This is a genomic window from Pseudomonas sp. SWRI77 (assembly GCF_014269105.1).
Lineage (GTDB): Bacteria > Pseudomonadota > Gammaproteobacteria > Pseudomonadales > Pseudomonadaceae > Aquipseudomonas > Aquipseudomonas capeferrum.
Map to the genome: position 1 here is coordinate 56379 of NZ_JABWRV010000009.1, position 57671 is coordinate 114049.

Sequence of the window (57671 nt, forward strand, 5' to 3'; positions counted from 1 at the left end):
ACCTGCAGCCGCTTGGGGCATTCGCTTTCAGCGTCGAGTTGGACGGTTTGCCTGGGCTGCTGGGCGCAGGCAGTCAGCAGGGCGAGGCTCAGGGGAACGAGCAGACGTGGGGCGGCCATGTTGGCTCCGAAGGCTGGCGATGGCCTGAGGATAACCGAACCACATGCAGATTTGTGCTACCTACCGGTATAGGCCGCTTCGCGGTTCGCGCCGCGAAGAGGCCTGCACAGAATCAAAACAGCACTTTCGCCACGTCGGCAAAGCGCTTGGCGAAATGCACCGTCAAGCCTTCGCGCAGGTAGTCGGGCAGTTCTTCGAAGTCGCCGCGGTTGGCCTCAGGCAGGATCAACTCGAATATCTTCTGCCGCTTGGCGGCAATCACCTTCTCACGCACACCGCCAATCGGCAGCACCTGGCCGGTGAGGGTCAGTTCACCGGTCATCGCTACGCCTTTTTTCGGCGCTTGGTCGCGTGCCAACGACAGCAAGGCGCTGGCCATGGTTACCCCGGCGCTCGGGCCATCCTTGGGCGTGGCGCCCTCGGGCACGTGCAGGTGGATGAAGGCTTCGTTGAAATAGCTTGGGTCGCCACCAAACTGCTTGAGGTTGGAGCTGACGTAGCTGTAGGCGATTTCGGCGGACTCCTTCATCACATCACCCAGTTTGCCGGTCAATTTGAAACCGCGGTTGAGGGTGTGAATGCGGGTGGCTTCGATCGGCAGCGTGGCGCCGCCCATGCTGGTCCAGGCCAGGCCGGTGATCACGCCCTTGCCGGCCAGTACCTGTTCGCTGCGGAACACCGGCATGCCGAGCGCAGTCTCCAGGTCCTTGCTGCCAATCTTGAGTTTGGCATCGGGGTTTTCCAGCAACTTGACCACGGCCTTGCGCACCAGTTTGCCCAGTTGTTTTTCCAGCTGCCGCACGCCGGCCTCGCGGGCATAGCCCTCGATCACGGTGCGCAGGGCACTGTCGCTGATGCTCAGGCTGGTCTTGGCCACGCCGGCCTTGTCCAGCTGCTTGGGCCACAGGTGGCGCTTGGCGATGGCCAGTTTCTCTTCGGTGATGTAGCCGGAGAGGCGGATTACTTCCATGCGGTCGAGCAAGGGCCCGGGGATCGAGTCGAGGGTGTTGGCGGTGCAGACGAACAGCACCTTGGACAGGTCCAGGCGCAGGTCGAGGTAGTGGTCGAGGAAGTCGACGTTCTGCTCGGGGTCGAGGGTTTCGAGCAGCGCCGAAGCCGGGTCGCCCTGGTAGCTCTGGCCCATCTTGTCGATCTCGTCGAGCATGATGACCGGGTTCATCACTTCGACATCTTTCAGTGCCTGCACCAGCTTGCCCGGTTGGGCGCCGATGTAGGTGCGGCGGTGGCCCTTGATTTCCGCTTCGTCGCGCATGCCACCGACACTGAAGCGGTAGAACGGCCGGCCGAGCGATTCGGCGATGGACTTGCCGATGCTGGTCTTGCCCACACCGGGTGGGCCCACCAGCAGCACGATCGAGCCGCTGATCTCGCCTTTCCAGGCACCCACGGCGAGGAATTCGAGAATGCGTTCCTTGATGTCGTCAAGGCCTGCGTGGTGTTGGTCGAGCACCTTGCGGGCGTGCTTGAGGTCGAGCTTGTCCTTGCCGTAAACGCCCCACGGCAGGGCGGTGGCCCAGTCGAGGTAGTTGCGGGTCACGGCGTATTCCGGCGAGCCGGTCTCGAGGATCGACAGCTTGCCCATCTCTTCGTCAATGCGCTTCTGGGCTTGCGCGGGCAAGGTCTTGCCTTCCAGGCGTTGCTCGAACTGTTCGAGGTCGGCGCTGCGGTCGTCTTTGGTCAGGCCCAGCTCTTGCTGGATGACCTTGAGCTGCTCCTTGAGGAAGAACTCGCGCTGGTGTTCGCCGATCTGGCGATTGACCTCGGCCGAGATCTCGTTCTGCAGGCGCGCCACCTCGACCTCTTTGCGCAGCATCGGCAGTACCTTTTCCATGCGCTTGAGCATGGGCACGCAGTCGAGCACTTCCTGCAGCTGGGTGCCGGTGGCGGAGGTGAGGGCCGCGGCAAAGTCGGTCAGCGGCGAAGGGTCGTTGGGGCTGAAGCGGTTGAGGTAGTTCTTCAGCTCTTCGCTATAAAGCGGGTTCAGCGGCAGCAGCTCTTTGATCGCATTGATCAGCGCCATGCCGTAGGCCTTGACCTCATCGGTAGGCTCGGCGGGTTGGCGCGGGTATTCCACCTCGACCAGGTAGGGCGGGCGATGGTGCTTGAGCCAGGTGCGGATGCGTACACGGGTCAGGCCCTGGGCGACGAACTGCAGCTTGCCGTTTTCACGGCTGGCATGATGCACCTTGACCAGGGTGCCGTACTCCGGCAGCGCCGAGGTGTCGAAATGGCGGTGGTCTTCGGGCGGCGTGTCCATGAAGAACAGCGCCAGGCAGTGGTCCGGCGTCTTGGCCACCAGGTCGAGGGTCTCGGCCCAGGGCTCTTCGTTGACGATCACCGGCAACACTTGGGCGGGGAAGAACGGGCGGTTGTGGATCGGGATCACGTAGACCTTGTCCGGCAGCTGTTGGCCAGGCAGTGCGAGGGCGTGGCCGGGTACGGCCTGGGTGTCGGTATGCTCGACTTCGCTGTGTTCGTCGGGGTGTTCCGGGAAATCCTGCTGGTCGTTCATGGTGCACCTGCGTGAATGACTATGGTGCTTAGATGGGGCGCGGGGGGATGGGTTTCAAGCTTCGCGTTAGAAGCTGCAAGCTCCAAAAAAAACGGGGCCATGCAGGCCCCGCTTTCTCTTGTGGCTTGTAGCTTGCCGCTAGAAGCTTAGTCGGCGAGTTTGTAAGCGATGATGTAATCACCCATCTTGGTGCCCAGCGAGCCGTGGCCACCAGCGGTCACCAGCACATACTGCTTGCCGTCTTTGCCGCTGTAAGTCATCGGCGTGGCCTGGCCACCGGCCGGCAGGCGGGCTTTCCACAGTTCCTTGCCGTTGTTGGTGTCGTAGGCACGCAGGTACTGGTCCAGGGTGCCGCTGAGGAAGCCGACGCCGCCAGCGGTGACGATCGAACCACCCATGCTCGGTACACCCACCGGCAGGCCGATTGGCACCGGGGTGCTGTCACGGGTGGTGCCGTTCTTGTGCTTCCACACGACCTTGTTGGTGAACAGGTCGATGGCCGCCACATAGCCCCAGGCCGGTGCCTGGCACGGTACGCCCAGCGGCGACATGAACGGGTGCATGGTCACGGCATACGGTGCACCGGTGTTCGGCTGCACGCCGCTGGTTTCGCTCTCGCGCTTGCTGCCGGCGGCCACTTGCTCGCGTGGCACCATCTTCGACACGAACGCCATGTAGTTGGGCGAGGTGAACAGCAACTGGCGTACCGGGTCGACCGACACGCTGCCCCAGTTGAACACGCCGACGTTGCCCGGATAGATCAGCGACCCCTGCTCGGACGGCGGGGTGTACTGGCCTTCGTAACGCAGTTCGCGGAACTGGATGCGGCACAGCATCTGGTCGAACGGCGTGGCACCCCACATGGCCTGTTCGGTCAGCTCAGGGCCGAGCAGGTTGAGGTCGGAGCGGGCCTGGGTTGGCGAGGTGTGGTCGCCTTTCACCGCGCCTTGTGGCGTCGGGATTTCGCGGATCGGCACGATCGGTGTGCCGTCGCGGCGGTCCAGCACATACAGGCTGCCCTGTTTGGTCGGCACGATGATCGCCGGTTTCACGCCATCGGCGGTCTTGAGGTGGACCAGGGTCGGCTGGCTGCCGACGTCCATGTCCCACAAGTCGTGGTGGGTGAACTGGTAGTTCCAGCGGGCCTTGCCGGTGGCCAGATCGAGGGCGACCACGCCGGCGCTGTACTTTTCGGCGCCTGGGGTGCGGTCGGCGCCCCACTGGTCTGGGGTCTGGTTGCCCAGCGGCAGGTAGATCATGCCCAGGTTTTCATCGACGCTGGCGATCGACCACATGTTGGCCGAGTTGCGGCTGTAGGTTTTGCCGGGTGCCAGTGGCTTGGTGTCGTCCGGGTTGTTGCTGTCCCAGTTCCACACCAGGTGGCCGTCGTGCACATCATAGGCGCGGATGACGCCGGACGGCTCGTTGGTCGACTCGTTGTCGGTGACATGGCCGCCGATGATCACCAGATCACGAGTAATCGCCGCAGGCGAAGTGGAGTAGTAGCCGCCAGCGGTGAACGGGCCGATACCGGTGGTCAGGTCGATCACGCCTTGGTTGGCGAAGCCTTCGCAGACCTTGCCGTTGTCGGCGTTGATGGCGATCAGGCGGGCGTCGGCGGTGGGCAGGTACAAGCGGCGCGGGCAGGCCTGGGCGACGGCCTGGCCGGCGTCAGTGATTTTCGGTGCCGGGCTGCCGTCACGGCTGACGTAGTTGTTCTCGTCATAGTACGAAACGCCACGGCAGGTCATGTGGGCGAAGCCCTTGAAGGTGCCGACCGGGCTCTTGACCTGAGGGTCGTAGCGCCAGATCTCCGCGCCGGTGTCCGGGTCCAGGGCCAGCAGCTTGCTGTGCGCGGTGCAGGCGTAGAGCATGCCGTTGACCTTCAACGGGGTGTTCTGGTTGGTCAGCTCCACCGGGTCGTTGTCGGTCGGCAGGTCGCCGGTACGGATGCGCCAGGCTTCTTCCAGGCGGTAGGCGTTCTGCGGGGTGATCTGGCGCAGTGGCGAGTAGCGGTCGCCATGCTCGGTGCGGCCGTAGGCCTGCCATTCGCCGTCGGGCATGGCGGGCGCGGCACTGGCCATCTCGCTGCTCTCGCGGCCGATTTCGCCGAACACTTCACCGGGGTGGGTGAACTGGCTGCCCAGGGCACAGGCGCCAGAGGCGAGCACTGCAACGCCGAGCAGCGCGGTGTTGGCCTTGGCTGCCGGGCCAATCAGCGGGCGACGCGCCCATGGCAGCAGCAGAACCACGCCGATGGCGAACCAGATGGCCAGGCGCGGCACCAGTTGCCACCAGTCAAGGCCCACTTCCAGCAATGCCCAGGCCGTGCTGCCGAGCAGCACCAGGCCATACAGCCCAAGGGCGATGCGGCGCTGGGCCAGCAGCAGGATGCCGGACAAGGCAAAGCCGATGCCTGCGATCAGGTAGTACAGCGATCCGCCCAGCTGGCTCAGCTTGATACCACCAGCCAGCAGGGCCAGGCCCATCAGCAGCAGCAGCACGCCCAGAAGGCGCGGTAGCCAGCGGGTTCCATTCTTGGCACCGTCAGTGCTCATCGTAGGTTCTCCGTTAGGTCAAAAAGTGGGTTCAGAAACTGCTCTGGATTTTCAGGCCGCCGATCAGGGCGCCGTCCACCTGCGACACCCCGCCCGGATGGCGGATGTACTGCAGGTTGGGGCGCACCGTGAGCCAGTCGGCCAGGTGAATGCCGTAGTACAGCTCGGCGCTGTACTCGGTGTCCTGCACAGGCAGGAAACCAGGGTTGTCGTAGTCGTCGAGGCCGGCGGCCTGGTTGGCCAGGCGGGCGTTCTTGCGATAGGCCGGGTTGACGTGCACGCGGGCGAGGGCGAAGCCGATGTCGTCCTTGGCGCGGGCATCGAAAGGCCCTTTGTATACCAGTCCTGCCTGAACATAGTTGTCGATGGCATTGGTCTTCTTGTCGTGCAAAGTGGCGTTGGCGAACAGGCTCAGGCCGCGCGACTGGTCGGACGCCAGCGAGGTGACCTGCTGCTGGGCGCCGAGCCACATGCCGTGCTTGCTCGAACGGCTGCGGTAGGCGGCGCCACTGAGGGCGGCCGGCTGGCCGTTGCTGTCGTCGAGCACATCCTGTGCCTTGGCATTACTGTAGTAGTAGCCGGCGCGATATTCCCCTTTCAGGCCATTGACCCGTGGGCTCCACACCAGTTCGATCGGCATGATCGCGCCCTGGGTGCCGCTGCCGCTGAGCTTGAAGCCGTTGCCCGATTCCAGGTTGGAGGGGTTCTGCTCGTACACGCCGACCTGGGCATACAGGGTGTCGGCCAGGTTGTAGCGCACGCGCAGGGCCCACTGGCTGACCGGCCAGTTGTACCAGATGCCGCCGACCCAGTTGCCCACCTGCGAGCCGCAGAAGGCCAGGTTCTGGAAGTCGCAGGGGAAGCTGTTGAAGTCTTCACCTTCACCGAAGCGGCCGAATTTGACGTCCAGCGCGCCGTCGAAATACTTCTGTTTGACCCACAGCTGCGTGAGCCGCCAGGTTTCACCACGGCCCCAGACTTCCTGGGCGGAAGTGAAGCCGCCGACGCGTGGGTCGTTGATACGGTCGTTGCTGATGTTGTCGCCGTGGCGCTCGGTGAGGGTCAGTTGGAACTCGGTGTCGTTCCAGCCGAAAATCTTCTGCAGGTCCAGGTGGCTGCCGAAGGTGAACTGGTCGCTGTAGCGCGCGGTGCGATCGTGGTCGTAACCACCGTGCAGGTTGCTGCCCATCTCGCCGGTGTAGCCGAGGGTGAAGTCGTAACCTTTTGCCTGCAGTTCACTGCGGGTACCGCCCCAGTCGCCCAGCATCCAGGGGGAATCGCTGGCGAACATCTCGCTGGCGCTGGTGGGGGCGGCAAGTGTGGTCAAGGCGAGGCCGATGAAACAGTTTTTGGGCAACAGAAACATGAGATAGCGCTATCTTTTGATTATTGAACAAACGGCAAGGGCATCGAAGGGCGAGCCCGTCAATGGAAATGGCAACAAGGTAGATTCGATGAAGCGATTCAGCTTGCGGCGGGGAGGATATAGGGGAAGTTGTAAGAAAAAAAGACAAATTGTCGCAGTTGATTGTTGTTGAACCTGTAACAGTGCTCCAGGCGGTACTGACTTTTGCCCACCCTGTGGGACCGGTTGACCCGCGAAGGGGCGCAAAGCGCCCCCTCCGGGGACTTCAAAACGACGTACGCAACCCGACTTGCACACTGCGCCCAGGCGCTGGCGCGATGTCCCGCAGAATCGAACTGGCATAACGTACCGTCTGGTCCGTCAGGTTTTCACCCCGCACAAACGCCAACCACTGGCTTTGCCCGATGTCGAAGCGGTAGCCCACGCTGGCGCCCAGCGTGGTGTAGCCATCGGTGCTGGTCTCATTGCCCGGCTTGCGATGTTGCGACGAGGCGTGCTGCACATCGACCCGCGCCTGCCAACGATCCAGCTCCCAGACCAGGCCGCTGTTCAACCGCAGCGGTGCGATACGCGGCAGTGGCTCGCCACTGTCGAGGTTCTTGGCCCGGGTGTAGTCGCCGGACAGTTCCAGCGCGAAGCTGCCGTAACGGTTCTGCACCAGTTGCCAGCGGTCTTGCGCTTCGATGCCATAGAAGCGCGCCCGCACGCCCTGATACTGGTATTCCGGGAAGCCGCCGTGGTCGTGGTCATGATCGTGGTCATGGTCATCTTCGCCATGGTCGTGGTCATGGCCTTCACGCAGGTTGCCCGTGCCGATCAGGCCAATGTAGTTGCGAAAGTGGCTGTAGAACACGCCGACACTGCCCTTGTGGGTGCCATTGTCGAAGCGCAGGGCCAGGTCGGCGGAAATGGCCTTTTCCTTGTTCAGGCTGGCATCGCCCACCTCAAAGGCCCCCGTGGCCACATGCGCACCGTTGGCATACAACTCATAGAAGGTGGGGGCGCGCTCGGTGTAGGCCAGGTTGGCGGCCAACGACCATATGGGGTCGAGTTGATACACCGCCCCCGATGACAGGCTGAAAGCATTGAAACTGCTGGTGCTGTCAGCGGCGGAAAAGGTTTCGTTGCCCTTGGCATCTGGGTCGACCCGGGTGTGTTCCAGACGCGCGCCCAGGCTCAGGTTCAGGCGCTCGGTGGCCTGCCATTGTTCGAGCATGAACAGCGCCAGGCTGTCGGTATCGGTCTGCGGCACAAAAGCCTCCTCGCCGAGTGCCGAGAACTCGTTGCGGCTGACCTGGGCGCCGATCACCCCTTCAACGGGCCCGAGTGGCTGATGGCGTGCCTCGATGCGCGCCTCGTAACCCTTGTTCTTGAAGGTGGTGTGCACCTCGCCTTGTTCGATCTCGCGGTGTTCGTAGTCGGTATAACCGGCATCGACCTTGACCGAGCTGAACGGGCCGTCCAGGTCACGCAGTTCGGAGGCGAACCCGTAGTGATCCTGTTGCATGTCCAGGCGTACGCCAGGCTCGGCCACCGAGCCGTAGTTGCTGTCATAGCGGCTGTAGGACAAGCCGGCATAACCGTGATCCCAGTGGTAGGCGCCGCCGATCGCTCCGCCATCCTGGCGCCCGTCGCTGTTCTCCAGGCGGTGCTTGCTGCCCGGCTCGTCGGCATCACGTACTTTAGAGCTGCGGGCGTAGCCGGGGATGCGCAGGTCGTTGAACTGGCGACTGTTGGCGTCCAGGTGCAGGGCGAAGGCGCCGTTGCCGGCCTCCAGTTTGCCGGCGCTGCTGCGGGTGGTGTCGGCACCGCCATACCGCAGCTCGCCAGCGCCGTGGATGCCTTCGATGGGGGCCTCGGGGATGCGGTTGTCGAACGTATTGACCACCCCGCCTATCGCATTGCCGCCATACAGCAGGGCGGCGGGGCCGCGGACGATTTCGACGCGCTCCACGGTCACCGGGTCGAGCGGCACGGCGTGGTCGTAGGACAGCGACGACGCATCCAGGGCGCCGACGCCGTTGCGCAGAATGCGAATGCGGTCGCCGTCCAGGCCGCGGATCACCGGGCGGCTGGCGCCTGGGCCGAACCAGGTAGAGGCGACACCGGACTGTTTGTTCAGGGTTTCACCGAGGCTGCCTTGTTGCTGCTGCAGCAGGTCGTCGCCTTCGAGCACTGTATTTGGGGCGGCCAGCTGACGGTTGCCCAGCGGGTTGGCGGTGATCACCTGGGGTTCGAGTTCAACGGCCTGGCTGGGGGATGAGGCCAGCCAGAGCGCGACGGCGAGGGGGGAGAGGCGGAGCGGGATGTACAGCATGGGGATGGGGCGTTCCTTGGCAGAGGCGGTTGTAATGTAACTGTATAACATTGCTATTTCATCACAAGGGTTTTGCCTCTGGCCAGCGGTTTTTCAAGCGGCTTGAGGTTCCCCGGCCACTACACTCGTGTAAGGTGCGCACCTTTCCCACGCTGGAGCACTGGCATGAGCACGGCCCAACACAACGCGCTGCACGGCAAGACCCTGGAGCAGATCCTCACCGAGCTGGTGGCTCACTACCAATGGCAGGGCCTTGCCGAGCGCGTCGACGTGCGCTGCTTCAAGAGCAACCCGACCATCAAGTCGAGCCTGACTTTTCTGCGCAAGACCCCTTGGGCGCGGGAGAAGGTCGAGCAGCTGTACGTGAAGCTGCAGCGCAACGCCTGAGATGCGGCGCCACCCGTGGCTGTGCCTGGCCGCCGTGCTCGGCTGGTTCGGCCTGGCCGTGCAGGTCTACCTGGTATTGCTGGCGCGCTGGCAGGAGCAGGCCAGCCTGATTGGCGGCCTGGTCAACGTGTTCGGCTACTTCACCGTGTTGACCAACACCCTGGTGGCGACGGTGCTGAGTTATGCGGCATTCGGCCGGGAGGGTCGCGCCAGGCGCTTCTTTCTACTGCCGTCGGTGAGTTCTGCTGTAGCGGCCAGTATCGTGCTGGTCGCGCTGGCCTACAGCGTGCTGTTGCGCCACCTGTGGCAGCCCGAGGGCTGGCAGTGGCTGGCGGACGAGTTGCTGCACGATGTGATGCCCGCGCTGTTCGTGGTGTACTGGTGGTTTGCCGTGCCCAAGGGCAGGTTGCGGCTGTGGCACCTGGCGGCCTGGGCGCTGTACCCGGCGCTGTATTTTGCCTATGCACTGTGGCGGGGGAGTGAGATTGGCGTCTATGCCTACCCGTTCATCGACGTGGCGAGCCTCGGGTATGGGCAGGTGATGCTCAATGCGCTGGGGGTGTTGGCAGGGTTCTGGGCGATTGGCCTGGTGCTGCTTGGCCTGGACCGGTGGCGCGGCCGCTCTGTCATGGAACAACCGCTAAATCATTGATTTAGCGGGGTTCTGGTGACTGTCAGGTTGTTTGTACCCGGGCCCATCACGCGTCGTCCGCAGTACCGTCGGCGCGCCAGTAGGCAGCCGCTTTCAGCGCATCTTCCTGCACGCCTTTCTCCAGCAACAAGGCCTTGGCCTGGCGGGTCAGGGCTTTTTCCAGGGCTACCCAACCGTACAGCCTGCCTTGCGGCAAGGTCAGGTTCTTCAGCAGCGCCAGCAGGTCTTCTTCCTGGCGCCGTACCCAGATCACGTCCACTTGTGCCTTGCTTGGCAGCGGCTGGCGCTCCTGTTCGTCTTCGATCTGGATCACCGCCAGCACCTGGCGCCCCGCAGGCAGTTCTTCCAGGCGCCGCCCGATTGCAGGAATCGCGGTTTCGTCACCGATCAGCAAGTAGCTGTCGAAGATGTCCGGTACCACCATCGAGGCCCGTGGGCCGGCGATGTTCAGGTACTGGCCCGGTTTAGCCTGGGCGGCCCAGGTGGAGGCAGGGCCATCACCGTGCAGGACGAAGTCGAGGTCCAGCTCATGGCCGACCAGGTCGATGCGCCGTGGGGTGTATTCGCGCATGGTGGGGCGTGCGCCACCGTCGCGGCCCAGATTGCGTGCTTCGATCGCTTGCTGTTGCTCCGGCGTTTCGGCAAACAACAGCTTCACGTGGTCATCAGTGCCGACGCTGGTAAAGCCCGCCAGTTCCGCGCCCCCCAGGGTGATACGGCGCATGCGCGGGGTCAGGTCGGTGACGCGCAGCACCTCGAGGCGGCGTTGGCGTATCTCATGGTTGACGCGGTGAATGGTGTCACTCATGGGGTGTTCTCCGAAACAGGGTTGGCCGGCCCGGAGGCGATGGCCTTGGCAGTGGTGTTGAGCAGGTCGCGGACGCGCTCGATTTCTTCGGGTGTCCAGCGCCCGCTGTGCATGTGCAGGGCATGGCGCAGGTTGCCGACCGCTTCGTGGATCTCGGGTGGGCGGTCGTGGCCGCGCAGGGCGCGCTTGCTGACTTCGATGCGCATGCGCACGCCGTCAAGGGCCACAGCCTGTTCGGCCAGGGCGTTGCGGCCGGCATCGGTGATGACATAGAGGCGTTTGCTGCCCTGGGGCTGGCCGCTGATCAGCTCGGCTTCCTCAAGGAAGTTGAGGGTCGGGTAGATGACGCCGGGGCTTGGGCTGTAGCTGCCGTCGAACTGGTTCTCGATCTGGCGGATCAGGTCGTAACCGTGGCCAGGTTGCTCAGCCAGCAAGGCCAGCATCAGCAGCTTGAGGTCGCCGGGGGCGAATACGCGTGGGCCGCGTTCACCGCGGCCGGGGCGTCGCTCGAAAGGGTCGTGGGGTGAATGTTCGCGCATGATCATGGGCTCCGTCTTGTGCGATATATCTTAAGATATTACTCAAGATATATCTAAAGACAAGCCCTAGATGCAGATGATTATCAACTAAATAGTTGATGGGTTATTCCCATGCATGGCTACCTGGGGCGCTTTGCACTCATTCGGGTTGCCCGGTTGCAGGTATGGCATGAGGATCGGTGCCATGCCCTTGAGCACCTGCACCGGCAATGCCGAGGTGAATTTGAAGGCTTCCGCCGTGCGCCCCGGTACGAATGCGGTCAATGTGCCGAAGTGGTTATCGCCCAGGAAGAACACGAACGTGGCGGTACGGTTCAGCGAACGCGAGCCGATCAAGCGGCCGCCAGCGCCGAAGCTTTCGATGCGGTTGTCGCCGGTCCCGGTCTTGCCGCCCATCACCAGTGGCGTGCCGTCTTGCAGCTTGAAACTGCCGGAAATACGCCGCGCGGTACCCGCGTCTACCACTTGCGACATGGCCCCTTTGAGCGCACGAGCAACCTCCACCGGCAAGATTCGTTGGCCGCGGTCCGGGTCACTCACCAGCTTGGTCTCGTAGGGCGTGTTATCGGCGAAGTGCAGGGTATCGATGCGCAACGTGGGCAGGCGCACGCCGTCGTTCTGGATGATGCCGACCAGCTCGGAGAGGGCGGCCGGGCGGTCGCCCGAGCTGCCGATGGCGGTGGCCAGTGACGGCACCAGATGGTCGAACGGATAGCCCACGCGCTTCCAGCGTTGGTGGATGTCGAGGAACGCTTCGATCTCGACCATGGTGCGGATGCGGCTGTCGCGGGCGCCCTGGTGACGGCTCTTGAACAACCAGCCGTACACCTCCTGGCGTTCGAAGCGGCTGGCATTGACCATTTCGGTCAGCGTCGAGCTTGGGTGTTTGAGCAGGTAGCCGAGCAGCCACAGGTCGAGGGGGTGGACCTTGGCGATGTAACCCTGGTCGGGCAAGTCGTACTTGCCTGGGCCGTAGGCGTCGTACATCTCCGACAGGCGACCGTCGGTGAGCTTGCCCAGGGCGATCTTGTCGTCCTTGCTGTGGGCGCGCACAAACCCATTGAAGGTTTCCTGGCCGGCTTCGGGGAACAGGTAACGGTGCACTGCCGCCAGGCGCTGTGGGGTCACGCGCATGCTGTCGAGGAAGGTGTCCAGGCGCTGCTGCGAGGTCTTGCGCTGGTACTTCTTCCAGAACCGCATCAGGTAGTTGGTGCCTTCCTTGTCGGCAAAGCGGGCCAGGTATTCCTGGCGGCGTGGGTCGGCGTCGTCCTTGAGCAGCGGTACCCGGTTGAACGGCTGCTGGTAGGTCACATAACGCACCACGTCGCGCATCAGCCGGATGAACGGCAGGTTGATCGACTCACGCAGGGCAATCTTCAGGGTCGGGTTGCGGCCGTTGTCTTCCTTGCGGAAGTTGTTGAACACGTGCATGCCCCCCCCGGTGAAGAAGGCTTCGCCGGTATTGGCCGAATACTTGCGTTCCAGGGCGGCGTCGAGCATCGCATCGAGGTTCTGGTTTTTGCTGTTTTGCATCAGCCATTCCAGCGACCACTGGGTGAGGCGGTCCAGTTCGGCCACCTCGACCTTTTTCAGCTCGGCAGCAGGTTTGCCGGCGTACTTGTCGTGCAACTCCGCAATGATCTCAAGGTAGGTGGTGAGCACCCGCAGCTTGGCGGTAGAACCCAACTCCAGCTTGCTGCCTTCGTTGATGTCGAAGGGCTGGTCGGTGCTGTCCGTCTGCACCCGCACCCGCGAGCCGTCTTCGGTGCGCTCGAACAGCGTGAAGCTGTAGCGCACCTGGTCGGTGGTCTTGGCGGTCAGCAGGCGCTCGCCGATCAGCCCGATCTGTGCCGCAAACTCGGGGTCGGAGAGGTTTTTCAGGTACTGGCTTACTTGCATCTGCAGGTCGGCCTGCAAGGTGCTGGTGGCCGACAGGTCGAGGCGGTCGAGGTCGTACAGCGGGCGGTTGAGCATGGCCGCCAGGCGATTACGGGCCAGGCTGATGCCTTTGTTGGTGATGATCGGAACGATGGTCGGTTGCGCCACCCAGTCGCGATACACCGCCTTGCTGGCCAGCGCCGCGTCGGCCAGCGGCTGGTCGATGACTTGGTTGGCGGCGAGTACGCGAACATGCGAGTCGGTGAGTTCGGCCAGTTCGACCCGGCCTTTGGACAGGTAATGCGAGGGGCGGCGCTGGGCGATCATCAACGACAGCACCTGGCGCAGGGCCAGGCCTCGCGCGGCCAGGCTTTCAGGGTCTTGGGCGGTCGAGGTCAGGGCCTGGTTGACCTGGTCGAAATCGGCGCCGTACCACACCCGCAGGCCCTCAGCCATGCCATGCACTTCGCCGTGGCCCGGCACAGCCGAAAGCGGCACGCTGTTGAGGTAGTCGCGCACGATGCGCTGGCGCGCCTCGGTGGTGTCCGGGCCGCCTTGATAGGCGCGCACGCTGGCAGAAATCATCTGGCGAATCTTCTCGGCGCCAGAAACGGTCAGGCCATCCGGTGAGTGGCGGTACTTCTCAAGCTGCGTTGCCAAAGTACTGCCGCCAGCCGACTGGCCGGGCAGGGCAAAGTACTTGGCCACTTGGCTGTAGGCCGCCTTGGCGAAGCGCGGCCAGTCGACCGCGGGGTTGTTGCGCGGGTCCTTGCTGTCGAGCAGGTCGCGGTTTTCGATGAACAATAGGCTGTTGACGATCACCGGCGGGATCGCCGCAAAGTTCGGGTACAGGTGTTGCGGGTAGTTGTATTGGTAGAGCGTGTCGCCACGGCAGTCGGTGATCGACAGGCCGGCCTGGATCTTCTCGATATAGGGGGCGAACAGGCCGTGATCGACGTAGTTCATCAACGCGGGGGAGAACTTCACCTGTTCGCTGATCAGGTAGTCGCGCTTGAGCAACCGCGGCAGGAATTCGCCTAGCGCGCTGTAGCCCAGGCGTTTGTCGAAGGGGCCTTCACCGGGGTAGACGATGGCATCGCTGGGCCCTGGCTGCAGCGAATAGGTCAGGGTGGTGGCCAGTTTGCTGAATTCCCGCGATTGCAGGTTGGAGGTGCGGAATTCGTCATAGGCGGCAAAGCCGAGGGCGATGATGGCCACCAGCAGGATGAGGATGATCAGCCGCCACCAGAGCCGACGCTGACGTGGGGACTTTACAGGTGGCGTCTCGGCCGGAGGGGTTGCGGGTGCTTCCGTTCTGGTTGGTTCCGATTGCCACAGTGCGCCCATAGTCTTCAATCCGGCCAGGTATTTTCGTCTTGCTTGTCTGAAGCTTAGACGTTGACCGGGTTAGGTGAAAAATTTGTAAGAGGGCGAGAAAAGTGGCGTAGGGATATGCGGCTTTGGTGTGGGTTTCGGGGGGAGGCGATGTTGTTAAGGTGGCTACAGGATTTTTACGGCGGCTTCGCAGCCCTTGTCGCGACTCAAGGCCGCGCCCGCAGGGGCGAGATTTCTCGCCGAATTTCCCCGTTTATACAGTGAAAATCCCTACAGGGAGCTTCCTATACTGCTCGCCCCCTTCGCCCTGCCGGACGCTCTACGCCGGCACACGGGCCGGCCCACGAGGCCAGCCCGGCAAGTCTACGTCCCGCCTATCGGCGCGGCCGGTGCTGCACGAAGGTCAAATCCAATAACAAAATGAGGTTGTATTGCTATGCCCGTCGGCAACCACCCTGCCCACGCCGAGACCGCCCAGGGCGGCCCTCTGAAGCGTGAACTTGGCGAACGGCACATCCGTCTGATGGCGCTGGGCGCCTGTATCGGTGTCGGTCTTTTCCTCGGTTCGGCCAAAGCCATCGAAATGGCCGGCCCAGCCATCATGCTGTCCTACATCATTGGTGGCCTGGCCATCCTGGTGATCATGCGTGCCCTCGGCGAGATGGCCGTGCACAACCCCGTTGCCGGCTCGTTCAGCCGCTATGCCCAGGATTACCTCGGCCCGTTGGCGGGCTTTCTCACCGGCTGGAACTATTGGTTCCTGTGGCTGGTGACCTGCGTGGCGGAAATCACCGCCGTGGCCATCTACATGGGCATCTGGTTCCCCGACGTCCCCCGCTGGATCTGGGCCTTGGCGGCGCTGGGCAGCATGGGCGCGGTCAACCTGGTGGCGGTCAAGGCGTTCGGTGAGTTCGAGTTCTGGTTCGCGCTGATCAAGATCGTCACCATCATTGCCATGGTCCTGGGCGGTATCGGCATCATTGCCTTCGGCCTGGGCAACGACGGCGTGGCCATGGGTATTTCCAACCTGTGGAGCAATGGCGGTTTCATGCCCAACGGCGTGACCGGCGTGCTGATGTCGCTGCAGATGGTGATGTTCGCCTACCTGGGCGTGGAAATGATCGGCCTGACCGCCGGCGAAGCACGCAACCCGCAAAAAACCATTCCGCAGGCCATCGGTTCGGTGTTCTGGCGCATCCTGCTGTTCTACGTAGGGGCGTTGTTCGTGATCCTGTCGATCTACCCGTGGAACGAGATCGGCAGCCAGGGCAGCCCGTTCGTCATGACCTTCGAACGCCTTGGTATCAAGACCGCTGCCGGCATCATCAACTTCGTGGTCATCACTGCAGCACTGTCGTCGTGCAACGGCGGTATCTTCAGCACCGGTCGCATGCTCTACAGCCTGGCGCAGAATGGCCAGGCCCCGGCCACCTTTGCCCGCACCTCGAAAAACGGCGTGCCGCGCAATGCGCTGCTGCTGTCGATCGGCGCGCTGCTGCTGGGCGTGCTGGCCAACTACCTGGTGCCGGAAAAGGTCTTTGTCTGGGTGACGTCGATCGCCACCTTCGGCGCGATCTGGACTTGGGTGATGATCCTGCTGGCGCAGCTGAAGTTCCGCGCCGGGCTCACCACTGCCGAGCGCAAGGCGCTGAAATACCGCATGTGGCTGTGGCCACTGAGCTCCTACCTGGCACTGGCCTTCCTGGTGCTGGTGGTAGGGCTGATGGCGTACTTCGAAGACACCCGCGTGGCGCTGTACATCGGCCCGGCGTTCCTGGTGTTGCTGACCGCCTTGTACTACACCTTCCGCCTGGCGCCGAAACAGTCGCAGGGCATCGTCAGCCCAGCGTCCTGACGAGGCCGGGGGCCGCCTTCGGGCGGCCCTTTCAGCTACAGCCCTTCTGGGTCATTGCTCGTCAACTGGCATTTTTGTCAGTAGAACGCCCTAGATTTATTGCCTAACGTGGCGTTCAGGCCAGGCAAGGAAGGGCATCTGTGACCATGCGATGCAGAGCACCCGCGTTTTTCAAGTACGTGATCGTCGGTATCTTCAATACCGCCATCCACGTGGCAGTGTTCACTGCCATGCAACTGTTTGCCGGTACTGACCAGGCGATCAGTAACCTCACTGCCTTCTTCACAGCGTTGTCGTTCTCTTTTCTGGCCAACTCCCGATATACCTTCAAGGTGCGTATTTCGCTCTTGCGGTATCTGGTGTTCGTGGCCGGTATGGGCAGCCTCAGCCTGGCGCTGGGGGCTATCGCTGACAATCAGCAGTGGCGGCCGGTTGTCACTGTCACGTTGTACTCAGCCATGAGTCTGCTGCTGGGTTTCCTGTTGTCGCGGTGGATCTTCACGGAGCAGCGCAAATGGTTATTTCGCTGATCGTCCCGATATTCGATGAAGAACTGGCAATCCGCCCATTCTATGACGCGGTGCGCCGTGCGCTGCACGGGGAACCGGCGAGGGTCGAGGTGATCTTCGTCAATGATGGCAGCCAGGACGGCAGTGAACAGCAGGTTCGTCAGCTGATTGCGGGTGACCCGGATGTCATGCTGGTCGACCTCTCACGTAACTTTGGCAAGGAAGCGGCACTCCTCGCCGGGCTGGAAATGGCCCGTGGCGATGCAGTTATCCCTATCGATGTCGACCTGCAGGATCCGGTAGAGGTCATACCCCTGTTGATCGAGCAGTGGCGAGCCGGTTTTGAAGTGGTGCTTGCCAAGCGCCGGGACCGTTCCAGTGACAGCTACTTGAAGCGATTAACGGCCGGAGGCTTCTACTTTTTGCTCAAGCGGATATCGCAGATACACATTGAAGAGAACGTCGGTGACTTCCGGCTGCTCGACCGCAAAGTCGTGGACGTGATCAAGTCGATGCCTGAACAACAGCTGTTCATGAAAGGCATGCTGTCCTGGGCGGGGTTCAGCACCACGGTGGTTGAATATGAGCGCGCTGCACGGGCTCAGGGCGGTAGCCGTTTCAACGCCTGGAAGTTATGGAATCTGGCATTGGACGGCATCACCTCGTTCAGCACTGTACCGTTGCGGCTGTGGACCTATGTGGGCGGGACTATCGCCTTCACAGCGTTGGTTTACGCAGCGGTGCTGGTCGCTGACAAGCTGATCTTTGGCAACCCTGTCCCAGGCTATCCCTCGCTGATGACGGCCATCTTGTTTCTCGGTGGCGTGCAGTTGATCGGGATCGGAGTCTTGGGTGAATACATTGGCCGTATCTACATGGAATCCAAGCATCGCCCTCGTTATGTCGTCAGGGGCAAGGTCGGGTGTGACCCGGCGCAATCAGGGCGGGTGTTGATCAAGGAGAGATAATGGCCGTTTCGCTACGCTGGCAAGAGACCCGTGCAAAAGCTTGCGTGGTCGTGGCAATTTTGCTGATGAGTGCTGCCTTGCGCTTTCATCAGGTAACGACGCGCACTATCTGGCTGGATGAGGCATTCAGTGTCTTACTCAGCCACCTGCCGCCTGAGCAGATACTGTTTCATACCGCCCGGGACGTCCATCCGCCCCTGTATTACTTGATTCTGCATTACTGGATGCAGTGGTTTGGCAGCGATGCGCTGGCGGTTCGTAGTTTGAGCGTTTGCGCGGGCGTCGCTTCGGTAGGCATGGGTATGTTGCTGACAAGGCACCTGGCGTCTTGGCGTGCCGCAATGATTGCTGGCCTCTTGTTGGCATTCTTTCCCATGGCCATACGTTTTAGCCAGGAAGCCCGAATGTACGCGTTGCTGAGTCTGCTGCTGCTGTCGGCGATCTACATGCTTTGGCAGTGGGTATCCAGGCAAAAAAACCTCTACCTGGTTGCCTACAGCCTACTCATGGTCGCCGCGTTGTACACCCACTACTTTGCAGCCTTGTGCGCATTGGCCAATTGGGCCTACCTGTCAGTGACTAGGGATTCACATGGCAAGCGACTTGTGTTGGCTCGTGCCTGGTGGGTGGGGCATGTGGGAATCGTCTTGGCCTATCTGCCTTGGCTGCCCATCTTGTATCGTCAACTGCATCACCGTGAGTTGGTGGCCTGGATTGTTCACTATCCGGCTTCCCTCTTGAGCATGCCGCGATCGTTCTGGAATGCGTTTACCCAATGTGAGGAGGCTGCCTATGCAGACGTCTTGTCTGTGTTGCTGTCCATTTTTCTCGTGTTTGCTTCGCTACGGGTATTGCGCCATGTCTCGACGCGTGGGCAGCCGAATGTATTGCTATTGAGTTATTGCTTTGTTCCCATCCTTGTCGTCTGGCTGGTCTCCTATGCCATGCCGTTATTCATCAACCGTTATCTGCTTTTCTCCCTCATGGGGCTGCCGTTGCTGGTAGCGGTCGCCGCTGATACGTGGCCGAGGCGAACGTTACTGGCATCGGTTGCTGGCTGTCTGTTCATCGAACTTGCAGGGCTGGCCTATGCCTACAATTACCAGGCCAAGCCGGGGGGGGATCTGGGTACGGTGATGGCACATGTTAATAAGTACTGGCGCTCAGGGGATGCTTTGTTAGGCGATCGCAAAAGGCACTACCTCTCGATCGAGTACTACAATGCCACGGGACGCCCGGCATTTCTCTATACCCAGATTGAACCTGATGCGACCGGTAAGGCGGCGACCACCTACGGTACCTTGACGTTGTTTTATCAACGCTCGGATGAGCTTTACGTAACAACGCCACAGAGACTGGCGAACCACTTCAAACGCCTCTGGCTGGTGACTGAACCTTCGTCTGCTTACACGCCGCGTATGCCCGTCGACGGGTGGGTGAAAGTTGATGAAATCGTCGAGGGCTCGTTCAAGGCATTGTTGTTTGCAGTGCCAGAACAAGCCAATCGCTGAACCGTGAGCCGCCTCAGGCCGCTTGTGGCTCGAAACTGTCGGCCCGCGCCATCTGCCACATCCGCGAATAGAACTGCCCATCCACCTCACCGGTCAGCAACTCCCCCGGTTTGAGGAACACATGCATCTGCGAGAACAGCTTGATCTCAGTGGCCGATACCCGTCGCACCAAGTGCTTGGCTTCCAGCTGTGCCGGGTGTTCCAGGCCGGCCGCAGCGAGCATTTCGGCCAGGGCGCGCAGGGTGTTGTGGTGGAAGTTCAGTACCCGCTGGGCCTTGTCCGGCACCACCAGTGCGCGCTGGCGCAACGGGTCCTGAGTGGCCACACCGGTCGGGCACTTGTTGGTATGGCAGCTCTGCGACTGGATGCAACCAATCGCGAACATGAAGCCACGCGCTGCGTTGGCCCAGTCGGCGCCGATGGCCAATACGCTGGCGATGTCGAAAGCACTGACGATCTTGCCACTGGCACCGAGCTTGATCTTGTCGCGCAGGTTCAGGCCGACCAAGGTGTTATGCACGAACAGCAAGCCTTCGCGCAGCGGCACGCCGATATGGTCGGTGAACTCCACTGGCGCCGCGCCAGTGCCCCCTTCCTTGCCGTCGACGACGATGAAATCGGGGAGGATGCCAGTTTCCAGCATGGCCTTGGCGATGCCCATGAACTCCCATGGGTGGCCCAGGCAGAACTTGAAGCCCACCGGCTTGCCGCCGGACAGCTCGCGCAACTGGGCAATGAACTGCATCATTTCAATCGGCGTCGAGAAGGCGCTGTGGCGCGACGGCGAAATGCAGTCCTCGCCCATGAGGATGCCGCGGGTTTCGGCAATTTCCTGGGTCACCTTGTGCTTGGGCAGGATGCCGCCGTGGCCGGGCTTGGCGCCTTGGCTCATCTTGATTTCGATCATCCGTACCTGGGGGGTACGTGCCTGGGCGGCGAAGCGTTCCGGGTCGAACCGCCCGTCTGCGGTACGGCAGCCAAAGTAGCCGCTGCCCAGCTCCCACACCAAGTCGCCACCGTGTTCGCGGTGGTAGGGGCTGATGCTGCCTTCGCCGGTGTCGTGGGCGAAGTTGCCCAGCTTGGCGCCTTCGTTCAGGGCGCGGATGGCGTTGGCGCTGAGTGAACCGAAACTCATCGCCGAAATGTTGAAGATCGATGCCGAATACGGCTGGCTGCACTGCGGCCCGCCGACGACGATGCGAAAACCCGCAGGGTCGGTCAGCGGTGCCGGGCGCATGGAGTGGCCGATGAATTCGAAGCCGGACTGGTAGACGTCGATCAGGGTGCCGAAGGGTTTGTCCGAGGCTTCGTTCTTGGCCCGGGCATACACCAGCGAGCGCTGAGCGCGGGAGAAGGGCAGGGCGTCGCTGTCGGCTTCGAGCAGGTACTGGCGGATTTCCGGGCGAATGCCCTCGACCAGGTAGCGGATGTTGCCGAGGATCGGGTAGTTGCGGCGTACTGCGTGGCGCTTTTGCAGCAGGTCGAACACGCCGATCAGGCTGAGTACGGCAGTGGTCAGGGTGAAGGGCCACAACCACTCGTGGTGGGTGAACGGCAGGCTCGCCAGGGTGAACAGTACACAGGCGGCGAAGAAGGCGTAGCGGCTGAGAAGTGACAGGCTCATACGGGGTCCTTGCGATGGCGCGGTCAGGCTCAGGGGCCTGGGGCAAACCCCGACCATAGCCCGGTTGGGCGGTAGTGAAAATGAAAATCGGGGTATCGAAAATCATTCGCACAACGGGCTGGTTGCTCGGTCGTGCTGCTTGAGTAACAGGCGGTGGCGCCAGGCTTGCTGTTCTTCCAACGACGCGTCGATGAGAAATTGGTATCGCCCGGCAACCCGCATCGCTACGGGTACCCCATCGCGGTACAGCAAGCGGTTGCCGCTCACTGCCGGTACCTTGGCCCCCGGCAGTAGCGAGCCCACCAGGTTCAGCGGGTCGCTGGCACTGACCATCACCAGGGCGCCCTCCGGCTCACGCCGTCGCACTTGCCGCAACAGGCCTACCGCCTCCGGCAAGGCGAACTGCTCGCCGGCCAACCCGGCGATAAACCGCCCGCCACGAATTTCGCCGCGGGCTTCCAGCCGGTGATAACAGCGCAGCAACGCTCGCCACGGGGGCAGCACATCGCTCTCGCGTTCCAGCAGGCGCCAGCAGATCACCCCGTAGCGACGCAGCAGGGTGCGGGCAATGTGTTCCAGGCGCTGGTCTTCGTTCAGGTTGGCGGTACCGCGCCGCAACAACGCCCAGCGCCCGGCGTGGGCCATGCTGTTCGAAAACGGCGCATGGCCGCGGCGGCTGTGACGTGGCGCGCGTTTGGCCGCTGGTGTGATCAGGCTGCGCAGGCCGGTGAAGCTGTCGGCGCCGGCCAGGCCTGAGCCCACCAGTTCCTGCAGTGCCGTTTCCAGCTCACTGGGCAACAGGTGCGCCTCTTTGGCCAGTTCATCGAAGAACAGCGCACCTTCCGTTTTCAGCGCTTCATGCACACGTTGCGCGCGCGGGCCTAGCGCCTCGGGGGAAGGGGCTGGCGCGAGGCTGCGCCAGGTATTGAGCTGGTCCCGGGGCAACAACACCAGCGGGGTGCTGGCCAACGTGCTGCTCGACTGCGTCGCTGCCAGGCGGCTCCAGGCGAACTGCCCGCTGCGGCACGCGTCGTCGAGCCAGTGCGGGCTGTAGTCCTTGATCCGCGCAGGCAACAGTTCGGCTTCCCAGGCACCCGCAGCACTCGGAAACCCCTGCAGTTGGCCCAGTACCTCGGCCACCGCCTGCGGCCCGCGCAGGCGTTCGTCTGCGGCCAGGTGCTGCCAATCGAACAGAAAGCGCATGAAGTCCTGCAGGCTGACCGGTTCTATCTCCCGGCGCAGGCGTTTGACCGTGTAGCGGTGGATGCGCGCCAGCAAGTGGCGCTCGCACCACTGCAGGTCGTGTGCACCTGGGCTGAAATGGCCGCGCAGCACATAGCCTTCGCTTTCCAGGCGAGCCAGAGCCTGCTCGATGTCCGGCAGGGGTTTGCCCAGGGGGCTGGCGATCTGCGCCAAGGTCTGCGGGCCGTAACCTCCCAGGCGGGCGCGCAGCAGCTCGCTCAGCGCAGTGTCGGCGTCGATGGCCTGATCAAAGCCGGGCAGCAGGTTCAAGGCCGGCTCTGTGGATGCACCCGGATACAGCGCCTGCAGCAGGTTCAGGCGCTCACGGGCCAGCCAGAGCTGTTGATCGGGCAGGTGCAAGGCTCGGCCTGCCTTGGCCAGTTGCCGAAGCAACAGGGCCCAACTGGGGTTGGCCTGGGCTTCATGCTGGGTAATGGCGCCCAGGCTCATCAACGCCTCGTGCATCTCATCGGCGTTGACCGGTTGCAGCCAGGCCTCGTCTTCCACGGCGCGGATGGCGTCGGCGTCCAGCGCGCCCAGATCATCGCCACTGCGCACGTCGCTCCAGCGTCGGTTGAGTACCGCCTGGGTTCGGCGTTCTTCCAGCGGTGCATCGTCCAGAAACGCGTAGGGCCTGGCGTTGAGGATGGCCGAGGCCAGCGGTGACGGTGCCGGCAGGTCGCGGCTGATCATTCGCACCTCGCCGCTCTCCATACGCCGCAGCAGGGCCAGCCAGCCTTCGCTGTCCATGGCCTCGTGCAGGCAGTCGTCGAGGGTCTGCTCGACCAGCGGATGATCGGGGATCTGCCGTTCGCCGACGATGTTTTCCAGGCAGGCGATCTGGTCGGGGAACACCGACGCAATCAGGTCTTCGCTTTTCATCCGCTGGATCTGCGGGGCCACCTTGCGCCCACCAACGAAGCGCGGCAAGGCCATGGCCACGGCAGCGTTCCAGCGCCAGCGCACACCGAACAGCGGCGCGTCGAGCAGGGCCTGGATGAGGACCTGTTCGGCATTGCGGCTGGTCAGGTAGCGCCACACCTCGTCCAGGGCGAAACTGTGGCTGGTGGACAACGACAGCACGATGGCATCTTCGCTGGCCGCCGCTTGCAGCTCGAAATTGAACGTGCGGCAGAAGCGCTTGCGCAGGGCCAGGCCCCAGGCGCGGTTGATACGGCTGCCATAGGGCGAGTGGATGATCAGTTGGGTGCCGCCGGACTCGTCGAAGAAGCGCTCCATGATCAGCGTCTGTTGCGAGGGCAGGGCGCCCAGTACTTCCCGCGTGCGCCCCAGGTAATCGAGCAACTGGCTGGCGCTGTCTTCGCCCAGTTCGAAGCTGCGCCGCAGCCATTGCACCACCGCCGCGCTATCTGCACCCGGCAACCCCAGCCGCTCGTCGATGCGTGCCTGCAAGCGGGCGACCGCCGCTGACAGCTCATCGCTGCGCCCTGGTGCTTCACCCAGCCAGAACGGAATGGTCGGCGGCAGGCCATGGGCGTCCTCGACCCGCACGCGGCCAGGTTCGACCCGCAGGATCCGGTACGAGGCATTGCCCAACTGGAAAACATCGCCGGCAATGCTTTCTACCGCGAAGTCTTCGTTGACGCTGCCGATGCTCTGCGCCTGGGGTTCGAGCAGCACGGCGTAGTCGGCGGTCTCGGGGATGGTGCCGCCACTGGTCAAGGCCGTCAGCTGGCTGCCGCGACGGCCGCGCAAGGTGCCGCTCACCGCGTCGCGGTGCAGGTAGGCGCTACGGATGCCTTGACGGCCGTTGTAGCCCTCGGCAAGCATGCTCAGCAGCGCCTGGTAATGCTGCACGTCGAGTTCGGCGTAGGGCGTTGCCTGGCGCAGGCAGTCGAACAGCGCCTGCTCCTGCCACGGCTGGTTGCTGGCTTCGGCGACGATTTGCTGGGCCAGTACATCCAGGGGGGCCTTGGCGATGTGCAGCTGGTCGAGCTCGCCTCGGCGCACACAGTCGAGCAGGGCCGTGCATTCGATCAGATCGTCCCGCGAGGTCGGGAACAGCCGGCCTTTGGGAATGCCCTCGACCTGGTGGCCCGAGCGGCCGACACGTTGCAAAAAGGCCGCGATCGAACCTGGCGAGGCGATCTGGCAGACCAGGTCGACATCGCCGATATCGATGCCCAGCTCCAGCGAAGCCGTGGCCACCAGCACCTGCAACTGGCCCTGCTTCAGGCGCTGTTCGGCGTCCAGGCGCAGCTCCTTGGCCAGGCTACCGTGGTGCGCGGCCACGGCTTCTTTGCCCAGGCGGTCGCTGAGGTGGCGGGTCAGGCGTTCGGCCAGGCGCCGGGTGTTGACGAATACCAACGTCGTGCGGTGTTCGCGGGCCAGGGTTGCCAGGCGGTCGTAGACCAGGTTCCACACGTCGGTGGCCATCACCGCACCCAGGGGCACGGGTGGTACTTCCAGGGCCAGGTCGCGCGTGCGTGCGTGGCCGATGTCGACGATCGCACAGGGGCGCTGATGACCCACCAGAAACTGCGCCACGCGCTCCACCGGCCGCTGGGTGGCGGACAGGCCGATGCGCCGCAAGGGCCGTTCGGCGAGGGCTTGCAGGCGCTCAAGGGTCAGCGCCAGATGGGCGCCGCGTTTGTTGCCGGCCAGGGCGTGAATCTCATCGACGATCACCGTGTGCACATTGGCAAGGCCGGCACGGCCCGAGGCTGAGCCCATCAGCACATAGAGTGACTCCGGCGTGGTCACCAGGATGTGCGGGGCGAGCTTGCGCATGGCTGCACGTTCTTTCTGCGGTGTGTCGCCAGTGCGCACGGCGGTGGTGATACGGGGCGCTTCAAGGCCCTGGTCTTCGAGCGCCTGGCTGATACCTTCGAGCGGGGCCTGCAGGTTCAGGCGAATATCGTTGGACAGGGCCTTGAGCGGCGAGACGTAGACCACCTGCGTCTGTGCGGGCAGTTCGCCGCCGTGTTCAAGGCCTTGGCGGAACAGCTCATCGAGCACCGCGAGGAAGGCGCTCAAGGTCTTGCCCGAACCGGTCGGCGCGGCCAGCAGCATCGACTGACCGGCGTGAATCAATGGCCAGGCACGGGCCTGGGCGTCGGTGACCGTGGCGAAATGGCGACGGAACCAGGTGCCGACGGCGGGGTGGAACAGTGCGAGCACCGGGTGCTGTTGGGCGGGCAGGTTCATGTGTTGGTTATGGAGGGTCGGCGGCGGGTTGGCAAGGGGCCGTTCGTCTGTGCATGGGGGAGGCTACCTGTGCTTGTCTGGCCATGAGCCCCATGGGATGCTCTCTGGCTTTGCCTGTGAGCCCATCCCATGACCAAGACCATCCGCATTGCCGCCGCCCTGCTGATCGACCCCCAGGGCCGCACCCTGCTGGTCCGCAAACGCGGCACCCGGGCCTTCATGCAGCCTGGGGGCAAGATCGATGCAGGGGAGACAGCGGTGGCCGCACTGGTGCGCGAACTGCACGAGGAATTGGGCCTGCGCATCGACCCTGCACAGGCCATCCCCCTGGGCCGCTTCAGCGCCCCGGCGGCCAACGAGCCAGGTCATGAGGTACAGGCCGAGCTGTTTCGGGTCGACAGCGCCGAGGCCGTGGTGCCAGCGGCGGAAATCGAAGAAGTGGTCTGGCTGGCCGCCGACCAGGCGCCCACTCTTGAGCTGGCGCCATTGACCCGCGACTTGATCCTGCCGCTCTACCGCAAAGCGGTCAGCGTACCGCGCTGACCCCGTCGAGGGTGGCGAACGAGGTGTCCTTGGCGGTCAACAGGAAGTCGCGCATGTACGGTGCGTCGAGCATGTCGGTGCGCACGGCCGCATAAAGCGTGGCGAACAGGCCCTTTTCGCCCAGGCGCTTGCCCTTCACATAGCCGCGCGAGCTGTACTCGTGCAGCGCCCAGTGCGGCATGCCGCACACCCCGCGGCCGCTGGCGACCAGTTGCATCATCATCACGGTCAGCTCGGAGGTGCGCACGGCGGCCGGTTCGATGTCGGCCGGCTCCAGGAAGCGGGTGAAGATGTCCAGGCGGTCGCGTTCCACCGGGTAGGTGATCAAGGTCTGGTCGAGCAGGTCCTGCGGCACGATGTAAGGCTTGCTGGCCAGCGGATGCTGGTTGGCGACGGCAATCATGGCTTCGTAGGTGAACAGTGGTACGTAGGTGATACCGGCCAGGTCCAGCGGGTCGGAGGTGACCACCAGGTCCAGGTCACCCCGGGCCAGGGCTGGCAGCGGGGCGAAGGCGAACCCTGAGGCCAGGTCCAGCTCCACTTCCGGCCAGGCATCGCGGAACTGGTCGATGGTCGGCATCAGCCATTGGAAGCAGCTATGGCATTCGATGGCCATGTGCAGGCGCCCGGCGGTGCCGCCGGCCAGGCGGGCGATGTCACGTTCGGCGCCGCGCAGCAGCGGCAAGGTGGCATCGGCCAGTTGCAGCAGGCGCAGCCCGGCGCTGGTAAAGCGGATCGGCTTGGTCTTGCGCACGAACAGCGGCAGGCCAAGGCGCTCTTCGAGCTCCTTGAACTGGTGCGACAGGGCTGACTGCGTCAGGTGCAGGCGCTCGGCGGCCTCCACCAGGCTGTCGGACTCGCGCAGGGCATGAAGGGTTTTCAGGTGGCGAATTTCAAGCACAACGACTTTCCATTGGGAATACGGGAGGAAACGGGGTAGTCGTTGAGTCTGGCTCAAGTTGGCCTGGCTGTCATCAGGGTTTACGTGTGTTGCCACACTGACCGCCTGGCGAGGTTCACGAAATTGTCATTGAACTGTGGCAGCGCGCTTGAATGATTTTCATCAGACTCGCGTTCTACTGGGGATCTGCATTCTGGTGTTTCTTTCATGCGGGCTTTTCTGCTGTTTTTGTTCTTTCTTGTCAGCGTGCCGGCTAGCTTCGCCGAGCAGCGCTGCGACGTTCACGTGGCGGCTCAGCGGGCGGAGCTGGGCAACCTGAGCCTGGTCTACCAGAGCGTGGGTGCGCCTCGAGACCCGGCACTGCTGCTGGTCATGGGCCTGGGCGGGCAACTGATCCACTGGCCGGACGACGTGGTCGAAGCTTTGTGCCGCCAGGGTTTTCGGGTCATTCGCTATGACAACCGCGATGTTGGCCTGTCACGCTGGAACCAACTGCCCCCTTCGGCCAATCTGACTGTCGAGCTGCTGCGCTACAAGCTGGGTTTGCCAGTCGCCGCGCCGTATACGCTGACCGACATGGCCGGGGATGGCCTGCGCCTGATGGACTCACTGGGCATAGACCAATTCCATGTGCTGGGTGTCAGCATGGGGGGGATGATCGCGCAGCACCTGGCGGCGATGGCGCCGGAGCGGGTGCGCAGCTTGACGCTGGTGATGTCCAGCTCGGGGGCCGCAGGGTTGCCCGCGCCAGATCCGGCCCTGGTGCAGTTGCTGGCCCGGCGCAGTGCGCCGAACCGCGAGGTGGCCATCGAACAGCAGGCTGATTTGCTGGCAGCACTGGGCAGCCCCGAGGTGCACGATGACCGTGCGGCGCTGATGCAGCAGGCGGCCGTGGCCTATGACCGGGCGTTCAACCCTGAGGGCGCCAAGCGCCAGATCATGGCGATCCTTGCCGAACCGAGCCGGGTAGCGCTGCTCAACCAGTTGCGCGTGCCGACCCTTGTGGTGCACGGCACGGCCGACCCCTTGTTGCCGGTGATGCATGGGGTGCACCTGGCAGCGCATATCCAGGGCAGCCAGTTGCGCTTGATACCGGGGTTGGCGCACCGCTTCCAGGAGCCGTTCAAGGCGCCGTTGCTGGGGGCGGTGCTGCCTTACCTGCAGTCACACCGGCAGGACGCGACGCATATCGCAGGCCTTTGAGAGCGGTTTTGTCCGCGAAGAGGGCGATGCCGATCTTTCAGCCCAGCCCGTACTTTTTCACTTTGTCGAACAGCGTGGTCTTGGCCATGCCCAGTTCCTGGCTGGCCTGGCTGAGGTTGCCGCCGGTGCGCTGCAGGGCATCGCTGAGCAGGTTGCGCTCGAAGGCCTCCACGGCCTCGGAAAAGCCCAGGCCCTGGCTGGCGCCACCACTCGGGCCTTTCTTGAACGCCGGCAGGCCCAAGGCATAACGCTCGGCCACGTTGCGCAGTTCGCGCACGTTGCCGGGCCAGTCATGGGCCATCAGCCGCGACAGGGTCTGGCTGTCCAAGGTCGGCGTTTCGCGGTCGAAGCGCAGGGCCGATTGCTGCAGGAAGTGTTCGAACAGTTGCAGGATGTCTTCGCGGCGTTCGCGCAGTGGCGGTAGTTCCAGCGTCACCACGTTCAGCCGGTAGTACAGGTCGCTGCGAAACTGCCCGTTCTGGCCCATGGCATCGAGGTCGGCCTTGGTCGCGGCAATCACCCGGCAATCCACTGCAATGCTCTGGTTCGAGCCCAGCCGTTCCAGGGTGCGCTCCTGCAACACCCGCAGCAGTTTGATCTGCAGGTTGATCGGCATGCTTTCGACTTCGTCGAGGAACAGCGTGCCGCCGTTGGCGTGTTCGATCTTGCCGATTCGGCGTTTGCCCGCACCGGTGAAGGCGTTGGCTTCGTGGCCGAAGATCTCGCTTTCGAACAGGTTCTCGGGCAGGCCCCCGCAGTTCAGGGCCACGAAGGGCTGGCCCTGGCGGCGGCTGAAGTCGTGCAGGCAGCGGGCGACCAGTTCCTTGCCGGTGCCGGTCTCGCCTTCGATCAGCACGTTGGCCGAGGTGTCGGCCACATTGGCGATCAACTCGCGCAGCTGCTCCATGGCGGCCGAGCGGCCAATGATGCGACCCTCCAGGCTGCTCTGTTCGGCCAATTGGCGGCGCAGGGCCACCACTTCGCGGGAAAGGCCGCGATGTTCGAGGGCGCGGCGCACCACATCGACCAGGCGCTCAGGCGAGAAGGGTTTCTCCATGAAGTCATAGGCGCCATTGCGCATGGCGCCGACCGCCATGTCGATGTCGCCATGGCCGGTGATCAGCACCACGGGCAGGCTGCGGTCGCGGGCTTTGAGGCGGTTGAGCAGTTCGAGGCCGTCGATGCCCGGCAAGCGGATATCGCTGACGACGATGCCGGCGAAGTCGTCGCTGATGCGTTCCAGGGCCTGTTCGGCGCTGCCGACCCCTTCACAGGCGATGTCTTCCAGCGCCAGCGCCTGCTGGCAGCCGAGCAGCACATGCGGGTCGTCTTCGACGATCAGGACGGTAAGAGGCGCTTGGTTCATGGGTGCTCCGCCGGTTCGCTAGGGGGGGATACCAGAGGCAGGGCCAGGACAAAGGCCGTGCCGCCACTGGCGGGGTGCTCGACGTTCAGGCTGCCCTTGGCGGCGGCGGCAAGGCTCGCCGACAAGGTCAGGCCCAGGCCCAGGCCATGTTCGCCGGGTTTGGTGGTGAAGAAGGGTTCGAACAGGTGCTTGCGCGCCTCGGCGTCGATGCCATGGCCATTGTCGCGCACGCGCAGGCGATATTTGTCGCCCTGCAGCTCGCCTTCCAGCCACAGCTCTGGCAAGGGCTGGGTGGCCATGGCGTCGAGGGCATTGCCGATCAGGTTGACCAGGATCTGCTCCAGGCGGGTCTGGTCAATGGCCAGTTGCTGGTCTTCGAACTGATGGTGCAACTGCAAGTGGCAGCCACTGATACGGTTGGCCAGCACCTGCAATGAGGCGTCCACTGCCTTGGCCAGCGACGCCTGGCCACTGTCGTCGCCACGACGGGCGAACGAGCGCAGGCTGGCGGTGATACGGCCCATGCGATCGATCAGGTCGTTCATGGTGCGCAGGTTGGTGCTGGCCGTTTCCAGTGCGCCGCGTTCGAGGAAGCGCACGGTGTTGCCCGACAAGGTGCGCAACGCGGCCAAGGGCTGGTTGAGTTCGTGGGCGATGCTGGTGGACATCTGCCCGATGGCGGCCAGCTTGCCTGCCTGGACCAGCTCGTCCTGGGCGTGGCGCAGGGTTTGCTCGGCATGCCGGCGCTCGCGGATCTGCCCCTTGAGCCGTTCATTGCTGGCGCGCAGGTCGGCGGTGCGCTCGGTGATACGCCGTTCGAGCTGGCTGTTGGCTTCCTGCAGTGCCTCGCGGGCGGCCAGGCGGGTGGCGATGACCTTGCGCCGCTCATTCCAGGCGATACCCAGAATCGCCAACAGGGCGAATGCCACCCCAACCAGGATGCCCTGCACCATGGATTCACGGCGCAAGTCCTGCAGCGGGGTCAGCAGGGTGAAGTGCCACGGGGTATCCACCAGGCGCCGGGTTTGTGCCAGGTAGGCCACTTCATGGGCCTTGCCCTGAACCGTTTCGCTGTTGGCCGGGAAGGTCAGCTTCTCGACGCCATCGGCCAGGGTTTCCCGCGCCAATGGTTGCAGCTCGTTCAACGGCCACCAGTAATACTGCAGGCTGCGCGCCAGGCGCTCCTTGATTTGCGGGGTCAGCGGGCGCACCGATTTCAGGCGCCGGGCCGGGTCGCTGGAGAGGATGATGATGCCGTTTTCGTCACTGACGAACGCCTCCAGGCGGGCCCGTTGCCAGCGCTCCTCAAGGGTGTCCAGGCGCACCTTGATCACCGCCACGCCAATGATCTTTCCGTGTTCTTCCAGCCCGTGGGCCAGGTAGTAGCCAGCCTCGCCGGTGGTGCTGCCGATGCCGTAGAAGCGCCCGGGTTCGCCGCGCACGGCCGTCTGGAAATAGGCTCGGAACGACAGGTCTTCACCGAGGAACGAATCGGCATCGCGCCAGTTGCTGGTGGCCTGCACCCGGCCATTGGTGTCGAGGACGAAGATCGCCCGGCTGCGGCTGCGCCGATTCAAACCTTCGAGGTATTCGTTGACGGCCTGGCGGGAGCCGCCGTCAGGGTCGGTGAGCAGGTGCGAGACGCTGTCTTCAAGCTCCAGCAAGCTGGGCAGGTAGGTGTACTTGCTGATCTCGCTTTCGACCGTACGCGCGTGCAGCTCCAGCTGACGTTCACCGTTTTCGCTCAAGGTGCGGATGCCGTTGCTCTCGCTGACCAGATAACCGGCCAGCCCCAAGCCGACCATCAGCAGGATGATCAAAGGCGGCAACAGCAATTGGCGGATCAGGCGGGAATTCACGGCAGGCTTGGCAGGGAGCAGTAGCGAAGGGTCGCATTTCATCACAGTGGCCTTGTCACGACCAGCATCCGCTGCCCGGAGGGGGCGAGCAGCGGAACTGGAGGCCGACTTAGTGTTGCAGGATCTTGCTCAGGAAGTGCTGGGTGCGTTGGTCGCGGGCGCTCTGGTCACCGAAGAACTCCTCTTTGGTGCAGTCTTCGATGATGCTGCCCTTGTCCATGAAGATGACCCGATTGGCGACCTTGCGGGCAAAGCCCATCTCGTGGGTCACGCACATCATGGTCATGCCTTCGTGGGCCAGTTGCACCATCACATCCAGCACCTCGCTGACCATTTCCGGGTCCAGTGCCGAGGTCGGTTCGTCGAACAGCATGACGATCGGGTCCATCGCCAGGGCGCGGGCGATCGCCACACGCTGCTGCTGGCCGCCGGAGAGCTGGCCGGGGTGCTTCTTGGCATGGGCGCTGAGGCCGACGCGTTCGAGCAGGGCCAGGCCCTTCTTGGTGGCTTCCGCCTCGCTGCGGCCAAGTACCTTGCGCTGGGCGATGGTCAGGTTCTCGGTGATGGTCAGGTGCGGGAACAGCTCGAAGTGCTGGAACACCATGCCGACCCGCGAACGCAGCTTGGGCAGGTTGGTCTTCGGGTCGGCAATCGAGGTGCCATCGACCACCACGTCGCCTTTCTGGAACGGTTCCAGGGCGTTGACGCACTTGATCAGGGTGGACTTGCCCGAGCCCGACGGGCCGCACACTACCACCACTTCACCTTTCTTGACGTCGGTGCTGCAGTCGGTCAGTACCTGGAAGTCGCCGTACCACTTGTTGACGTTCTTGATGGAAATCATACGGTGATCCTTTTTTGCAGGCGCTTGACCAGCCACGAAGCGGAGAAGCTGATGATGAAGTAGACAACCCCGGCGAAGATCAGGAACTCATGGGAGCGCCCGATGATGTCGCCGTTGGAGCGTGCCGAGTTGAGGAAGTCGACCAGGCCCACGGTATACACCAGCGAGGTGTCCTGGAACAGGATGATGCTCTGCTGCAGCAGCAGCGGGGTCATCTTGCGGAAGGCCTGGGGCAGGATGATCAGGCGCATGGTCTGGGCGTAATTCATGCCCAGTGCTTGAGCGGCACCCATCTGCCCTTTGGAAATCGACTGCACGCCGGCGCGGACGATTTCGCAGAAGTACGCCGCCTCGAACATCATGAACGCGACGACGCAGGAGGTGAACGCACCGACGGGGGTATCTTCGCCGGTGATCCAGCGCAGCACGAACGGCACCGCCAGGTAGAACCAGGTGATCACCAGCAGCAGCGGGATCGAGCGGAAGTAGTTGACGTAGGCACCCGCCACACGCGACAGCAGCTTGCTCGACGACAGGCGCATCAATGCCAACAGGGTGCCGAGCGCGATGCCGCCGACCACGCCCATGACCATCAATTGCAGGGTCATGACCATGCCGCCCCACAGGGCAGGCAGGGCCGGGATGATTTCGCTGAAATCCATGTCCATTTACTTGCCCCCCACGGAAATCAGGCCAGGCACGGCAACTTTCTTCTCGACCAGGCGCATGAGCAGCATCAGGCCCATGTTCAGGGTGAAGTAGATCAGCGTGGCCAGGGTGAATGCCTCGAACAGGTTGGCGGAAAATTCCGCCGTCTGTTTGGTCTGTGCCAGCAGCTCCATCAGGCCGATCAGCGAGGCCACCGAGGAGTTCTTGAACACGTTGAGAAACTCGGAGGTGAGCGGCGGAATGATGATCCGGTACGCTTGCGGCAGCAGCACGTTGGTGTAGATCTGCGGCAGGCTGAAGCCCATGGCACGGGCGGCGGCCTCTTGGCCGCGGGGCAGCGCCTGGATACCGGTCCGCACCTGTTCGCAGACTCGTGCGGCGGTGAACAGGCCCAGGCAGACAACCACGCTGATCAGCGCCGAGGTGGTCGGGTTGAGGTCCTGCTTGAACCATTCCTGCAGGCCCTCGGGCAGCAGGTCCGGTACCAGGAAGTACCAGATGAACAATTGCACCAGCAGCGGTACGTTACGGAACAGCTCCACGTAGGCGGTGGCGATGCCCGATATAAGGCGGTTAGGCACGGTACGCATGACGCCGAGTACCGACCCCAGCAGCAGTGCGATGATCCAGGCGGTGATGGCGATGGCGATGGTCCAGCCCAGGCCGGTGATGTACCAGTCCAGATAGGTTTCGCTGCCCACGCCGGTGGACTTGAAGAACACGCCCCAGTCCCAGTTGTAATTCATCGGGATTTCCCCTCAGACGGTTGTTTCACGGGCACCTTCGAGCATCCGGGGGCGCTCGGCGCCCTCGGATGAAAGGTTAGACACTAATGAGTGGCCTGCAGAATAGATTCGTGCGCTTGCGCACCAGGCCACTATCTGAGGATCAGGACTTCTTCTCGTCCGCGGCCTTGTCGGTCGGCTCGGCGATCAGTTTCTTCAGTTCGTCGCTCATCTGGAACTGCAGGTTCAGGCCTTTTGGCGGGATCGGTTGCATGAACCACTTGTCGTAGCTCTTGTTGACTTCACCCGACTTGAAGTAGCCCACGATGGCGTCGTCGACCGCTTTCTTGAACGCAGCGTCTTCCTTGCGCACCATGCAGCCGTAGATTTCGTACGACTGTGGAGTACCGGTGATGACCCAATCCGCAGGTTTACGCGCCTTGGCCATTTCACCGGCCAGCAGGGCGTCGTCCATCATGAAGGCCACGGCGCGGCCGCTTTCGAGCATGTTGAAGGCTTCACCGTGGTCCTTGGCGGAAATCACGTTCATCTTCATCTGCTTGTCGGCGTTCATCGCCTTGAGGATGCGCTCGGAGGTGGTACCGGCGGTGGTCACCACGTTCTTGCCGGCCAGGTCCGGGAAGTCTTTATAGGATGGCTGACCGTCCTTGACCTTGGTCAGCAGACGGGTACCGACTTCAAAGATGCCGACCGAGAAACCGACCTGCTGCTGGCGCTCGACGTTGTTGGTGGTGGAGCCGCATTCCAGGTCGACGGTGCCGTTCTGCACCAGAGGAATACGGGTCTGGGAGGTGACGAGGTTGTACTTGACCTTGATGTCGGTGCCCAGCTGCTTCTTCAGCGCTTCGACCACAGCGAGCTGGATGTCGTGGGAGTAGCCGACGGGCGTGGTGCTGCCTGCCAGGTAGGAAAATGGAATGGATGAGTCACGGTGCCCCAGTGTGATGGTGCCCGAGTCCTTGATCTTCTTCAGGGTGCCGGTCAGCTCCTCGGCCATGACAGGCGAAGCGATGACTGCAGCCGCGATGGCGGCGCCCAGCAATTGACGAACGATACGCATCAAATTTTCCTCGACGTGTTTGTTTTTTTTATGGAGCCGTTGGCGGACTCTTTCGTTCAACGAATACAGCATGAAGCGGTGCATTCGGCTTCCAAGTGTAGAGCATGACTCGTGCCAAACTCTGTGAATGATCATAACCCCCCGAAAAGCCTGGGCATCAGCCCTATCTCAAGGTTTTTCTGGATTAACCCATAGTCGGAACGCCGAATGCGTGGGTTTTTTTCGTTCGGCAATCCGAACGGGGGCGTCAGCGTTAAGTAACACACCGGCATGAAACGCAAATGTTGAGCTGGCTGCCTCATCATCAGGAGCGCATGCCGTGTCCGTCATCCCGATCCCCTCCGATTCCGTCGATGCCTTCATTGCCCGCCAGCTTGCCGATTGGCTGAGAACTGCCAATGTCGATCTTCTTCTGACCTTGCACAGGGCGCTGCGCCAACAGCAGGCCGCTGCGGAAAGTGTCAAAAACAGGTTGGCAGGCATTCCCAGCCTGGAGGCTTTTGCCACGCCCCTGCTCGAAAAGGCATTGCGCGCCAAGGGCCTGGACGATGTCGATGTGCGAAGCATGCAGGTCTACATCGAGGACGATGTGCCCCTGCCCAGCGCAGCACCACGCCTGCATACACCGTGGAGGACACTCCACAGCGTGCAACCGTTGCTGACGGCTGCGCTGCATAATTTTCACGAGGACGAGACCTTGCCGTCACTCCATCGACGTGCCTACCTGCAGGACGGCCGTGGGGAGAAGCTTTCGCTGAAGTTCGAAGCGTTTGCCCGCTGTTGCAGGGAACTGGACATTGGCGGCCAGTATCAGAAGATGCTCCGCTCGCAACTTTTTCCCAAAAGCAGGCCCCCGGCACCCGAGGGTTTTGCCCGTGTCGCTGTAGAGCGTATGTTCGAAGAAAACCTGCGTGCCCAGCTGGACGTTGCAGTGCGTATCGCAAGGATCAAGTCCGAGCTGGACGAAGTCGACTACTTACGCTTGTTGCCGGTGTTCGCAAGCAACCCCATCGTGCCGGCGACCCCGGGTGTGGTCACGCCCCGCCAGTTATATCTGCTGGGCAAGCGTATCCATGGGCTTGTCACCCTGGAGCTACGCGAGCGTGCTGAAGGGCCGCTGGTGGGGATCATCAGTTGGATACCGCGGGATCCGTATCGGCCGGTGACCAGGCACGCCTCCTGGGAGACCTTGTATCAGTCATTGGCCAAACGGTTGCGTGCGCCTCATTACCGATCCTTTTTCAGACGCTTCATCAGTGAACGTGACCGGCCCAGCTTCACGGCCACCCTGGAGCGCCTGATCGAAGCCAGTAGCATGCAAGCGCCAGCTGTTCTGGATGGGCGCAATTTCGCCATCGATACGCCCTTGTTCGCCTATCTGCGTGGCTTGCAGGTCGACAAGATGCTTGATGATGCAAGAATCCTGGCAGTGCCCACCGCCGATGAAACCGCCATCGAGCGCCATCAGCGGCTGGAAGCGCTCAAGAGTGCGGGGCTCGATGTGCTCAACCTGGCTGCGCTGTTCATTCCGGTATTGGGGGAGGTGATGTTTGCCGTGGCTGCGGTGGACGTGGTCAGCGAAGTCTACAAAAGCTATGCCGATTGGCGGATAGGGGACCGCCAAGGGGCACTGGATCACCTGTTTGGCGTGGCAGAGAACCTTGCTGTCGGTGCCGTGGTGGGCGTCGGGGTAGTGGGTGTGGGCCGGGTGCTGGAACGGGTGCCGTTTGTCGATTCGCTCACGCCCCTGCACGAAGGTGAGGGCCGCTGCAGGTTGGCGGACCGGCCGCTCTCGGCCCATCACCTCGATGGCGGCGGCCCGCTGATGCGCAGATTTGGCGGGGACTTCGCGCAAGCCTCTGACCAGACTGCCGAAACGCTGCTTCGGGTAACCGGGCTCGAACACAACCAGTTGCGCCATCTGCACCTGCAAGAGGCGCCAGCCCCAGCGCGGCTGCTTGATGCCCATGCACGCCACGAGTGCCATGTCCTTGAGCCGCACCTGCGGGGCGCCGCTTTCGAGCGCGAGCTGGCTATTCGCCAGGCTGTACCCTCTGCTGCCGGCGCAATACTGATGAGGGTATTTCCGGGGTTGTCCGTGCGTTGCGCCGAAGAAATTCTCGAGCTGGCAAACGGTGAGCAAATCAAGGCGCTGCTGGCCAGTGGTCGTGTGCCATTGGCAATGGCCGAGCGTGCACGCTGGTTCTTGCGGGAAAGTCGGCTGGACCGCGCACTGATGGGGTTCGAGCATGAAGGTGAGGTCAATTTCGATACCCAGCGCTTGGCCTTGGAGCTGATCAATGAACTGGCGCCTTGGCCGCCGTCGGTGCGCATTGAACTGCGCCTTGGGGAAGCGGGCGGTCGCTTGCTGGCGTCGAAGGGCGCTAACGACGCGTCGCAAGTCAGACGCATCATCCAGACCGAGCAGGGTTATTACTTGAGTGATGCCACCCCAGCAGGGTCAGCTACGGGCTTGTTGCCGTGTTTGCTGCACACCCTGGAGGACGATCAGAAAGTGGCGCTTGGCGGCCCCGAGTTGATGGCGCCTGAACTCGGCCAAAGGCTCTCCCGACAAGCCAGCGTCGATCGCGAAAAAACCGCAAAAATGATGGGCTTGCCGCCTATCGCTGAACGCTATCGACCGCCGCAGCGCATAGCAGACGGCCGAATTGGCTATGCACTGAGTGGCGGCGGCGAGAGCAGCCGTCAGGCGATCCGGCGCGGCTTACATGAAATTTTCCCTACCCTGACCGATGCTCAATTGGACGCTTACCTGCTCGACCTGATGCAACGCAGGGTCGGCCTTTGGGACCACCTCAGCAGTCTTCAGCAGCGGCTGGAAAGCCTGCGCGGTGCACTTGACGCCTGGCAGCGGCAGCGGGTGAGCTTCATGGATGGGCTCAGGCGGCGACGCGTGGCCAACCAGATTCGTCGTGCCTGGCGGCGCAAGACGACCGGCCTTGCCGGTGATGACTTTGTCCTGCATATCGATGGCGAACAGGTGGGCAGCTTGCCGGCCTTGCCGGCAGGCATCGAGTTTGGCCATGTGCGACGCTTGACGTTACGCAACATGAGCCTTGAGCAGGTCGATGAGGATTTCCTGGGCAGGTTCACCCACCTGCGCGAACTGGACCTGCGGGACAATCAGTTGAGCACCTTGCCACTTGGCCTGGAACGTTTAACCGAGCTGCGTACGCTGCGACTGTCGGGTAACTGGATTACCGTCGATGGGGCGGGCAGTCAAAGGCTGGCAAGCCTTGCGATGCTCCAGCAACTTGATCTGAACTATAACCCCTTGGGCCAGGCGCCAGACCTTTCAGGGTTGCGTAACTTGCGCGAAGTGTCGCTGCGCGGAACCGGGCTGCAAGAATTGCCAGATGACGACCAGATGCCTTGGAGGGGGTTGGTGGATGTTCGCGAGAATCAGATTCGTCAGTTGAACGGGCAGTTGCGCAGCTTGAGCGATCGACTGCAACGGTTGGCACTGCATGACAACCCTCTGGACGAAGCGGGCGAGGAGCTGATTGCCCACAGTCACACGGTTGCGACCCTCCACCGGCGTAGCTCTTATCAACACGCCATCGCCGACAGTACGCTGCTGGATCGATGGATGGAGGGTACCGACGAAGCCGTACGCACCCAGCGCACGCAGATCTGGACGAGTTTGTCTCAGGAGACACAGTCGGTAGATCTGTTTCGTTTTCTGGCAGATTTCGCAAGTTCTGATGACTTCCTCGATCACCCGCGCTACTACCGCGCCAGGGTGTGGCGGATACTCGAGCTTTGCGCGGACAACACTGACGTGCGTGAAGCGGTGTTCTGGCAGACGCAAGGACGCAGGACCTGTGAGGACCGGCTGTTACTGATCCTCAGCCAACTGGAAGTCAGAACCCATATTGCCTTGCACGCGGCCGGTGAGGGGGGCGCGCGGGCCGAGGCGACCTTGCTGAGGCTCGGGCGCTCGCTTTATCGCCTGGACGAACTGGACAGTATTGCCGCTCGGCATATCCAGGAAATGCGCCAGGACCCTTTTGCCGCGGTGGATGACATCGAAGTTTACCTTGCCTACCGGGTTCACCTGGCTGACAGGCTCGATCTACCGGCCCAACCGCGGCACATGAATTACCTTGAGCACAGCGGTGTGACCCGTACGCGGATCATGCGTGCGGGTACTAGCGTGCTGGCCGGTGAAAATACCGACGTGCTGAGCCAGGCACTGGCGCAACGAGAGTTCTGGCAAGGCTATGTGCGCAATCGCTACCCTGAGCGCTTCGAAGCCTTGGCCGCACCGTTTCATGAACAGCTGGAGGCTTATGAGCTTCAGGCTGGCGACTCGGGCGAGCAGCAGTACCTTGAGCGCGCTGCGGCATTGATGGAAACGCTCAATGGCGAAGAGCGTGCCCTTTACCTGGAGTTGGCAAAGGAGGCGTACGGTCGGGAGTTCTGAGTGCGGGCGACCGTCAGGCGGTCGCCGCGCAGGGTTCAGGCGGCATTGCTGCGTGCGTTGCCCTGAGCCAGGTAATCAGCCAGTGCGCGCTGTTCGCTGTCGCTGGTGAACAGGCCCAGTTTGGTTCTGCGCCAGAGGATATCCTGAGTGCTGACAGCCCATTCGGTTTCGCGCAGGTAATCGACTTCCCGGGTGAACAGGCCACCACCAATCGCCTGGCCCAGATCGTCCGGGCCGTTCACACCTTCCAGCAACTGCCAGGTGCGGCTGCCGTAGGTCACTGCCCAGCGCTTGGCGATATCCGGCGCGAGCCATTGGTGCTGCGTGAGCAGGTCGTCGACCAGGGCCTGAGGCGTGCTCATGCCTTCACCACCGGGCAGGGCAGAGTGGGCTGTCCAGCTCTGGCTCATCTGGCTGAAAAACGGCTTGAGTTCTGCCATGGCCGACTCGGCCAGCTTGCGGTACGTGGTCAGTTTGCCGCCAAACACCGACAGCAAAGGCGCCTCGCCTTGAGCGGCGGAAAGCGCGAGGGTGTAATCACGGGTGACGGCGGACGGGTTATCCGATTCGTCGTTGCACAGCGGGCGCACGCCGGAGTAGGTGTGCAGGATATCGCTGCGGCTCAGTTGATGATTGAAGTGCGCGTTGACCACCTTCAGCAGATAGTCGGTTTCCTGCTCGGTGATCGCCACCTTGGCCGGGTCGCCGCTGTACTCGCGGTCGGTGGTGCCGATCAAGGTGAAACGGTCCAGATAGGGGATGCAGAAGACGATACGTTGGTCTTCGTTCTGCAGGATGTAGGCGTGATCCCCTTCGTACAGGCGCGGCACGATCAGGTGGCTGCCCTGGATCAGGCGAATGCCGTACGGCGCATCGAGCTTGAGGTCATCCTTGATGAAGCTGGCGACCCAAGGGCCGGCGGCGTTGACCAATGCCCGGGCGCGAATGCTGTGCACGCTGCCATCGGCTTGCTGCAACTCCACGTGCCACAGGCCGTCGACGCGTTCGGCGCGCAGGCAACGGGTACGGGTATGGATGTGTGCACCGTTTTCGCGTGCGGCCATGGCGTTGAGCACCACCAGGCGTGCGTCGTCAACGGCGCAGTCGGCGTATTCGAAGCCACGGGTGATCGCCGGCTTGAGCGGGTAGCCCGGGCCGAAGCGCAGGCTGCGCGAGGCGCCCAGGCGCTTGCGCTTGCCCAGGTGATCGTAGAGGAACAGGCCGGCACGGATCATCCAGGCCGGGCGCAAGTGCGGGCGGTGTGGCAACACGAAGCGCATGGGCTTGACGATATGCGGCGCCTTGGCCAGCAGCACTTCACGCTCGGCCAGTGCTTCGCGGACCAGCCGGAACTCGTAGTGCTCCAGGTAACGAAGGCCGCCATGGATCAGCTTGCTGCTGGCGGAGGAGGTGTGCTGCGCCAGGTCGTCCTTTTCGCAGAGGAAGACCTTGAGGCCACGCCCGGCGGCGTCGGCAGCGATGCCCACGCCATTGATGCCACCGCCGATCACGGCGAGGTCATAGCAGTCGGCGAGGGGGGGCTGGGACGAAACGGGCTGGGACACGGGCAAGGCCTCCTGGGGCTGTTCACATCGAATATGAACATTGATGTTCGTTTCCGAAAATCTTAGCGCAATGGAAAGGCAGTATCCAGTCGTGGGTTATAGAAAAAACTGATTGAATGAGAAGGAAATGAACAATTTCGAAAATTGTGAGGGTGTTGGCGGGGTGTTTTGGAAGGGTGTGGGGTTGCAAGTGCTTGTCACAACATCTTTGGCGCCTGTGAGATCGAGCGCCGCCCGCGCGGCGCTCGATTTTGACGCCCCTGCAAAACTCAAGGCAGGCGACTTTCAGCCCTCACTCTATCCCCAGCCAGGCCTTCGAAGTCTCAGGGCTCAAACCACCTCAAGGCGAATCTTGTACTGATTGAGCAACTGGTTCAGGGCCGCGGTGGGAGTCTGGTCGGTCACCAGGCAATCGACCAGGTTGATCGACCCCAGGCGAACCATGGCATTGCGCCCGAACTTGCTGGAGTCGGCAGCCAGAATAACCTGCCGGGCATTGGCAATGATTGCCTGGGAAACCCGAACTTCCTGGTAGTCGAAGTCGAGCAGGCTGCCATCTTCATCGATGCCGCTGATCCCGACCAGGGCGAAGTCGACCTTGAACTGGCTGATGAAATCGACACTGGCCTGGCCCACCACCCCACCATCACGCCGCACCGTGCCACCGGCCACCAACACTTCGAAATCGTCCTTGGCAGCCAGAATCGAGGCCACGTGCAGGTTGTTGGTAATCACCTTCAGGTGGCTATGGTTCAGCAACGCACGGGCAATCGATTCGGTGGTGGTACCGATGTTGATGAACAGCGAAGCATGGTCGGGAATCTGCTGGGCAACGGCATCGGCGATACGCTGCTTTTCATCGCGCATCTGGTCGGCACGCATGGCGTAGGCGGTGTTTTCGATGCTCGAATCGTAGGCGGCGCCACCGTGGTAGCGGCGCAGCAGGTTGAGCTCGGCGAGCTGGTTGATGTCGCGCCGGATGGTTTGCGGGGTGACGACGAACAGCTGTGCCATTTCTTCGATGCTGACGTAGCCGCGTTCGCGTACCAGCTCGAGGATTTGTTGTTGGCGGGGGGGCAGATTCATGGGCGGTCCTTTTGGGCAGCCGGACAAATTCTGCAATGATGCCGTAGGAAGGGGATGACGGCCAGCGGACGTTGGTGTCGGCGTCATCGCAGGCAAGCCCGCGATGACGCCGCACGCTTCAACGCCGATTCAAACCGCGTGGTCTTCCCAGTCGCGGGTACGATCGACCGCCTTCTTCCACCCGGCGTACAGCTTCTCTTTTTGCGTCTCATCCAGTTGTGGGCTGAACTCGCGCTCGATGATCGCCTTGTCGCGCAACTCGTCCAGGCTGCTCCAGAAGCCACAGGCAAGGCCCGCCAGGTAGGCGGCGCCAAGGGCTGTGGTTTCACGCATTTTCGGGCGCTCCACACAGGTGCCGAGGATGTCGGCCTGGAACTGCATAAGGAAGTTGTTGGCTACCGCGCCGCCGTCGACGCGCAGTTCGGACAGGCGTTGGCCGCAATCCTGTTGCATGGCGTCAAGCACGTCACGGGTCTGGTAGGCGATCGATTCCAATGCAGCACGGATGATATGGTCGACCTTCACCCCACGCGTCAGGCCGAACAGGGCACCACGGGCATAGGGGTCCCAGTAGGGGGCACCCAGGCCGGTGAAGGCGGGCACCAGGTACACACCGTTGCTGTCCTTGACCTTGCTGGCGAAGTACTCGGTGTCGAGGGCATCGTTGACGATCTTCAGTTCGTCGCGCAGCCACTGCACGGTGGAGCCACCGTTGAACACGGCGCCTTCCAGTGCGTAGGCCACTTCGCCGCGGGGGCCGCAGGCGATGGTGGTGAGCAAGCCGTGGGACGACGTGACGGCCTTGTCGCCGGTGTTCATCAGCAGGAAGCAGCCGGTGCCGTAGGTGTTCTTGGCCTGACCGGGCTCAACGCACATCTGGCCGAACAGCGCGGACTGCTGGTCGCCGGCGATACCGGCGATGGCGATGCCGCTCTTGGTGTGGCCGTAGACTTCGGAAGAGGGGCGTACCTGGGGCAGCATCTGGCGTGGAATGCCAAGAATTTCCAGCAGCTTGTCGTCCCATTCCAGGCTGTGGATGTTGAACATCAGCGTACGCGAGGCGTTGGTGTAGTCGGTGACATGCACCTTGCCGCCCGAGAACTTCCAGATCAGCCAGGTATCGATGGTGCCGAACAGCAGTTCGCCGCGTTCGGCGCGTTCACGGGCACCTTCGACATTGTCGAGGATCCACTTCAGTTTGGTGCCGGAGAAGTAGGGGTCGGTGACCAGGCCCGTGGTCTCGCGGATGTAGTCTTCGTGGCCATCACGCTTGAGCTGCGCGCAGATTTCGGTACTGCGGCGGCACTGCCAGACAATGGCGTTGTAAACCGGGCGGCCGGTTTCCTTGTCCCACACCACCGTGGTTTCGCGCTGGTTGGTGATGCCGAGTGCAGCGACCTGGGCGTGGCTGATGCCGGCCTGAGCCAGGGCTTCGACCATGGTGGCGCTCTGGGTGGCGAAGATCTCCATCGGGTCGTGTTCGACCCAGCCAGCCTGCGGGTAGTGCTGGACGAATTCGCGCTGGGAGGTGCCGACCACATTGGCGTCGCGGTCGAAAATGATCGCTCGCGAGCTGGTGGTGCCCTGGTCCAGGGCGATGATGTAGTGCTTATCCAGGGTGTCTGTCATGGTCGTTGGCCTTGCAAAATGAGGAAGTCAGGGCTTGGGCGTGAGGCCGCATCAGTTGACTTGAGTATCGCCCTGGCGATTGTCGTTTGTCTCAGGGTTCGCGGTGGGCGCCACCGGCAGGTTGCGGGCGATCATGCCGCGATACGCGGCAGCGCCCAGGCATGCGCCGAGGATCGGTGCGAACACCGGAACCAGGAAATAGGGAATATCTCGTCCGCCAGTGAAGGCGATTTCGCCCCAACCGGCCAGGAATGTCATCAGTTTTGGTCCGAAATCGCGGGCTGGGTTCATCGCGAAGCCGGTCAGCGGCCCCATGGCGCTGCCGATCACGGCAATCAGCAGGCCGATCAGCAGCGGCGCGACGGCGCCACGTGGCAGGCCATTGTTGTCGTCGGTCAGGGCCATGATCACGGCCATGAGGATGGCCGTGATGACGACTTCCACCAGGAATGCCTGGCCGGTCGAAAGTGAGGGGTGCGGGTAGGTAGAGAACACCGAGGCCAGTTCGAGGCTTTCGGTACTGCCTCGCAACATGGCATGGGCTTGTTCGAAATCGAAGAACAGATTGCTGTACAAGGTGTAGACCAGCGCTGCGCCGCAGAAGGCGCCACAGATCTGGGCGAGCATGTAGAACGGCAGCTTGCGCTTGTCGAAACCGGCGAACAGGGTGAGGGCGATGCTCACGGCCGGGTTCAGGTGCGCACCTGAAACGCCCGCAGTGAAGTAGATAGCCATGCTGACGCCGACGCCCCAGATGATGCTGATTTCCCACAGGCCGAAGCTGGCACCCGCGACTTTGAGCGCGGCCACGCAGCCGGTGCCGAAGAAGATCAGCAGCGCAGTGCCGAGAAACTCGGCCAGGCACTGGCTGGACAGAGTGGGTTCGCGTAGAGCAGTCGTCATGTATGACCTCGTTTTTTTTGTTGTGAGGCGCGTGGCGCTCGACAGCAAAGCCCGGTGTCGATCCCCATTGACCCCAGGCAGAAGTTGGAAATGCACCTTAAAAGTGCGCCATTTATTCAGAAACGAAAAAATATAGACAAGAAACGCTTATGTCAAAGGTCGAAAGTGAACGGTCAGTCACGATCTGGACGTTGTTAGGGCGCGCGAAACCGCACGCTAGAGAGGCGCGTAAGCTGTGTATTGGCTGTGATGTGGGATATGTCCTAAAGTAGCCGCCGACTTGTACTCGACCGGAGCTGCGCATGACCCCCGCCCTAGACGTGTTGAAAAAAGCCCGCGCTGAACATCGCGTGCACAGTTATGAGCACGATCCGAAGTCGGCGTCGTATGGGTTGGAGGCAGCGGAAAAGCTCGGGCTAGAGCCGCAGCAGGTGTTCAAGACCTTGTTGGCGAGCAGTGAGAAAGGCGAATTGCTGGTGGCCGTGGTACCGGTGGTGGGCACCCTGGACCTCAAGGCACTGGCCCATGCGGCCGGTGTGAAGAAGTGCGAGATGGCCGACCCGGCGGCGGCTCAGCGCGCCACGGGATACTTGGTGGGCGGTATCAGCCCGTTGGGCCAGAAGAAGCGCCTGCGCACTTTTATCGACGAGACGGCGCAACACTTTGCAACTATCCATGTCAGCGCCGGGCGGCGCGGGCTGGAGGTGGAGTTGGCGGCTGCGGTGCTGGCTGAACATACTCAGGGCACGTTTGCCGGTATCGGCCGGGGCTGAAATGGCTGGGGCCGCTGCGCAGCAGCCCCGGCAATCGTGAATCAGGTCGCCGAACTGTACCGACGAACGCCGTTCTCCTGCCGCGGCAACTGCGCCGCGACACTGCCCGGCACCGGGAACAGCACCAGGTGATCGGCGGCCACGGCAATCCCGACTTCCTCACCGACCTGATGATCGACATGGCTGGGGAAGATCGCCTCCAGCTGGCTACCGGTAACCAGTTGCAGGCGATACAGCGTCGACGCCCCCAGGAAGCTCTTGCCTACGATGCTCGCCCGCAGCGGGCTGTCTGGCGCATGCACGATGTCGTCAGGGCGCAGCAGCACATCCACCGAACTCCCCGGCGCCATGATGTACGCACGGTTGCCGCGCAGCTCACCGAGTTCGGTATTGACCGCCTCATGGCTGCTCATCTGGCCACGGATGAAATAGCCCTGACCAATGAAGCTGGCCACGAACGGCGTCTGCGGCTCGTGGTAGAGGTTGTAAGGGGTGTCCCACTGCTCCAGGCGACCTTCCTTGAACACGCCCACGTGATCGCTGACGGCAAACGCCTCTTCCTGGTCGTGGGTCACCAGAATGGCGCTGGTGCCACGGCTCTTGAGGATGTCGCGCACTTCATGGCTCAAGCGCCGGCGCAGTTCCACGTCGAGGTTGGAGAACGGCTCGTCGAGCAGCAGCAACTGAGGCTCCGGGGCCAGCGCGCGGGCCAGCGCGACCCGTTGCTGTTGCCCACCGGACAGCTCATGCGGATAGCGGCCGCCCAGCCCACCGAGCTTGACCAGCTCGAGCATCTCTTCGACGACCTGCGCCTGGCGCGGGTGCTTGGCAATGCCGAAGGCGATGTTCTGGGCCACGGTCAGGTGCGGGAACAGGGCGTAGTCCTGGAACACCATGCCGATGCGGCGCTTTTCTGGGGCCAGGGTGAAGCCTGGCCGGGAGATGACCTCGCCCGCCAGCTGGATCTCGCCTTCATGGATAGGTTCGAAACCGGCGATGGCGCGCAGGGTGGTGGTCTTGCCGCAACCGGATGAACCCAGCAGGCAACCAATGTCGCCTGCGTTCAGGTGCAGGTTGAGGTTCTGGACGATGCGCTGGTCGCCATAGCCGCAGGCGAGGTTGCGCAGGTTGAGCAGTAGGGGTTGACTCATGCGTGGTGGTAAGCCGGTTCTACAAGGAATTCGAGAAGGGCCTTCTGTGCATGCAGGCGGTTTTCAGCCTGGTCCCAGGCGACCGAACGAGGGTCGTCGAGCAGGTCATGGCTGATTTCCTCGCCACGGTGGGCCGGCAGGCAGTGCATGAACAGGGCGTCGGGTGCCGCCAGGTCGAGCAGTTCGCGGGTGACCTGGTAAGGCGCGAAGTGCGCCAGGCGCCGTGCAGTTTCCTCCTCCTGGCCCATGGAAGTCCAGACATCGGTGGTCACCAGGTGCGCGCCACGCACGGCTTCCTTGGGGTCGCGGATGATTTGCACGCGATCACCGCCTAATGCCATGAAGCGTGGATCCGGCTCGTAACCTTCCGGGCAGGCGATGCGCAGCTGGAAATCGAACTGACGGGCGGCTTCGATATAGGAGTTGCACATGTTGAAGCCATCACCGATCCACGCCACGGTCTTGCCCTGGATCGAGCCGCGGTGTTCGAGGAACGTCTGCATGTCGGCCAGCAGTTGGCACGGGTGCGACTCGTCGGACAGGGCATTGATCACCGGCACGCTCGACTTCGCCGCGAACTCGGTGAGGGTGCTGTGGGCGTGGGTACGGATCATCACCACGTCGAGCATGCTCGACAGGACGATAGCGCTGTCACCGATCGGTTCGCCACGGCCCAGCTGGGTATCGCGAGGCGACAGGAAGATGGCCTGGCCGCCCAGCTGGATCATGCCGGCCTCGAACGACACGCGGGTACGGGTCGAGGACTTTTCGAAGATCATCCCCAGCACACGGCTTTTGAGGGGCTCGAACAGCACGCTTCGCTTGCGCAGGTCCTTCAGCTCGATGCCGCGGCGGATCACCCCGAGCAATTCGTCGGTGGTGAAGTCCAGCAGGGAGAGAAAGTGCCTAGCGCTCATGATTGACTACCTTATCTGCAACGGTATGCAGGTCGACCGTATGGTTTTTTTTGACAACGGGAGTGACCTGCGGCGTAAGCCGCACGGGGCGGACGAAATAGGGAAAGGCGCAATACTATAATTAAATGTCGCCTGAAACCAAGAGGGGAAACAGCGGCTCTGTTGCAAAGGGTGTCGTTACCCATTGAGCGTGCGCTGTTTTTTATTTGCTACAGAGGTTGTACACGGCTTGCCCGCGATTTGGCAAATGCGTGTCGCGAATCGTTTGCCTGATGTCGGGCAATTCATGGCACGAAGCGCGCTGGCGAGGGCGTTCGGCTGGGCGCATAGTCGCCCTCAGACCCATCATCAGGCAGAGGCGGCCATGACCAAGACCCTGCATCACCGTGCCTGTCACCTGTGCGAAGCGATCTGCGGGCTGAACATCGAAGTCAGCCATGAGGACGACGGGCAGGCGCTGATCACCTCGATCAAAGGCGACCCGGACGACCCGTTCAGCCGCGGCCACATCTGCCCCAAGGCAGTGGCCCTGCAAGATATCCAGAACGATCCCGACCGCCTGCGTCAGCCCCACCGTCGGATTGGCGAGCGCTGGCAGGCGATCAGCTGGGACGAGGCTTTCGCCCTGGCGGCCGACAAGCTCTGGAGCATCCAGCAGGCGCATGGTCGCAACGCGGTGGCGGTGTATCAAGGCAACCCGAGCGTGCACAACTATGGGCTGATGACCCACAGCAACTATTTCCTCGGTTTGTTGAAGACCCGCAATCGGTTTTCAGCCACCTCGGTGGACCAGTTGCCCCAGCACCTGACCAGCCACCTGATGTACGGCCACGGTCTGTTGTTGCCGATACCGGACATCGACCACACCGACTTCATGCTGATTCTGGGAGGCAACCCGCTGGCGTCCAATGGCAGCATCATGACCGTGCCTGATGTGGAAAAGCGCCTGAAGGCGCTGCGTATGCGGGGCGGGCAGTTGGTGGTGGTGGACCCACGGCGCAGCGAAACAGCGGCCATGGCCGACCGGCACCTGTTCATTCTTCCCGGCGGCGATGCTGCATTGCTCAGTGGCCTGCTCAATACCTTGTTCGACGAAGGCCTGACCCGTGGATCACACTTGCCGATCAATGGCCTGGATCAGGTGCGCAGTGCACTCGCCCTGTTCACCGCCGACGCCATGAGCCCGTTGTGCGGCATCGCTGCCGCCGATATCCGTCAGCTGGCGCGTGATTTTGCGGCAGCCGACAAGGCGGTCTGCTATGGCCGCATGGGCGTCTCGACCCAGGCCTTCGGCACCCTGTGCCATTGGCTGGTGCAATTGATCAACCTGGTAACCGGCAACCTGGATCGGGTGGGTGGCGCCTTGTGTACCGAGCCTGCGGTGGACCTGGTGGCGAGTACCTCGGGCGGGCACTTCAATGCCTGGCAAAGCCGGGTTTCGGGGCTGCCGGAGTACGCTGGCGAGCTGCCGGTCGCCGCCTTGGCCGAGGAAATCCTCACGCCCGGTGACGGGCAGGTGCGGGCCTTGGTGACGGTGGCGGGCAACCCTGTGCTGTCCACGCCCAACGGTCGGCAACTGGACGGGGCGCTGGCGGGGCTCGAGTTCATGCTCAGCATCGACCTGTACATCAATGAAAGCACGCGCCATGCTGACCTGATCCTGCCGTCCACGTCGGCACTTGAGAACGATCACTACGACAGCACCTTCAACCTGCTGGCGGTGCGCAATGTGACCCGTTTCAACCGCGCGATCCTGGCCAAGCCCGAAGGCGCGCTGCATGACTGGGAGATCTTTGTCGGCCTGGCCAAGGCCTTGGCCGAACGGGCCGCCCTTGAACTCAAGCCAACCCAGGCGCCGGCGCAGATGATCGATTGGGCCTTGCGCAAAGGGCGCTACGGCGAAGGCTCGGCCTGGAAGCTCTCGCTGGAAGCACTCGATCGGCACCCCCACGGGCTCGACCTGGGCCCGCTAGGCGCCAATCTGCAGGCCCGCCTGAACACTGCCAGCCAGGCCATCGAGGCGGCACCGCAGGTGTTGCTGGATGACTTGGCCAGGCTTGCGCGGCAGGCGCCAATGGCTGCTGGCGCGCTCTTGCTGATCGGCCGCCGCCACGTGCGCAGCAACAACTCGTGGATGCACAACTTCCACCGGCTGGTCAAAGGCAAGCCGCGTCATCAGCTGTTGATGCACCCTGATGATTTGCAGCAGCGGCAGTTGCACGATGGCCAGCGCGTGCGCATACGCTCACGTACCGGCACCCTCGAAGTCGAGGTGCAGGCGTGCACGGACATGATGCCAGGCGTGGTCAGCCTGCCGCACGGCTATGGCCATGGGCGCCAGGGCGTGCAATTGCGGATAGCCCACGGGCAGCCCGGGGTCAGTGCCAACGACCTGACCGATGAGCGCTTGCGCGATCAGGTGTCGGGCAATGCCGCCCTCAATGGCGTGCCTGTGCACGTGGAGGCCGCCTGAGCAATGGCAAGGCCGCGCACAGCGCTCGGCTTTCCGATACAATGCGTCACCGTGCCGACCATCGAGTCGGAAAGTTCAGACGAGGTGTTCCATGGATATCATCGAAACGATCAAAGAGCAGATTCAGAACAACACCATTCTGCTTTACATGAAAGGCTCGCCGAATGCCCCGCAGTGCGGGTTCTCGGCCAAGGCATCGCAAGCTGTGATGGGTTGTGGCGAGAAGTTCGCCTACGTTGACATCCTGCAGAACCCGGAAATCCGCGCCAACCTGCCCAAGTACGCCAACTGGCCAACCTTCCCGCAGCTGTGGGTAGCGGGCGAGCTGGTCGGCGGTAGCGACATCATGCTCGAAATGTTCGAGAAGGGTGAGCTGCAGGCCCTGATCAAGGACGCTGCTGCCAAGGCAAAGGCTGCTGAAGCCTGATCTTCGCGCAGACCTAAAAAAACCCGCTCATGGCGGGTTTTTTTATGGGCGGGATTTTACTCTTCGCCCATCTGCGATTGCAGGTAGTTCTCGATGCTGATCTTGTCGATCAGGCTCAGCTGGGTTTCCAGCCAGTCGATGTGCTCTTCCTCGGACTCGAGGATGTCTTCGAGCATGTCACGCGAGCCGAAGTCGCCGACGGTTTCGCAGTGAGCGATGGCGGCTTTCAGGTCGATCAGGCCTTTCTGCTCGATCTTCAGGTCGCACTCGAGCATTTCTTTGGTGTGCTCGCCGATCAGCAGCTTGCCCAGGTCCTGCACGTTGGGGATGCCTTCGAGGAAGAGAATACGCTTGATCAGTTTGTCAGCGTGCTTCATCTCATCGATGGATTCCTTGTACTCGTGCTTGCCGAGTTTGTTCAGGCCCCAATCTTCGTACATGCGAGCGTGCAGGAAGTACTGGTTGATCGCGACCAGCTCGTTTCCGAGGATCTTGTTGAGATGCTGGATGACGCTTACGTCGCCTTTCATGACGGGTTCCTGCCCTGTAGAAGTGTGCCAATACAGGGAAGTTTGAGCCCGATACTTAGGGCTGTCAAACCTAAGTTATTGAATAATAAGTGAAAATGAATAGGAATAAGAATGTTTGTGAAGCGCGTTGGAGTGCTAAGTTATTGAATTTCGGGCATAAAAAAACCGGACACAAGGTCCGGTTCTTCAAAATGAGTGGTTTCAGGCAGCGGTAAATTCTACCGGATAGGGCAGGGCGGCCTGGCTGACCTGAAGCTCGGTCAGGGTCTCGCGGACCACTTGCTTGGCAAGGCAGGCGCATTTGCCACATTGGCTGGCGACATTGGTCGCGGCTCGAACTTCCTTGTAGCTGCAGCATCCTTCAAAGATCGCATCGCGGATCTGTCCGTCGGTCACGCCGACACAAAGACACACATACATAAAGTCGGACCATCGCTGGTTGAGTCGATGGATTGGAGCTTAATCGTAATGAGAATGCTTGTCAAAAGACTTTCTGTGAGGGCCGTGCTTGAGCGACCGGTGGTTGGATTCGGTCTGTCATGAGAAGCCGTGTATGATGGTCGGCCTTTGTTGGATGTCGGGCAAGCCCGTCTGGCCCGGCAAACGTTTTTCACCCTCATCAGGAGATAACAATGAGCGTACTCGTTGGTAAACAAGCCCCCGATTTCACCGTTCCAGCTGTGCTGGGCAACGGCGAAATCGTCGACAGCTTCAACCTGGCCTCGGCCATCAAGGGCAAGTACGGCCTGGTGTTCTTCTACCCGCTGGACTTCACCTTCGTCTGCCCGTCCGAGCTGATTGCCCTGGACAACCGCATCCCTGACTTCCAGGCCCGCAACGTGGAAGTGATCGGCGTTTCGATCGACTCGCACTTCACCCACAACGCCTGGCGTAACACCCCGGTCAACAACGGCGGTATCGGCCAGGTCAAGTACACCTTGGCTGCCGACATCACCCATGAAATCTGCAAGGCCTACGACGTTGAGTCCGAAGGCGGCGTGGCCTTCCGTGGCGCCTTCCTGATCGACACCAACGGTGTGGTCCGTTCGCAGATCGTCAACGACCTGCCACTGGGCCGTAACATGGACGAGCTGCTGCGTCTGGTCGATGCCCTGCAGTTCCACGAAGAGCACGGCGAAGTCTGCCCTGCCAACTGGAAAAAAGGCGACAAAGGCATGAACGCTTCGCCAGAAGGCGTTGCTGCTTACCTGAGCGAGAACGCTGGCAAGCTGTAATTGCCGCGCGCATAAAAAAACCGGCCTTCGTGGCCGGTTTTTTTTGCTTCAAGTTTCTAGCTGCAAGCTTCAAGAAAAACCGAGCGTGTGCTGTCTGCCCTTTCTTGCTGCTTGAAGCTTGTGGCTGCTTAGTCGTTGAAATCGCGCCAGCCGCCCATTTCTTTCCAGCGGTTGACGATGCCGCAGAACAGCTCGGCCGTCTTCTCGGTGTCGTAACGCGCCGAATGCGCTTCACGCCCATCAAAGTCGATGTCGGCGCTCTGACAGGCCCGCGCCAGCACGGTCTGGCCATACGCCAGGCCGGCGAGGGTGGCGGTATCGAAGCTGGAAAACGGGTGGAAGGGGTTGCGCTTGAGGTCGTTGCGGTTGACCGCGGCGTTAAGGAAGCCCAAGTCGAAGCTGCTGTTGTGGCCGACCAGGATGGCCCGCTTGCAGCCGTTGGCCTTGAGCGCCTTGCGCACGCCTCGGAAGATATCGGTCAACGCGCTTTCTTCACTCACTGCCATGCGCAGCGGGTGGTCCAGCTTGATGCCGGTGAACTCCAGCGCTGCCGCCTCGATATTGGCCCCTTCGAACGGCTCAACCCGGTGGAAGTAGGTGTATTCGGGGAACAGGAAGCCTTTCTCGTCCATGCCGATGGTGACGGCGGCGATTTCCAGCAGGGCGTCGGTGGCACTATTGAAGCCGCCGGTCTCGACATCCACCACCACTGGCAAGTAGCCACGGAAGCGCTCTGCCATCGGGTGGCGCGAGCCACCGCCGGCCTGGCTGTCCTGATCGTCTTCGTAGAGGTCTTCGCTCACGCGTTTTCCTCCAGCAGGCGCCAGCGCAGCTTCTCGCCAGCGCGCAGCGGTATCACCGTCTGCTCGCCGAACGGCAGGCTTTCTGGTGCGGTCCACTCTTCACGGACCAGGGTGATGGTGTCGGTGTTCGCCGGCAGGCCATAGAAGGCCGGGCCGTGCAGGCTGGCAAAGCCTTCCAGCTTGTCCAGCGCATTGCGCTGCTCGAACGCTTCGGCGTACATCTCGATGGCCGCATAAGCGGTGTAGCAACCGGCGCAACCGCAGGCGGCTTCCTTGGCGTGACGGGCGTGAGGGGCCGAGTCAGTGCCGAGGAAGAATTTCGGGTTGCCACTGGTGGCCGCGTCCAGCAGCGCCACCTGGTGGGTGTTGCGCTTGAGGATCGGCAGGCAGTAGAAGTGCGGGCGGATGCCGCCCACCAGCATGTGGTTGCGGTTGTACAACAGGTGCTGGGCGGTAATGGTCGCGCCGACGTTGGCCGGCGCTTCGCTGACGAACTGCGCGGCATCGCTGGTGGTGATGTGCTCGAACACCACCTTGAGCGTCGGGAAGCGTTCGACCACGCGACGCATGTGTTCGTCGATGAAGCGCTTTTCGCGATCGAAGACATCGATCTCGCTACGCGTCACTTCACCGTGCACCAACAGTGGCATGCCGACTTCGGCCAGCGCTTCGATGGCGGGGAAGATGTTGTCGATGCTGGTCACGCCTGAATCGGAGTTTGTCGTGGCGCCGGCCGGGTACAGCTTGGCGGCATACACGATACCGCTGGCCTTGGCCGCGCGGATGTCCTCGGGGCTGGTGCGGTCGGTGAGGTAAAGCACCATCAGCGGTTCGAAGCGGCTGCCGGCCGGACGCGCACTGAGGATGCGCTCACGGTAGGCACCGGCTTCGACGGCATTGCGCACCGGCGGTACGAGGTTGGGCATGATGATGGCACGGGCGAAGGTACGCGCCACATCACCAACGGTATGGGGCAGGACGGCACCATCGCGCAGATGGATGTGCCAGTCGTCGGGACGCAGGAGGGTCAGGCGATCGGACATTGGGGATTCCAGGCGGGTCGAACTCAAGGCCCAATGCTACCGGAAAACCCTGGCCCGAGCACGGCTATCAAGTTTTTCGGGCAGCGTCCGATACCCTGCAGGTAAGCCGTCAGAATTTGTGGAGCCGCCCGTGCGCCAGCGTTACCTAGCCATGTTCACCCTGTTCGCCAGCCTGCCGGCCGGTGCACTGACTTTCCAGACGCGCATGGAGAACATTGCCTGGCAAGTCGAGGGCGACCAGTTCGAGTGCCGTCTGATCCAGCCGATCGACGGTTTTGGCAGTGGCGAATTCGTGCGCCGGGCAGGTGAGCAGCCGGTGTTCCAACTGCGCTCGCACAGCAATGTGCTGGGGGCCGGGCCAGCCACATTGCTGGCAGCGGCGGCGCCCTGGCAGCCTGGGCGCGGTGACATCAACCTGGGCAGCGTGCGCATGGCGCGCACGGGCGTGCTGTTCAGCTCGTCCCAGGGTCAGGCCAGCCGCCTGATCAATGGTCTGCTCGATGGGCGCAGCACGGTGGTACGCAACTACACCGGCGAAGCGGGCCGGGCCATGGAAGTGCGGGTGTTGCCGGTCAGTTTCGCCAAGGCCTATGGCGACTACCAGGTGTGTGCCAGCAAGTTGCTGGCGATGAACTATGACCAGGTTCGCCAGACTCAGGTGGGTTTCCCTGGCGGTGGCATCGAACTTGACGATTCGGCCAAGGCACGGCTGGATGTGGTTCTTGACTATATCAAGGCCGACCCGACGGTTAATCACATCGAGCTCAACGGCCATTCCGACAACAGCGGCAACCGCCTGACCAACCGTGATTTGTCCCGGCGCAGGGCGATGACGGTGGCGGACTATTTCAAAGCCCATGGCGTGCCGGAGGCGCAGATCACCGTGCGCTTCCACGGCGAGCGGTATCCGCTGGCGAAGAACAACAGTGCTGCCAACCGGGCGCGCAATCGACGGGTGAATATCGAACTGGATCGGGTTGCAGTCGCTGAGACACCCGTCGAGAAGCCGGTGGAAAAACCTGTACAGCTGCCTGCTGCTGCCAGTCCGCCTATTGCCGCGCCGGCGTCCCCCGCACCGGGTGCGAAAGTGCCCTGAAAGTGAGATGGGCGGCGCGCCCCCTCACAGCCGTCCCATAGCGCCCGACAGACGTCGCGCCATCGACAATTACTGTCGCTTTGTCGTCAGAAGCTGTCGCCCCACTGTAAATTTTTCCATAACGCCGTTAGAATCGACCCCTTTCCGTACAACCCCGTGGAGTGATGGCATGGCGGACGTAAATAAGGTCGTACTGGCGTATTCCGGCGGCCTTGATACTTCGGTGATTCTCAAGTGGCTGCAGGATACCTACAACTGCGAAGTGGTGACCTTCACCGCTGACCTGGGTCAGGGCGAAGAGGTCGAGCCGGCCCGTGCCAAGGCACAGGCAATGGGTGTGAAAGAGATCTACATCGACGACCTGCGCGAAGAATTCGTGCGTGACTTCGTGTTCCCGATGTTCCGCGCCAACACCGTCTACGAAGGCGAGTACCTGCTGGGTACCTCCATCGCCCGTCCGCTGATCGCCAAGCGCCTGATCGAAATCGCCAACGAAACCGGTGCTGACGCCATTTCCCATGGTGCAACCGGTAAAGGCAATGACCAGGTTCGTTTCGAGCTGGGTGCCTATGCGCTCAAGCCGGGCGTCAAGGTCATCGCCCCTTGGCGTGAGTGGGACCTGCTGTCCCGCGAGAAGCTGATGGACTACGCCGAGAAGCATGGCATCCCGATCGAGCGTCACGGCAAGAAGAAGTCGCCGTACTCGATGGACGCCAACCTGCTGCACATCTCCTACGAAGGCGGTGTCCTGGAAGATACCTGGACCGAGCACGAGGAAGATATGTGGCGCTGGAGCGTCTCTCCGGAGAACGCCCCGGACCAGGCTACTTATATCGAGCTGACTTACCTCAACGGTGACATCGTCGCCATCGATGGTGTCGAGAAGTCCCCGGCCACCGTTCTGGCCGACCTGAACCGTATCGGTGGTGCCAACGGCATCGGCCGTCTGGACATCGTCGAGAACCGTTACGTCGGCATGAAGTCTCGTGGCTGCTACGAAACCCCTGGCGGCACCATCATGCTGCGCGCCCACCGTGCGATCGAGTCGATCACCCTGGACCGTGAAGTCGCTCACCTGAAAGATGAGCTGATGCCGAAGTATGCCAGCCTGATCTACACCGGTTACTGGTGGAGCCCGGAGCGTGTGATGCTGCAGCAGATGATCGACGCGTCGCAGGTCAACGTGAATGGCGTGGTACGCCTGAAGCTGTACAAAGGCAATGTCACCGTGGTTGGCCGCAAGTCGGACGACTCGCTGTTCGATGCCAACATTGCGACCTTCGAGGAAGATGGCGGCGCCTACAACCAGGCGGACGCTGCCGGCTTCATCAAGCTCAATGCGCTGCGTATGCGCATTGCCGCCAACAAGGGCCGTTCGTTGCTCTGAGTACTGGCACGCATCGCACGAACCCCGGCTCAGGCCGGGGTTTTTTTTGCGTCGACATCCAGCGGGTCGTCATCCCCTGAGATTGGCGGCATCTTGCTCGAGGGTGCAGACCGACAGCCTTGCGCATTGGTTTTTCTCGAGATTACAGAAGCGCCAGCGGTGCGCGGGTTCAGGCGATTGCGCGAGGGCAAGGCGGACTTGCTGTTCCATCATGGGCTGGGCATCTGGGCCGGAGAAGATAACGGTAATAGGCTCGGATACTTCCGTGACCGTCGCGGTGGGGCTGTCGCTGGTTGTTTTGCTTGATACAGGATTATAAAACGACTTGTAATTGAAGTTTAACGTCAAAAAGAACAGCGCTGTAAGGAAAAACGGAAAGCCCACCAGGAACCATGTATAGAGGCTCTGGCTGGATTCGCTGAGGAACGGCAGTGTCGCAAGGGCGGATGCTTCGATAATCCCCGCGAAGATGGCAATGATCGTCAGCGGGGCGACAGGTTGTGCTTCGGGCATGAGGGCTGTCTCCTGCGGTTTTGTTCATCATTACCTTACGCGGGCGCTCAACTAAAGATTGGATTGTTTCCCGGTTGAGAATTGTCTTTGAATACCTGTTAAGCCTGGTTTTTTCAGCGCCTGTGAAGTGGAATAATCTGCACGCGAAGGTTTGTTTTCAGCTGGTCATGTTGATTGGAGCGATGGTAGGTTTTAATTGCGGATCATTAAGTTTCACGGTTGGCTCTGGACATGCTTTTGTAGGAAATTTCTGCAAGTGTTGTAAGTTTTCTCTATTCATGAGTTTCACTGGCAAATCGTTGCACCCTGAAGCGTTCTGTCGGTTATCGTGGCATGCCACAGCAAAAATCAATAATGAATGGATATCGCATGAATAAAGTCCTTATCGTGGATGATCATCCGGTTATACGTCTGGCCGTGCGCATGCTGATGGAGCGGCACGGGTACGACGTCGTTGCGGAAACCGATAACGGCGTGGCCGCCTTGCAACTGACGCGTGAACACCTACCGGATATCGTGGTGCTCGATATCGGTATTCCAAAACTCGATGGCCTTGAAGTCATCGCCCGCATGGCAGCCTTCAGCCCAGGCAGCAAAGTGTTGGTGCTGACCTCGCAGGTGCCTGGTAACTTCTCGATGCGTTGCATGCAGGCGGGGGCGGCGGGGTATGTGTGCAAACAACAGGAGTTGACCGAGCTGCTAAGCGCCATCAAGGCCGTGCTGTCAGGCTACAGCTACTTCCCCAACCAGGCCTTGCATGCGTCACGGGGCAGGGGCAGTGGTGGCAGCGAGACGGATATGGTCAACCGCCTCTCGGCCCGGGAAATGACCGTTTTACAGCAGCTGTCGCGCGGGCGATCCAACAAGGAAATTGCCGACAGCATGTTCCTCAGCAACAAGACCGTCAGCACTTACAAGTCACGCTTGCTGCTCAAGCTGAACGCCAGGTCGTTGGTAGACCTGATCGAACTGGCTCAGCGCCACGGGCTTAACTGACCGCCAGCATGCAAAGCCTCCCTGAGGGAGGCTTTGCAAAAAAAGCTACAGATCGTAGTCGAAATCGGCCAGTTGTTTCTGCAGGCGCCGCTCTTCCAGCAGGTTGTCGATCGTGCGGCGTTTGCTCAGGTTGGTC

Annotated in this window: 45 protein-coding genes (2 of these 45 cut by a window edge); 16 read left to right on the forward strand and 29 right to left on the reverse strand. The window is 62.2% G+C overall.

Annotated features, from left to right (window positions below; all coding sequences use genetic code 11):
• The 5 genes from HU766_RS11375 to HU766_RS11395 form a co-directional block, all read right to left on the reverse strand.
• Nucleotides 1–119 carry the beginning of a protease inhibitor I42 family protein gene (locus HU766_RS11375; RefSeq protein ID WP_186656670.1) on the reverse strand. The gene continues 274 nt to the left of window position 1, outside the view, so 119 of the gene's 393 nt are visible here — the first part of the coding sequence; it begins with the start codon at nucleotides 117–119; its stop codon lies off the left edge, out of view.
• Nucleotides 120–232: 113 nt separating this feature from the next.
• The gene (gene lon / locus HU766_RS11380) at nucleotides 233–2653 is read right to left on the reverse strand and encodes an endopeptidase La (protein ID WP_186656672.1); all 2421 of its coding nucleotides are present in this window, start codon (nucleotides 2651–2653) and stop codon (nucleotides 233–235) included.
• A 146-nt stretch (nucleotides 2654–2799) separates the two neighbouring features.
• Nucleotides 2800–5211, reverse strand: a complete 2412-nt coding sequence (locus HU766_RS11385; RefSeq protein ID WP_186656673.1) for a glucose/quinate/shikimate family membrane-bound PQQ-dependent dehydrogenase — start codon at nucleotides 5209–5211, stop codon at nucleotides 2800–2802.
• 31 nt (nucleotides 5212–5242) lie between these two features.
• Nucleotides 5243–6577 (reverse strand): carbohydrate porin, encoded by a 1335-nt coding sequence (locus tag HU766_RS11390; protein WP_047583634.1) that lies wholly within the window; start codon nucleotides 6575–6577, stop codon nucleotides 5243–5245.
• Nucleotides 6578–6842: 265 nt separating this feature from the next.
• Nucleotides 6843–8894 (reverse strand): TonB-dependent receptor, encoded by a 2052-nt coding sequence (locus HU766_RS11395; protein ID WP_186656674.1) that lies wholly within the window; start codon nucleotides 8892–8894, stop codon nucleotides 6843–6845.
• A 165-nt stretch (nucleotides 8895–9059) separates the two neighbouring features.
• Between HU766_RS11395 and HU766_RS11400 the strand changes: the two genes are divergently transcribed.
• Together HU766_RS11400 and HU766_RS11405 are read left to right on the forward strand one after the other, a co-directional pair.
• Nucleotides 9060–9281: a VF530 family protein gene (locus HU766_RS11400; protein WP_095064225.1), complete on the forward strand. Its 222-nt coding sequence runs from the start codon at nucleotides 9060–9062 to the stop codon at nucleotides 9279–9281.
• 1 nt (nucleotide 9282) lies between these two features.
• The gene (locus tag HU766_RS11405; RefSeq protein ID WP_186656675.1) at nucleotides 9283–9933 is read left to right on the forward strand and encodes a Pr6Pr family membrane protein; all 651 of its coding nucleotides are present in this window, start codon (nucleotides 9283–9285) and stop codon (nucleotides 9931–9933) included.
• Nucleotides 9934–9979: 46 nt separating this feature from the next.
• Here HU766_RS11405 and HU766_RS11410 read toward each other — a convergent pair whose 3' ends face one another.
• From HU766_RS11410 to HU766_RS11420, 3 genes are all read right to left on the reverse strand, one after another.
• Nucleotides 9980–10741, reverse strand: coding sequence for a siderophore-interacting protein (locus HU766_RS11410; protein ID WP_186656676.1), 762 nt, complete (start codon nucleotides 10739–10741; stop codon nucleotides 9980–9982).
• Nucleotides 10738–11280 carry a PadR family transcriptional regulator gene (locus HU766_RS11415; RefSeq protein WP_095064248.1) on the reverse strand — a complete coding sequence of 181 codons (543 nt, stop codon included), beginning with the start codon at nucleotides 11278–11280 and terminating at the stop codon, nucleotides 10738–10740. Before HU766_RS11415 ends, HU766_RS11410 begins: the two co-directional genes overlap by 4 nt.
• 87 nt (nucleotides 11281–11367) lie before the next feature.
• Nucleotides 11368–14505, reverse strand: a complete 3138-nt coding sequence (locus tag HU766_RS11420; protein ID WP_186656677.1) for a transglycosylase domain-containing protein — start codon at nucleotides 14503–14505, stop codon at nucleotides 11368–11370.
• Nucleotides 14506–14929: 424 nt separating this feature from the next.
• Between HU766_RS11420 and HU766_RS11425 the strand changes: the two genes are divergently transcribed.
• From HU766_RS11425 to HU766_RS11440, 4 genes are all read left to right on the forward strand, one after another.
• Nucleotides 14930–16348: an amino acid permease gene (locus tag HU766_RS11425; RefSeq protein ID WP_186656679.1), complete on the forward strand. Its 1419-nt coding sequence runs from the start codon at nucleotides 14930–14932 to the stop codon at nucleotides 16346–16348.
• 146 nt (nucleotides 16349–16494) lie between these two features.
• A complete protein-coding gene (locus tag HU766_RS11430; protein WP_186656888.1) occupies nucleotides 16495–16878 on the forward strand; it encodes a GtrA family protein in 384 nt (127 codons plus the stop codon).
• Entirely contained in the window at nucleotides 16863–17825 is a 963-nt protein-coding gene (locus HU766_RS11435; RefSeq protein WP_186656681.1) for a glycosyltransferase family 2 protein, read from the forward strand. Before HU766_RS11430 ends, HU766_RS11435 begins: the two co-directional genes overlap by 16 nt.
• On the forward strand, nucleotides 17825–19336 hold the full coding sequence (locus tag HU766_RS11440) for a glycosyltransferase family 39 protein (protein WP_186656682.1): 1512 nt from the start codon (nucleotides 17825–17827) through the stop codon (nucleotides 19334–19336). Before HU766_RS11435 ends, HU766_RS11440 begins: the two co-directional genes overlap by 1 nt.
• Before the next feature lie 13 nt (nucleotides 19337–19349).
• On the opposite strand, the gene HU766_RS11445 is transcribed toward HU766_RS11440, so the two are convergent.
• Together HU766_RS11445 and HU766_RS11450 are read right to left on the reverse strand one after the other, a co-directional pair.
• Nucleotides 19350–20960, reverse strand: coding sequence for an FMN-binding glutamate synthase family protein (locus HU766_RS11445; protein ID WP_033702690.1), 1611 nt, complete (start codon nucleotides 20958–20960; stop codon nucleotides 19350–19352).
• Between the two features lie 102 nt (nucleotides 20961–21062).
• The gene (locus HU766_RS11450; protein ID WP_186656683.1) at nucleotides 21063–25370 is read right to left on the reverse strand and encodes a DEAD/DEAH box helicase; all 4308 of its coding nucleotides are present in this window, start codon (nucleotides 25368–25370) and stop codon (nucleotides 21063–21065) included.
• A gap of 129 nt (nucleotides 25371–25499) precedes the next feature.
• Between HU766_RS11450 and HU766_RS11455 the strand changes: the two genes are divergently transcribed.
• Nucleotides 25500–25913, forward strand: coding sequence for an NUDIX domain-containing protein (locus HU766_RS11455; RefSeq protein WP_186656693.1), 414 nt, complete (start codon nucleotides 25500–25502; stop codon nucleotides 25911–25913).
• On the opposite strand, the gene metR is transcribed toward HU766_RS11455, so the two are convergent.
• The gene (metR, locus tag HU766_RS11460; protein ID WP_033702687.1) at nucleotides 25897–26814 is read right to left on the reverse strand and encodes a transcriptional regulator MetR; all 918 of its coding nucleotides are present in this window, start codon (nucleotides 26812–26814) and stop codon (nucleotides 25897–25899) included. The two genes, HU766_RS11455 and metR, sit on opposite strands and share 17 nt — an antisense overlap.
• A 207-nt stretch (nucleotides 26815–27021) precedes the next feature.
• On the opposite strand from metR, the gene HU766_RS11465 reads away from it, so the two are divergent.
• Complete coding sequence (locus HU766_RS11465; RefSeq protein ID WP_186656707.1) at nucleotides 27022–28017, forward strand: alpha/beta hydrolase; 996 nt, start codon at nucleotides 27022–27024, stop codon at nucleotides 28015–28017.
• Nucleotides 28018–28054: 37 nt separating this feature from the next.
• Here the strand turns inward: HU766_RS11465 and HU766_RS11470 are convergent, their stop codons facing one another.
• From HU766_RS11470 to HU766_RS11495, 6 genes are all read right to left on the reverse strand, one after another.
• Nucleotides 28055–29383: a sigma-54 dependent transcriptional regulator gene (locus tag HU766_RS11470; RefSeq protein WP_033702685.1), complete on the reverse strand. Its 1329-nt coding sequence runs from the start codon at nucleotides 29381–29383 to the stop codon at nucleotides 28055–28057.
• Entirely contained in the window at nucleotides 29380–31284 is a 1905-nt protein-coding gene (locus tag HU766_RS11475) for an ATP-binding protein (RefSeq protein ID WP_156310215.1), read from the reverse strand. The genes HU766_RS11470 and HU766_RS11475 overlap by 4 nt, the downstream gene beginning before the upstream one ends.
• A 67-nt stretch (nucleotides 31285–31351) precedes the next feature.
• Complete coding sequence (locus HU766_RS11480) at nucleotides 31352–32086, reverse strand: amino acid ABC transporter ATP-binding protein (RefSeq protein ID WP_047583640.1); 735 nt, start codon at nucleotides 32084–32086, stop codon at nucleotides 31352–31354.
• Complete coding sequence (locus tag HU766_RS11485; RefSeq protein WP_033702682.1) at nucleotides 32083–32754, reverse strand: ABC transporter permease subunit; 672 nt, start codon at nucleotides 32752–32754, stop codon at nucleotides 32083–32085. Before HU766_RS11485 ends, HU766_RS11480 begins: the two co-directional genes overlap by 4 nt.
• On the reverse strand, nucleotides 32755–33501 hold the full coding sequence (locus tag HU766_RS11490; RefSeq protein WP_047583641.1) for an amino acid ABC transporter permease: 747 nt from the start codon (nucleotides 33499–33501) through the stop codon (nucleotides 32755–32757).
• Between the two features lie 142 nt (nucleotides 33502–33643).
• A complete protein-coding gene (locus HU766_RS11495; RefSeq protein ID WP_033702990.1) occupies nucleotides 33644–34561 on the reverse strand; it encodes a glutamate/aspartate ABC transporter substrate-binding protein in 918 nt (305 codons plus the stop codon).
• A 319-nt stretch (nucleotides 34562–34880) separates the two neighbouring features.
• Between HU766_RS11495 and HU766_RS26565 the strand changes: the two genes are divergently transcribed.
• Entirely contained in the window at nucleotides 34881–39008 is a 4128-nt protein-coding gene (locus HU766_RS26565) for an NEL-type E3 ubiquitin ligase domain-containing protein (RefSeq protein ID WP_186656718.1), read from the forward strand.
• Between the two features lie 35 nt (nucleotides 39009–39043).
• Here the strand turns inward: HU766_RS26565 and glpD are convergent, their stop codons facing one another.
• The 4 genes from glpD to HU766_RS11520 form a co-directional block, all read right to left on the reverse strand.
• Entirely contained in the window at nucleotides 39044–40573 is a 1530-nt protein-coding gene (gene glpD, locus HU766_RS11505) for a glycerol-3-phosphate dehydrogenase (protein ID WP_186656727.1), read from the reverse strand.
• 330 nt (nucleotides 40574–40903) lie between these two features.
• A complete protein-coding gene (gene glpR, locus HU766_RS11510; protein ID WP_033702678.1) occupies nucleotides 40904–41659 on the reverse strand; it encodes a DNA-binding transcriptional repressor GlpR in 756 nt (251 codons plus the stop codon).
• Nucleotides 41660–41788: 129 nt separating this feature from the next.
• On the reverse strand, nucleotides 41789–43288 hold the full coding sequence (gene glpK / locus HU766_RS11515; protein WP_033702677.1) for a glycerol kinase GlpK: 1500 nt from the start codon (nucleotides 43286–43288) through the stop codon (nucleotides 41789–41791).
• A 51-nt stretch (nucleotides 43289–43339) separates the two neighbouring features.
• On the reverse strand, nucleotides 43340–44191 hold the full coding sequence (locus tag HU766_RS11520) for an MIP/aquaporin family protein (protein ID WP_186656730.1): 852 nt from the start codon (nucleotides 44189–44191) through the stop codon (nucleotides 43340–43342).
• A gap of 302 nt (nucleotides 44192–44493) precedes the next feature.
• Between HU766_RS11520 and ybaK the strand changes: the two genes are divergently transcribed.
• Complete coding sequence (ybaK, locus tag HU766_RS11525; RefSeq protein ID WP_186656746.1) at nucleotides 44494–44964, forward strand: Cys-tRNA(Pro) deacylase; 471 nt, start codon at nucleotides 44494–44496, stop codon at nucleotides 44962–44964.
• A 41-nt stretch (nucleotides 44965–45005) separates the two neighbouring features.
• Here ybaK and HU766_RS11530 read toward each other — a convergent pair whose 3' ends face one another.
• Nucleotides 45006–46115: an ABC transporter ATP-binding protein gene (locus tag HU766_RS11530; protein WP_033702674.1), complete on the reverse strand. Its 1110-nt coding sequence runs from the start codon at nucleotides 46113–46115 to the stop codon at nucleotides 45006–45008.
• Nucleotides 46112–47032: an ornithine carbamoyltransferase gene (gene argF, locus HU766_RS11535; protein WP_033702673.1), complete on the reverse strand. Its 921-nt coding sequence runs from the start codon at nucleotides 47030–47032 to the stop codon at nucleotides 46112–46114. The genes HU766_RS11530 and argF overlap by 4 nt, the downstream gene beginning before the upstream one ends.
• A gap of 364 nt (nucleotides 47033–47396) precedes the next feature.
• Between argF and HU766_RS11540 the strand changes: the two genes are divergently transcribed.
• Both HU766_RS11540 and grxD read left to right on the forward strand, forming a co-directional pair.
• A complete protein-coding gene (locus HU766_RS11540) occupies nucleotides 47397–49505 on the forward strand; it encodes a molybdopterin oxidoreductase family protein (protein WP_186656748.1) in 2109 nt (702 codons plus the stop codon).
• Between the two features lie 91 nt (nucleotides 49506–49596).
• Nucleotides 49597–49932 (forward strand): Grx4 family monothiol glutaredoxin, encoded by a 336-nt coding sequence (gene grxD / locus HU766_RS11545; RefSeq protein WP_186656750.1) that lies wholly within the window; start codon nucleotides 49597–49599, stop codon nucleotides 49930–49932.
• 56 nt (nucleotides 49933–49988) lie between these two features.
• On the opposite strand, the gene bfr is transcribed toward grxD, so the two are convergent.
• Both bfr and HU766_RS11555 read right to left on the reverse strand, forming a co-directional pair.
• Nucleotides 49989–50462: a bacterioferritin gene (gene bfr, locus HU766_RS11550; protein WP_186656768.1), complete on the reverse strand. Its 474-nt coding sequence runs from the start codon at nucleotides 50460–50462 to the stop codon at nucleotides 49989–49991.
• 201 nt (nucleotides 50463–50663) lie between these two features.
• The gene (locus HU766_RS11555; RefSeq protein ID WP_095064234.1) at nucleotides 50664–50882 is read right to left on the reverse strand and encodes a bacterioferritin-associated ferredoxin; all 219 of its coding nucleotides are present in this window, start codon (nucleotides 50880–50882) and stop codon (nucleotides 50664–50666) included.
• Between the two features lie 212 nt (nucleotides 50883–51094).
• Between HU766_RS11555 and HU766_RS11560 the strand changes: the two genes are divergently transcribed.
• Nucleotides 51095–51697 (forward strand): peroxiredoxin C, encoded by a 603-nt coding sequence (locus HU766_RS11560; RefSeq protein ID WP_033702669.1) that lies wholly within the window; start codon nucleotides 51095–51097, stop codon nucleotides 51695–51697.
• Nucleotides 51698–51825: 128 nt separating this feature from the next.
• Here the strand turns inward: HU766_RS11560 and rnt are convergent, their stop codons facing one another.
• Together rnt and pyrC are read right to left on the reverse strand one after the other, a co-directional pair.
• The gene (rnt, locus tag HU766_RS11565; RefSeq protein ID WP_186656771.1) at nucleotides 51826–52500 is read right to left on the reverse strand and encodes a ribonuclease T; all 675 of its coding nucleotides are present in this window, start codon (nucleotides 52498–52500) and stop codon (nucleotides 51826–51828) included.
• Nucleotides 52497–53543: a dihydroorotase gene (pyrC, locus tag HU766_RS11570; protein WP_186656773.1), complete on the reverse strand. Its 1047-nt coding sequence runs from the start codon at nucleotides 53541–53543 to the stop codon at nucleotides 52497–52499. The genes rnt and pyrC overlap by 4 nt, the downstream gene beginning before the upstream one ends.
• Nucleotides 53544–53673: 130 nt before the next feature.
• Here pyrC and HU766_RS11575 point away from each other — a divergent pair, with 130 nt between their 5' ends.
• Together HU766_RS11575 and HU766_RS11580 are read left to right on the forward strand one after the other, a co-directional pair.
• Nucleotides 53674–54639: an OmpA family protein gene (locus HU766_RS11575; protein ID WP_186656775.1), complete on the forward strand. Its 966-nt coding sequence runs from the start codon at nucleotides 53674–53676 to the stop codon at nucleotides 54637–54639.
• 169 nt (nucleotides 54640–54808) lie between these two features.
• Nucleotides 54809–56026 carry an argininosuccinate synthase gene (locus HU766_RS11580; protein WP_033702665.1) on the forward strand — a complete coding sequence of 406 codons (1218 nt, stop codon included), beginning with the start codon at nucleotides 54809–54811 and terminating at the stop codon, nucleotides 56024–56026.
• Nucleotides 56027–56095: 69 nt separating this feature from the next.
• On the opposite strand, the gene HU766_RS11585 is transcribed toward HU766_RS11580, so the two are convergent.
• Nucleotides 56096–56539 carry a hypothetical protein gene (locus tag HU766_RS11585; protein ID WP_186656777.1) on the reverse strand — a complete coding sequence of 148 codons (444 nt, stop codon included), beginning with the start codon at nucleotides 56537–56539 and terminating at the stop codon, nucleotides 56096–56098.
• A 369-nt stretch (nucleotides 56540–56908) separates the two neighbouring features.
• Here HU766_RS11585 and HU766_RS11590 point away from each other — a divergent pair, with 369 nt between their 5' ends.
• Nucleotides 56909–57535 (forward strand): response regulator transcription factor, encoded by a 627-nt coding sequence (locus HU766_RS11590; RefSeq protein WP_033702663.1) that lies wholly within the window; start codon nucleotides 56909–56911, stop codon nucleotides 57533–57535.
• Nucleotides 57536–57580: 45 nt separating this feature from the next.
• Here the strand turns inward: HU766_RS11590 and HU766_RS11595 are convergent, their stop codons facing one another.
• Nucleotides 57581–57671: the 3' portion of a hypothetical protein gene (locus HU766_RS11595; RefSeq protein ID WP_033702662.1), read on the reverse strand. Its footprint extends 86 nt past the window's final position; only the last 91 of its 177 coding nucleotides appear in the window; the start codon falls outside the window, past its right edge; the stop codon is at nucleotides 57581–57583.

What these genes read in the sequence shown, in the direction of transcription:
- HU766_RS11440 (WP_186656682.1), top strand. Translation starts at nt 17,825, where the DNA reads ATGGCCGTTTCGCTACGCTGGCAAGAGACCCGTGCAAAAGCTTGCGTG.
- HU766_RS11405 (WP_186656675.1), top strand. Translation starts at nt 9,283, where the DNA reads ATGCGGCGCCACCCGTGGCTGTGCCTGGCCGCCGTGCTCGGCTGGTTC.
- HU766_RS11415 (WP_095064248.1), bottom strand. Translation starts at nt 11,280, where the DNA reads ATGCGCGAACATTCACCCCACGACCCTTTCGAGCGACGCCCCGGCCGC.
- HU766_RS11450 (WP_186656683.1), bottom strand. Translation starts at nt 25,370, where the DNA reads ATGAACCTGCCCGCCCAACAGCACCCGGTGCTCGCACTGTTCCACCCC.
- HU766_RS11560 (WP_033702669.1), top strand. Translation starts at nt 51,095, where the DNA reads ATGAGCGTACTCGTTGGTAAACAAGCCCCCGATTTCACCGTTCCAGCT.
- HU766_RS11555 (WP_095064234.1), bottom strand. Translation starts at nt 50,882, where the DNA reads ATGTATGTGTGTCTTTGTGTCGGCGTGACCGACGGACAGATCCGCGAT.
- HU766_RS11445 (WP_033702690.1), bottom strand. Translation starts at nt 20,960, where the DNA reads ATGAGCCTGTCACTTCTCAGCCGCTACGCCTTCTTCGCCGCCTGTGTA.
- pyrC (WP_186656773.1), bottom strand. Translation starts at nt 53,543, where the DNA reads ATGTCCGATCGCCTGACCCTCCTGCGTCCCGACGACTGGCACATCCAT.
- HU766_RS11580 (WP_033702665.1), top strand. Translation starts at nt 54,809, where the DNA reads ATGGCGGACGTAAATAAGGTCGTACTGGCGTATTCCGGCGGCCTTGAT.
- argF (WP_033702673.1), bottom strand. Translation starts at nt 47,032, where the DNA reads ATGAGCGCTAGGCACTTTCTCTCCCTGCTGGACTTCACCACCGACGAA.
- HU766_RS11395 (WP_186656674.1), bottom strand. Translation starts at nt 8,894, where the DNA reads ATGCTGTACATCCCGCTCCGCCTCTCCCCCCTCGCCGTCGCGCTCTGG.
- HU766_RS11420 (WP_186656677.1), bottom strand. Translation starts at nt 14,505, where the DNA reads ATGGGCGCACTGTGGCAATCGGAACCAACCAGAACGGAAGCACCCGCA.
- bfr (WP_186656768.1), bottom strand. Translation starts at nt 50,462, where the DNA reads ATGAAAGGCGACGTAAGCGTCATCCAGCATCTCAACAAGATCCTCGGA.
- lon (WP_186656672.1), bottom strand. Translation starts at nt 2,653, where the DNA reads ATGAACGACCAGCAGGATTTCCCGGAACACCCCGACGAACACAGCGAA.
- HU766_RS11400 (WP_095064225.1), top strand. Translation starts at nt 9,060, where the DNA reads ATGAGCACGGCCCAACACAACGCGCTGCACGGCAAGACCCTGGAGCAG.
- glpK (WP_033702677.1), bottom strand. Translation starts at nt 43,288, where the DNA reads ATGACAGACACCCTGGATAAGCACTACATCATCGCCCTGGACCAGGGC.
- HU766_RS11585 (WP_186656777.1), bottom strand. Translation starts at nt 56,539, where the DNA reads ATGCCCGAAGCACAACCTGTCGCCCCGCTGACGATCATTGCCATCTTC.
- HU766_RS11520 (WP_186656730.1), bottom strand. Translation starts at nt 44,191, where the DNA reads ATGACGACTGCTCTACGCGAACCCACTCTGTCCAGCCAGTGCCTGGCC.
- HU766_RS11410 (WP_186656676.1), bottom strand. Translation starts at nt 10,741, where the DNA reads ATGAGTGACACCATTCACCGCGTCAACCATGAGATACGCCAACGCCGC.
- HU766_RS11530 (WP_033702674.1), bottom strand. Translation starts at nt 46,115, where the DNA reads ATGAGTCAACCCCTACTGCTCAACCTGCGCAACCTCGCCTGCGGCTAT.
- HU766_RS11470 (WP_033702685.1), bottom strand. Translation starts at nt 29,383, where the DNA reads ATGAACCAAGCGCCTCTTACCGTCCTGATCGTCGAAGACGACCCGCAT.
- ybaK (WP_186656746.1), top strand. Translation starts at nt 44,494, where the DNA reads ATGACCCCCGCCCTAGACGTGTTGAAAAAAGCCCGCGCTGAACATCGC.
- HU766_RS11390 (WP_047583634.1), bottom strand. Translation starts at nt 6,577, where the DNA reads ATGTTTCTGTTGCCCAAAAACTGTTTCATCGGCCTCGCCTTGACCACA.
- HU766_RS11385 (WP_186656673.1), bottom strand. Translation starts at nt 5,211, where the DNA reads ATGAGCACTGACGGTGCCAAGAATGGAACCCGCTGGCTACCGCGCCTT.
- glpR (WP_033702678.1), bottom strand. Translation starts at nt 41,659, where the DNA reads ATGAATCTGCCCCCCCGCCAACAACAAATCCTCGAGCTGGTACGCGAA.
- HU766_RS11455 (WP_186656693.1), top strand. Translation starts at nt 25,500, where the DNA reads ATGACCAAGACCATCCGCATTGCCGCCGCCCTGCTGATCGACCCCCAG.
- HU766_RS11475 (WP_156310215.1), bottom strand. Translation starts at nt 31,284, where the DNA reads ATGAAATGCGACCCTTCGCTACTGCTCCCTGCCAAGCCTGCCGTGAAT.
- HU766_RS11490 (WP_047583641.1), bottom strand. Translation starts at nt 33,501, where the DNA reads ATGAATTACAACTGGGACTGGGGCGTGTTCTTCAAGTCCACCGGCGTG.
- HU766_RS11435 (WP_186656681.1), top strand. Translation starts at nt 16,863, where the DNA reads ATGGTTATTTCGCTGATCGTCCCGATATTCGATGAAGAACTGGCAATC.
- HU766_RS11540 (WP_186656748.1), top strand. Translation starts at nt 47,397, where the DNA reads ATGACCAAGACCCTGCATCACCGTGCCTGTCACCTGTGCGAAGCGATC.
- HU766_RS11430 (WP_186656888.1), top strand. Translation starts at nt 16,495, where the DNA reads ATGCGATGCAGAGCACCCGCGTTTTTCAAGTACGTGATCGTCGGTATC.
- HU766_RS11495 (WP_033702990.1), bottom strand. Translation starts at nt 34,561, where the DNA reads ATGCGTATCGTTCGTCAATTGCTGGGCGCCGCCATCGCGGCTGCAGTC.
- HU766_RS11465 (WP_186656707.1), top strand. Translation starts at nt 27,022, where the DNA reads ATGCGGGCTTTTCTGCTGTTTTTGTTCTTTCTTGTCAGCGTGCCGGCT.
- HU766_RS11480 (WP_047583640.1), bottom strand. Translation starts at nt 32,086, where the DNA reads ATGATTTCCATCAAGAACGTCAACAAGTGGTACGGCGACTTCCAGGTA.
- HU766_RS11485 (WP_033702682.1), bottom strand. Translation starts at nt 32,754, where the DNA reads ATGGACATGGATTTCAGCGAAATCATCCCGGCCCTGCCTGCCCTGTGG.
- HU766_RS11590 (WP_033702663.1), top strand. Translation starts at nt 56,909, where the DNA reads ATGAATAAAGTCCTTATCGTGGATGATCATCCGGTTATACGTCTGGCC.
- HU766_RS11425 (WP_186656679.1), top strand. Translation starts at nt 14,930, where the DNA reads ATGCCCGTCGGCAACCACCCTGCCCACGCCGAGACCGCCCAGGGCGGC.
- grxD (WP_186656750.1), top strand. Translation starts at nt 49,597, where the DNA reads ATGGATATCATCGAAACGATCAAAGAGCAGATTCAGAACAACACCATT.